The organism is Cupriavidus sp. UME77 (genome assembly GCF_014170355.1).
Lineage (GTDB): Bacteria > Pseudomonadota > Gammaproteobacteria > Burkholderiales > Burkholderiaceae > Cupriavidus > Cupriavidus basilensis.
On the sequence record NZ_LZZU01000086.1, the window covers coordinates 112,479 to 170,149 of the forward strand.

General features: G+C 67.4%; 42 protein-coding genes (1 of these 42 only partly in view). 26 read left to right on the forward strand and 16 right to left on the reverse strand.

Features of this window, described 5'->3' with window-relative positions; translation table 11 throughout:
• Both A9975_RS32245 and A9975_RS32250 read right to left on the reverse strand, forming a co-directional pair.
• A protein-coding gene (locus A9975_RS32245; RefSeq protein ID WP_183036280.1) for a hypothetical protein crosses the window boundary here: on the reverse strand, positions 1 to 8 show its start. It extends 460 nt beyond the left edge of the window; only the first 8 of its 468 coding nucleotides appear in the window; the start codon lies at positions 6 to 8; its stop codon lies beyond the left edge, outside the window.
• A gap of 62 nt (positions 9 to 70) precedes the next feature.
• Complete coding sequence (locus A9975_RS32250) at positions 71 to 403, reverse strand: hypothetical protein (protein WP_183036281.1); 333 nt, start codon at positions 401 to 403, stop codon at positions 71 to 73.
• Positions 404 to 729: 326 nt separating this feature from the next.
• On the opposite strand from A9975_RS32250, the gene A9975_RS32255 reads away from it, so the two are divergent.
• From A9975_RS32255 to A9975_RS32325, 15 genes are all read left to right on the forward strand, one after another.
• Positions 730 to 2,367: a ShlB/FhaC/HecB family hemolysin secretion/activation protein gene (locus A9975_RS32255; protein WP_183036282.1), complete on the forward strand. Its 1,638-nt coding sequence runs from the start codon at positions 730 to 732 to the stop codon at positions 2,365 to 2,367.
• 67 nt (positions 2,368 to 2,434) lie between these two features.
• On the forward strand, positions 2,435 to 4,225 hold the full coding sequence (locus A9975_RS32260) for a DUF2341 domain-containing protein (RefSeq protein WP_183036283.1): 1,791 nt from the start codon (positions 2,435 to 2,437) through the stop codon (positions 4,223 to 4,225).
• 15 nt (positions 4,226 to 4,240) lie between these two features.
• Positions 4,241 to 4,651, forward strand: coding sequence for a biopolymer transporter ExbD (locus tag A9975_RS32265; protein ID WP_006158977.1), 411 nt, complete (start codon positions 4,241 to 4,243; stop codon positions 4,649 to 4,651).
• A gap of 10 nt (positions 4,652 to 4,661) precedes the next feature.
• A complete protein-coding gene (locus tag A9975_RS32270; RefSeq protein WP_370565952.1) occupies positions 4,662 to 5,372 on the forward strand; it encodes a TonB family protein in 711 nt (236 codons plus the stop codon).
• 74 nt (positions 5,373 to 5,446) lie between these two features.
• Entirely contained in the window at positions 5,447 to 7,213 is a 1,767-nt protein-coding gene (locus A9975_RS32275) for a putative porin (protein ID WP_183036284.1), read from the forward strand.
• 10 nt (positions 7,214 to 7,223) lie between these two features.
• Positions 7,224 to 8,000 (forward strand): hypothetical protein, encoded by a 777-nt coding sequence (locus A9975_RS32280; protein ID WP_183036285.1) that lies wholly within the window; start codon positions 7,224 to 7,226, stop codon positions 7,998 to 8,000.
• 191 nt (positions 8,001 to 8,191) lie between these two features.
• The gene (locus A9975_RS32285) at positions 8,192 to 9,133 is read left to right on the forward strand and encodes a peptidylprolyl isomerase (protein WP_183036286.1); all 942 of its coding nucleotides are present in this window, start codon (positions 8,192 to 8,194) and stop codon (positions 9,131 to 9,133) included.
• Positions 9,134 to 9,245: 112 nt separating this feature from the next.
• Entirely contained in the window at positions 9,246 to 9,767 is a 522-nt protein-coding gene (locus A9975_RS32290; protein WP_183036287.1) for a YbjN domain-containing protein, read from the forward strand.
• A 202-nt stretch (positions 9,768 to 9,969) separates the two neighbouring features.
• Positions 9,970 to 10,446 (forward strand): hypothetical protein, encoded by a 477-nt coding sequence (locus A9975_RS32295; RefSeq protein ID WP_183036288.1) that lies wholly within the window; start codon positions 9,970 to 9,972, stop codon positions 10,444 to 10,446.
• Positions 10,427 to 11,848: a trypsin-like peptidase domain-containing protein gene (locus A9975_RS32300; RefSeq protein WP_255504152.1), complete on the forward strand. Its 1,422-nt coding sequence runs from the start codon at positions 10,427 to 10,429 to the stop codon at positions 11,846 to 11,848. Before A9975_RS32295 ends, A9975_RS32300 begins: the two co-directional genes overlap by 20 nt.
• 133 nt (positions 11,849 to 11,981) lie before the next feature.
• Positions 11,982 to 12,698 carry an STN domain-containing protein gene (locus tag A9975_RS32305; protein WP_183036289.1) on the forward strand — a complete coding sequence of 239 codons (717 nt, stop codon included), beginning with the start codon at positions 11,982 to 11,984 and terminating at the stop codon, positions 12,696 to 12,698.
• Complete coding sequence (locus tag A9975_RS32310) at positions 12,699 to 13,214, forward strand: RNA polymerase sigma factor (RefSeq protein WP_150984208.1); 516 nt, start codon at positions 12,699 to 12,701, stop codon at positions 13,212 to 13,214.
• 90 nt (positions 13,215 to 13,304) lie between these two features.
• The gene (locus A9975_RS32315; RefSeq protein WP_183036290.1) at positions 13,305 to 14,297 is read left to right on the forward strand and encodes a FecR domain-containing protein; all 993 of its coding nucleotides are present in this window, start codon (positions 13,305 to 13,307) and stop codon (positions 14,295 to 14,297) included.
• A gap of 1,020 nt (positions 14,298 to 15,317) precedes the next feature.
• A complete protein-coding gene (locus tag A9975_RS32320; protein ID WP_370565959.1) occupies positions 15,318 to 28,916 on the forward strand; it encodes a filamentous haemagglutinin family protein in 13,599 nt (4,532 codons plus the stop codon).
• 91 nt (positions 28,917 to 29,007) lie between these two features.
• A complete protein-coding gene (locus A9975_RS32325) occupies positions 29,008 to 29,424 on the forward strand; it encodes a hypothetical protein (protein WP_183036292.1) in 417 nt (138 codons plus the stop codon).
• 7 nt (positions 29,425 to 29,431) lie between these two features.
• Here A9975_RS32325 and A9975_RS32330 read toward each other — a convergent pair whose 3' ends face one another.
• Positions 29,432 to 29,974, reverse strand: coding sequence for an N-acetyltransferase (locus tag A9975_RS32330; protein WP_150990835.1), 543 nt, complete (start codon positions 29,972 to 29,974; stop codon positions 29,432 to 29,434).
• 107 nt (positions 29,975 to 30,081) lie between these two features.
• Positions 30,082 to 30,876, reverse strand: coding sequence for an IclR family transcriptional regulator C-terminal domain-containing protein (locus A9975_RS32335; RefSeq protein WP_183036293.1), 795 nt, complete (start codon positions 30,874 to 30,876; stop codon positions 30,082 to 30,084).
• 196 nt (positions 30,877 to 31,072) lie between these two features.
• On the opposite strand from A9975_RS32335, the gene A9975_RS32340 reads away from it, so the two are divergent.
• Together A9975_RS32340 and A9975_RS32345 are read left to right on the forward strand one after the other, a co-directional pair.
• Complete coding sequence (locus A9975_RS32340) at positions 31,073 to 32,719, forward strand: acyl CoA:acetate/3-ketoacid CoA transferase (RefSeq protein ID WP_183036294.1); 1,647 nt, start codon at positions 31,073 to 31,075, stop codon at positions 32,717 to 32,719.
• A 183-nt stretch (positions 32,720 to 32,902) separates the two neighbouring features.
• Positions 32,903 to 33,901, forward strand: a complete 999-nt coding sequence (locus tag A9975_RS32345) for a tripartite tricarboxylate transporter substrate binding protein (RefSeq protein ID WP_183036295.1) — start codon at positions 32,903 to 32,905, stop codon at positions 33,899 to 33,901.
• A 111-nt stretch (positions 33,902 to 34,012) separates the two neighbouring features.
• On the opposite strand, the gene A9975_RS32350 is transcribed toward A9975_RS32345, so the two are convergent.
• Positions 34,013 to 34,981, reverse strand: coding sequence for a LysR family transcriptional regulator (locus tag A9975_RS32350; RefSeq protein WP_183036296.1), 969 nt, complete (start codon positions 34,979 to 34,981; stop codon positions 34,013 to 34,015).
• 107 nt (positions 34,982 to 35,088) lie between these two features.
• Between A9975_RS32350 and A9975_RS32355 the strand changes: the two genes are divergently transcribed.
• Together A9975_RS32355 and A9975_RS32360 are read left to right on the forward strand one after the other, a co-directional pair.
• Complete coding sequence (locus A9975_RS32355) at positions 35,089 to 36,066, forward strand: tripartite tricarboxylate transporter substrate binding protein (RefSeq protein ID WP_183036297.1); 978 nt, start codon at positions 35,089 to 35,091, stop codon at positions 36,064 to 36,066.
• Between the two features lie 694 nt (positions 36,067 to 36,760).
• Positions 36,761 to 38,251 (forward strand): DEAD/DEAH box helicase, encoded by a 1,491-nt coding sequence (locus A9975_RS32360; protein ID WP_183036298.1) that lies wholly within the window; start codon positions 36,761 to 36,763, stop codon positions 38,249 to 38,251.
• Between the two features lie 97 nt (positions 38,252 to 38,348).
• Here A9975_RS32360 and gluQRS read toward each other — a convergent pair whose 3' ends face one another.
• A complete protein-coding gene (gene gluQRS, locus A9975_RS32365) occupies positions 38,349 to 39,281 on the reverse strand; it encodes a tRNA glutamyl-Q(34) synthetase GluQRS (protein ID WP_183036299.1) in 933 nt (310 codons plus the stop codon).
• A gap of 49 nt (positions 39,282 to 39,330) precedes the next feature.
• Positions 39,331 to 40,254 carry a LysR family transcriptional regulator gene (locus tag A9975_RS32370; RefSeq protein ID WP_150990821.1) on the reverse strand — a complete coding sequence of 308 codons (924 nt, stop codon included), beginning with the start codon at positions 40,252 to 40,254 and terminating at the stop codon, positions 39,331 to 39,333.
• A gap of 150 nt (positions 40,255 to 40,404) precedes the next feature.
• Here A9975_RS32370 and A9975_RS32375 point away from each other — a divergent pair, with 150 nt between their 5' ends.
• On the forward strand, positions 40,405 to 41,103 hold the full coding sequence (locus A9975_RS32375; RefSeq protein ID WP_150990819.1) for a pirin family protein: 699 nt from the start codon (positions 40,405 to 40,407) through the stop codon (positions 41,101 to 41,103).
• A gap of 164 nt (positions 41,104 to 41,267) precedes the next feature.
• Positions 41,268 to 42,260, forward strand: coding sequence for a CobD/CbiB family protein (locus A9975_RS32380; RefSeq protein ID WP_183036300.1), 993 nt, complete (start codon positions 41,268 to 41,270; stop codon positions 42,258 to 42,260).
• Positions 42,261 to 42,326: 66 nt separating this feature from the next.
• Here A9975_RS32380 and A9975_RS32385 read toward each other — a convergent pair whose 3' ends face one another.
• From A9975_RS32385 to A9975_RS32395, 3 genes are read right to left on the reverse strand one after another with little or no spacing between them, the layout of a single operon-like run.
• Positions 42,327 to 42,635 (reverse strand): putative signal transducing protein, encoded by a 309-nt coding sequence (locus tag A9975_RS32385; RefSeq protein WP_183036301.1) that lies wholly within the window; start codon positions 42,633 to 42,635, stop codon positions 42,327 to 42,329.
• A 54-nt stretch (positions 42,636 to 42,689) separates the two neighbouring features.
• Positions 42,690 to 43,718, reverse strand: a complete 1,029-nt coding sequence (rsgA, locus tag A9975_RS32390; protein WP_183036302.1) for a ribosome small subunit-dependent GTPase A — start codon at positions 43,716 to 43,718, stop codon at positions 42,690 to 42,692.
• Entirely contained in the window at positions 43,715 to 44,962 is a 1,248-nt protein-coding gene (locus A9975_RS32395) for a M48 family metallopeptidase (RefSeq protein WP_183036303.1), read from the reverse strand. The genes rsgA and A9975_RS32395 overlap by 4 nt, the downstream gene beginning before the upstream one ends.
• 195 nt (positions 44,963 to 45,157) lie before the next feature.
• On the opposite strand from A9975_RS32395, the gene orn reads away from it, so the two are divergent.
• Positions 45,158 to 45,808 carry an oligoribonuclease gene (gene orn, locus A9975_RS32400; protein ID WP_043348190.1) on the forward strand — a complete coding sequence of 217 codons (651 nt, stop codon included), beginning with the start codon at positions 45,158 to 45,160 and terminating at the stop codon, positions 45,806 to 45,808.
• 67 nt (positions 45,809 to 45,875) lie between these two features.
• Positions 45,876 to 46,757: an AEC family transporter gene (locus A9975_RS32405; RefSeq protein ID WP_183036304.1), complete on the forward strand. Its 882-nt coding sequence runs from the start codon at positions 45,876 to 45,878 to the stop codon at positions 46,755 to 46,757.
• A gap of 19 nt (positions 46,758 to 46,776) precedes the next feature.
• Here A9975_RS32405 and mog read toward each other — a convergent pair whose 3' ends face one another.
• Positions 46,777 to 47,430 carry a molybdopterin adenylyltransferase gene (gene mog, locus A9975_RS32410; protein ID WP_183036305.1) on the reverse strand — a complete coding sequence of 218 codons (654 nt, stop codon included), beginning with the start codon at positions 47,428 to 47,430 and terminating at the stop codon, positions 46,777 to 46,779.
• A 47-nt stretch (positions 47,431 to 47,477) separates the two neighbouring features.
• Complete coding sequence (yjgA, locus tag A9975_RS32415) at positions 47,478 to 48,095, reverse strand: ribosome biogenesis factor YjgA (protein ID WP_370565953.1); 618 nt, start codon at positions 48,093 to 48,095, stop codon at positions 47,478 to 47,480.
• A 57-nt stretch (positions 48,096 to 48,152) separates the two neighbouring features.
• Here yjgA and pmbA point away from each other — a divergent pair, with 57 nt between their 5' ends.
• Entirely contained in the window at positions 48,153 to 49,523 is a 1,371-nt protein-coding gene (pmbA, locus tag A9975_RS32420; RefSeq protein WP_150990801.1) for a metalloprotease PmbA, read from the forward strand.
• Between the two features lie 90 nt (positions 49,524 to 49,613).
• Here the strand turns inward: pmbA and A9975_RS32425 are convergent, their stop codons facing one another.
• The 3 genes from A9975_RS32425 to A9975_RS32435 all read right to left on the reverse strand — a co-directional run bounded on the left by A9975_RS32425 (position 49,614) and on the right by A9975_RS32435 (position 51,780).
• Positions 49,614 to 50,114: a dihydrofolate reductase gene (locus tag A9975_RS32425; protein WP_183036307.1), complete on the reverse strand. Its 501-nt coding sequence runs from the start codon at positions 50,112 to 50,114 to the stop codon at positions 49,614 to 49,616.
• Entirely contained in the window at positions 50,111 to 50,905 is a 795-nt protein-coding gene (locus tag A9975_RS32430; protein WP_183036308.1) for a thymidylate synthase, read from the reverse strand. Before A9975_RS32430 ends, A9975_RS32425 begins: the two co-directional genes overlap by 4 nt.
• A 176-nt stretch (positions 50,906 to 51,081) precedes the next feature.
• A complete protein-coding gene (locus A9975_RS32435; RefSeq protein ID WP_183036309.1) occupies positions 51,082 to 51,780 on the reverse strand; it encodes a TerC family protein in 699 nt (232 codons plus the stop codon).
• Between the two features lie 564 nt (positions 51,781 to 52,344).
• On the opposite strand from A9975_RS32435, the gene egtD reads away from it, so the two are divergent.
• Together egtD and A9975_RS32445 are read left to right on the forward strand one after the other, a co-directional pair.
• Entirely contained in the window at positions 52,345 to 53,445 is a 1,101-nt protein-coding gene (gene egtD, locus A9975_RS32440) for an L-histidine N(alpha)-methyltransferase (RefSeq protein ID WP_183036310.1), read from the forward strand.
• A gap of 142 nt (positions 53,446 to 53,587) precedes the next feature.
• Positions 53,588 to 54,847, forward strand: a complete 1,260-nt coding sequence (locus tag A9975_RS32445) for an SUMF1/EgtB/PvdO family nonheme iron enzyme (RefSeq protein ID WP_183036311.1) — start codon at positions 53,588 to 53,590, stop codon at positions 54,845 to 54,847.
• Between the two features lie 143 nt (positions 54,848 to 54,990).
• On the opposite strand, the gene A9975_RS32450 is transcribed toward A9975_RS32445, so the two are convergent.
• Positions 54,991 to 56,934: a DEAD/DEAH box helicase gene (locus tag A9975_RS32450; protein WP_183036312.1), complete on the reverse strand. Its 1,944-nt coding sequence runs from the start codon at positions 56,932 to 56,934 to the stop codon at positions 54,991 to 54,993.
• Positions 56,935 to 57,671 lie beyond the last annotated feature (737 nt).

Consider the following 57,671-nt stretch of genomic DNA (forward strand, 5'->3'; position numbering starts at 1 on the left):
AATGGCACGTCTTTTCCTTTAAAGACACTGCGGTGAATGAACTGGCTTGCGGCTAGTGCGGCTAGTGCGGCTATGGCCGCTGCGGCGTGACCGATGTGCCGAAGGTATTGCCCATGCGGTTGCTGGTCGCCGAGTAGTTGAACAGCCCCAGCGCGTTGGAGGGGCGCTCGACGATGGCCTCGGACGCCAGCTTGCGCTCCGAGGGTGGCTGGCCCGGCGCGGGCTTGGGGCTTAGCTTCTGTGTCAGGCAAGGAAACGACGGGGCCCGCATGCCATTGACTTCGACCTCGACACAGCTCGCCGTGCCTTCCCCCGTCGGTGGGGATGCCTCCGCGGCGAGTAGCGGGCAGGCCGCGCCAAGGCTGCCTACGGCAATCATTACAGCGTTCAGCCATCCGCGCATTTCGTGCTCCGTGTTCATTGATTGCCAACCCCGCCATTGGCGATATGCCTGAAGTGTAGCGCTCCATTCCGAGTAGCGCGGCATGCAATTGCTCTGCGATATCGCCGCCGTTGAGGCGCATCGCCATGCCTCGCGCCCGCACATGAAGCTTTCGTGACAAACGACAGTCGGCGCGCGGGCCGTTCGTCTAACCAATCGTACGCGGCGCTGAAATGATGACCGCTCATCATGGCCTCATCGGATGCGATCGCTTACGACTTGCCTCTGGTCGAGGCGCCGGCGCAAGGGAACGACGGCAATTGTTTCGCAAGGGATTGAGCAAACACATGCATGACAAGAACAAGAACGATGCGTCCGCGCGCTGGAGGGCGCTATGTCTGGCGATGCTAGGACTAGGGACGCAGGGAACCGCGATGGCGCAGGCGCCCGCTGCCACCGAGGCGGCAACGCCTGGCGTGCAGGCCGACGCGGAACGGCGCGTCGACATCAACGAGTACATCGTGCGTGGGAACACGGTGCTGGATGCGCGCGCGATCGAGCGCGCGGTCACGCCTTACCTTGGACCGAAGCGCACCATGAAGGATATCGAGGGCGCGCGCGATGCGCTGCTGGCGGCCTACCAGGCAAAGGGGTTCCAGTCGGTGTACGTGGACTTGCCCGAGCAGCAGGCGGTTGGCGGCGTGGTCTTCCTGCAGGTGAGCGAGACCAAGGTGGGCCGTGTGCGTGTGGTGGGAGCGCAGTACAACTCGCCGGTAGAGGTGCGTGAGCAGGTGCCCGCGCTGGCGGAGGGCGCGGTGCCGGACTTCAACCAGGCGCAGACGGAGCTCACTGCCTTGAACCGGACCGCGAACCGGCAGGTGATGCCGCTGGTCAAGCAGGGCGCGCTGCCAGGCACCATGGACGTTGATCTCAAGGTCGAGGACAGCAGCCCATGGCGGGCGAGCGTGGGCCTGAACAACGACTACAGCGCGGATACCAAGCAACTGCGGGCTACGGCTTCGCTGGGCCACGACAACCTCTGGCAGCTGGGGCACAGCGCCTCGGTCAGCTTCTTTGGCGCCCCGCAGGACCTGAACCAGACCCAGGTGTGGTCCGGCTCGTATGTGGCGCCGCTGCGTGGCACCAACTGGGGCCTCGAGGCTTCCGGCTACAAATCGGACAGCAACGTCGCGACGGTAGGCGGCACCAACGTATTGGGCAAGGGCTATTCGGTTGGCGTGAAGGCCAACTACACCGTGCCGAACACCGGGGCGTGGTGGCACGCGTTCAGCGCGGGCGTGGACTTCAAGGACAACGACGAGGTGACGCGCCTTGGCAGCGCCGGCGATACGGTGCCGCTCAAGTACGCGCCGATCACGCTCGGCTACTCGGGCTTTGGCCAGACGGAGCGCGGCACCTATGGCCTGAACCTGTCGCTGGTCGCGGGCACGCGCAGCTTCCTTGGCTACGGCAGCACCGCGCAGCAATTCGACTACAAGCGCTACAAGGCGTCGCCGAGCTTCATGGTGCTCAAGGGCGATACCAATGGCTCCTACACCTTCGCGGGCAACGCGCAGCTGGGCTGGCGCCTGGCTGCCCAGATCACGGATTCCCCGCTGGTCTCGAACGAGCAGATCGCAGCCGGCGGCATGAACTCGGTGCGCGGCTACCTGTCCGCCGAGACCACCGGGGACTATGGCGTGGTCGGGTCCGTGGAAATGCGCACGCCGCCGCTGGCCTTCTTCACTTCCGTGGTTGAAAACTGGCGCGCTTACCTGTTTGCCGATGCCGGCCAGGTCCGCCTGCGCGATCCGTTGCCCGAGCAGAAGAGCAACGTCTCGCTCGCCTCGGTCGGGGTGGGCACTACGTTTCGCCTCGGCCAGAAGGTCACCGGGCGCCTGGACCTGGGCTATCCGCTCAAGGACGGGCCACGCACGCAGCGTGGCGACCCGCGCGTGAACTTCAGCGTCACCGCCAGTTACTGAGCGCGTGCGGCGCACCGCTTCCAACCTGATACATCGACTCCCGACGAGCTAACCGAGAACCACTGTCATGCGACGCATCCTTTTGCTCGTGCTCACGCTGCTGAGCACACTCCTGCCCGACCTGGCCCATGCCTGGTGGCAGCCCGACTGGGCTTATCGCAAGCCGATCACGATCGACGCCGGCCCCAAGGCCGGCGCGATCGGCGGCGATGCCGGGCGTACCCCGGTGCTGCTGCGCCTGCATACCGGCAACTTCAGCTTCGAAGGCGTGAGCGAGACCGGCGCCGACCTGCGCTTTGTTGCCGCCGACGACAAGACCGTGCTTAACCACCAGATCGAACAGTTCGATCCGCTCTTGGGCATCGCGCTGATCTGGATCGACGTTCCGTCGGTCTCGGCCGCCGGCCCGCAGCAGTTGTGGATGTACTACGGCAACGCCAAGGCACCGGCATCGGGCAACGGCCAGCGGACCTTCGACCCTGACTACACGCTGGTCTACCACTTCGCCGAAGGCAGCGTGCCGGCACGCGACACCACGGCCTACGGCAACCACAGCCAGACCGCCGTGGTGAGCGTCGATGGCACGGTCATCGGCAAGGGCGCGCAGCTCGGCGCCGCCCCGCTGGTGCTGCCGTCGTCGCCGTCGCTGGCGCTGGCCGCGGGCGCGCCGTTCGGCTTTTCCGCCTGGGTACGCCCCGAGAAGCTCGGCCCGCAGCAGGTCGTCTATGCGCGCCGCGATGGCGCGGGCGAACTCGTCATCGGCATCGACCAGGGCGTGCCATTCGTGCAGGTCAATGGCCAGCGCAGCAATCCCGGCCAGCCCGTGCAGGCGGGGCAGTGGTCGCACCTGGCAGTCAAGTCCGATGGCAAGAGCGTGTCGCTGTACGTCGGCGGGCGTCCTGCCGCATCGCTGGCAACCGCCTTGCCGGCGCTGAACACGCCGGCCACGCTCGGTGCCGACGCGGCGGCGGCCAACGCGCCGGCCGCTGCCACCGCGCTGAGCCCGTTCACCGGTGCCATCGATGAAGTGCGCTTGTCCAAGGTCGCGCGCCCGGATGCGCTGATCCTTGCCGACGCCGTATCGCAGGGTGCCGAATCGCGCCTGGCCGTGTTCGGCGCGGACGAGCAGCAGGCCGGCAAGAGCCATTTCGGCTTCATCCTCGCCGCCATGCCGCTGGACGCCTGGATCGTGGTGGGCCTGCTCGGCATCATGATGGCGCTGTCGTGGGCCATCATGATCAGCAAGGGCCGCAGCTACGGCGCCACCTCGCGCGCCAACGCTGCTTTCATGGTGCATTTCCGCGAAGCGGCCGGCGCGCCGCTGGACCAGCTGGCCAAGAGCAACCGCGTACCCGAGGCCGTCAAGGCGGATTCGTCGCTGTGGCGCTTGTATGAAATGGCGGTCGAGGAACTGCAGCGCCGCCATCAGATGGGCTACGACATCAACGCGGTCTCCGACGCGACCATCAGCGCGATCCGCGCGGCCATGGATGGCGTGATGGTGCGCGAGAGCGAGCGCATGGCCAAGCGCATGAACTGGCTGTCGACCACCATCGAGGGCGCGCCGTATGTGGGCCTGTTCGGCACCGTGATCGGGATCATGCTGGTGTTCGTCGTGGCGGCCATGGCCGGCGCGGTGGATATCAACTCGGTGGCACCGGGCATGGCCGCGGCCTTGCTGTGTACCGCCGCCGGGCTGGGCGTCGCGATTCCCGCGCTGTTCGGCTACAACTGGCTGGCCTCGCGTTCGGATTCGATCGGCGCCGACATGGCGGTGTTCGTGGACGAGTTCGCCACGCGCCTGGCCGAAGAGCAGGGCGAGGGACGTCGCGTCCCCGCTGCCCTGCACCGGGCTTAAGGGGAGCGCGCGGCCATGGCATACGCAGCCAAGTTCGGCACCAAGAAGCGCACGGGCGGCATCAACATCACGCCCTTCGTCGACGTGCTGCTGGTGGTGCTGGTGATTTTCATCCTGACCAGCAATGCCAGCATCCCGGGCATCAAGGTGGACCTGCCCAAGGCGAGTTCGTCGGTCGCGCTGGAGAAGCCCAAGACCAAGGCCATCACGATCGACAACGCGGGCCAGGTGTTCCTCGACGCCTATCCGGTGACGCTGCCGGAGCTGGAGGAGCGCTTGCGTACGGAGAAGGCGCTTACGCCGGATTTCCCCGTGATCGTGCGGGGCGACGCCGCCGTGCAGTACGCGAAGGTGGTGGAGGTGCTGGACCTGCTCAGGCGCATCGACCTGAACCAGATCGGCCTCGTCACCGGCAAGCCGGCGTGAGGAGAGTCGGGTGAAACATCGCGATCCAACTCCTCCTCCCCGGCAGCGCGCCATCGCCTTGTGGCGCCGCTGGGGCGGGCTGATCATCGGCGCGCTGGTCATCATCGGGCTGGCCGTGCTGGTCTGGCGCCTGCTGTCCGACACCGCCAGCACCAAGCGCGAGGTGGCGGCCACGCCGATGCTGGTGCTGCCACCGCCGCCGCCGCCACCTCCCGAGCCCGAGAAACCGCCCGAGCCGGTGCCGGAGAAGGTCAAGCCGGAAGTGGTCGAACCCGAGCCCAAGCCGGCGGACCCGCAGGAAGCGCCGAAGGACGACGCCCCCCCAAGCCCGTCGAAAGATCTCGGCGACCCGGTCACGATCGACGGCGCGGCGCAAGCCGGCACGGATGCATTTGGCATCCAGGCCGGGCGCGGCGGCGGCATGACCGGCGGTGGCGGCGGGCTGGGCAGCCGGTCCTATTCGAGCTACGTCTCGGGTGCCTTGCAGCAGGCCTTTGCGCGCGACCAGCGCACCCGGCAGCTGGCGTTCGAGGACATCCGCATCGAGCTGTGGCTGGACGCCGACGGCCGCGCCACGCGTGTGCAACTGGTGCGCGGCACCGGCAACGCGCAGACCGATGAAGCCGTGCTGGCCATGGTGCGCGATTTCCGGGCCGACGAACGGCCGCCGGCGTCGCTGCGCTTTCCGATGCGCATGTCGATCAAGGGGCGCCGGCCGTGACACGGCCAGCAGGCCGCCGCCGCATGTCTCACCGCATGCCCCACCTATTCCACCTTATTCTCGTGAACGAACCGATGAACCATCCAGCAAACTCCCGGCGCCATGCGGAGCCGGCCCGCAAGACCCACGCGCTGGCCGCCGCCATGGCGATCGCACTGCTCGGCGCAAGCGGCGCGGGCTACGCGCAAAGCGCAGCGCCCGCCGATAGCACCATGGTCAAGCTGATCCGTGGCCTGATGCAAAGCGGTGCCCTGAAGAAAGATGCCGGCGAAGCCTTGCTCGCCCAGGCCCAGACCGAAGCCATGGCACAGCAGCAGGCGCAGCGCGTGGCGTCGGCAGCCCCGGCCGCAGCAGCCGGCGGCATGCGCGTGGAGCCGGGCGACGTGCGCGTGCCCTATATTTCCGATACCGTGCGCGACCAGATCCGCGACGAGGTCAAGGGTCAGGTCATGGCCCAGGCCCAGGCCGAAGGCTGGGCAGCACCGAACGAAACGCCGGAGTGGACCAAGCGCATCCGCATCGAAGGCGACGTGCGCGTGCGCGACGAATCGCGCTTCTACTCCAGCAACAACAGCGATATCGCCATCGACTGGGCGGCCATCAACCAGGGCAGCGGCTTCGACGTCAACCCGAACACCAATCTCTCGCTGCCGCCGCTGGTCAACACGCGGCAGAATCGCGTGAGCCTGCTGCGTGCCCGCGCCAGGTTCGGCGTGCTGGCCGATATTTCCGACAGCACGCACGCGGGCATCCGCATTGCCACCGGCAACGACGACAGCCCGGTGTCCACCAACCAGACGCTGGGCGGCGGCTTGGCCAAGAAGAACGTGTGGCTCGACCAGGGCTGGCTGTCCTATAAGCCGGCGGAATGGGTCAACCTCACGGCCGGCCGCTTCGGCAACCCGTTCGTGTCGTCCGACCTGCTGTTCTCGAACGACCTGAACTTCGACGGCCTGGCCGCGCAGTTCGACAAGGCGCTGCCCAACCGGGACGTCGCGCTGTTCGGCACGCTGGGCCTCGTGCCGCTCGAGTATTCCTCCGACAGCTTCCCCAGCCGCAGCCAGAACAAGGCAAGCAGCGAGAAGAAATGGCTGCTGGGCGCGCAGATCGGCGCGAGCTGGAAGCTCAACAACGACAATCGCCTGCGCGGCGCGCTGGCGTACTACGACTTCCGCAATGTCAGCGGCCAGGTGTCGCAGCCTTGCGCGTTGTACGCCGGCGCCGACAGCTGCAGCACCGACTGGTCGCGCCCGGCGTTCATGCAGAAGGGCAACACGCTGATGCTGTTGCGCAATATCGCGCTCAATCCGCTGGATCCGGCCGGCACGCCGCAGCCGCAGTACGTGGGCCTGGCGTCCAAGTTCCAGCTGCTGGACCTGAACTTCCGCTGGGAAACCAAGGTGGCGGGCAGCCTCGGCCTGCGCATGGATGCGAACTACATCCGCAACCTGGCCTATGACGAGGGCGGCATGTTCTCGCGCGCAAACGGCGGCATCGTCAATAACTTCGGCGGCAGCGGCGGTACCAGCCGCGCGGACTTCAAGAGCGGCGGCAACGCCTATATGTTCCAGGCCACGCTGGGCAAGCCCGTGACGCTTGCCAAGGGCGACTGGAACATGCTGCTTGGCTACAAGCGCATCGAGCCGGATGCCATGCCGGACGGCTACAACGATTCGACTTTCCACCTGGGCGGCACCAACGCACGCGGCTACTACGTGGGCGGCTCGTACGCGCTCGACAAGAACACGTGGGTGACCGGCCGCTGGACGTCGACCAAGGAGGTCTATGGCCCGCCGCTGGCGATCGATATCTTGCAGGTCGAGATCAACACGCGCTTCTAGGAGGGATACCGTGTCATCCATATCACGCTTGCGCGGCGCCTGGCGTCCGCTGGCGCTCGCCGCCAGCTTCATGATGGCCGGCGCAGCGGCTCACGCCCAGCCGGCCCAGACCATGGAAGAGCGCCTGCGCGCCCAGTTGCGCATCACCACCACGCAGCTGCAACAGGCGCAGAACGAACTGGCCGCGCTCAAGGCCGGCGCGCCACATGCCGGCGCCGCGCCATCCGGCGCGGATGCCGACGCGAAGAAGGAACTGGAACGTGCCCGCGCGCAACTCGCTGCAGAGCGCCAGGAGCGCGAACGGCTGAGCGACAGGAACCAGCAGGCGCAACAGCAGGCACAGGCGGTTGCCGAGAAGGCCGGCACGCAGATTGCGCAATACCGCAACGCTTATGACGAACTGCTCAAGCTCGCGCGCGCGGCCGAGGCAGACCGCCAGAGCTTGGCCCTGGAGGCCAAGACGCTGCACGCCACGGTGGCGCAGTGCGAGGCCAAGAACGCGAAGCTCTACGCAGCGGGCCAGGAAATCCTGCGCGCCTATGAGACGGTGGACCTGGGCACGGTGATGATCGCGCGCCAGCCCTTCGCGGCGCAGAGCCGGGTGAAGTTCGAGCAGATCGCGCAGGAGTACGGCGACAAGCTGTACGAAGGGCGCTTCGTGGCCGGCGCTGCGGCGGCCGCCGACGCACCCGCGCAGGCGGCTGCCGAAGTCAAGGCTGCGCAGAGCACCACGAGCACCACAAACACCACAAGCGCCACGGGCGCGGCAGAGGCGCCACGCCCATGACGCGCAAAGCCAGCAACGGACCGTGCATGGCGGTGGCGCCGAGCCTGCTGTTGCTGGGGCGTGAGTGCTTTGTCATGTTGCTGCGATGTAATGAGGCGCGCAGGCCAGCGCGCGGGCAAGGCGATGCCGCCGGCCCGCGCAGGCGTTTGCCCGCGCTCCCCGAGAAAAAAGGTAAGACACAGATGATTCGAATGAAATCGCACGTCCAGTCCATGCTGCCTCCCGTGCGCACGGCCATCGGCGTCCTGCTGGCCTCGTGGCTGAGCGCAGCGCCGGTGCAGGCGGCGGAGCCTGCCACGGCAAGCGGTCCGGTGGTGGCGCGCGCCGGCTCGGTCACCGTTGGCCAGGATGACGTGGAGCGGCTGCTGCAGGGCCTGCCGGAAGCGGACCGCGCCGCGGCCAGGAGCAACCGCGCGGGCATCGAGAACTGGCTGCGCCAGCGCCTGGCCAGTGAAGCGCTGCTGCGCGAGGCACAGGGCAACGGTTGGGCGGAACGGCCCGAGGTGAAGGCGCGCGTCGATGCCGCCGTGCGCGAGATCTCCGCGCGGATCGTCGCTTCCAGCTACCTGGAGTCGGTCACGCAGGTGCCGGCGGGCTATCCGTCCGAGCTTGAGGTGAAGGCGGCCTATGAAGAAGGCAAGGCGAACTTCCAGGTGCCCGCCACCTACCGCGTCGCGCAGATCTTCCTGGCCGCCCAGGGCAGCGATGCCGCGGCCACGGCCAAGGTGCGCGACGAAGCCCGCAAGCTTGCCACGCAGGCACGCCAGGGCGATTTCGCGGCGCTCGCCAAGAGCCGCTCGCAGGATCCCCGCGGTGCCGAGCGCGGCGGGGAGGTCGGCACGCTGCCGCTGGCGCAGATGCTGCCGGAAGTGCGCGACACCGTTGCCAGGCTCAAGGTGGGCCAGGTAAGCGACCCGGTGCAATCGGCCGCGGGCTTTCATGTGGTGAAGCTGCTGGACACGCAGGCTGGCCGCACCGCAACGCTCGACGAGGTCAAGCCGCAGTTGGTGGCGGCGATGCGCCAGCAACGCCAGCAGCAGCTCGTGCAGGCCTATATGGCGAAGCTGGTTGCGCCTGGCGCGGCCAGCATCGACACCGCCGCGCTGGATGCCGTGCTGCAGAAAGCGAACTAAAGAAAGGATGCGGGCGCGGATCACGGCGCCCGGTCACGCAAGCCTCAATCCCGATCCAAGTTCCAATCCAAATTTCAATCCAAGTTCCAATCATTTAAACACCAGGATACCCATGAACACCACCGCAACCCAGATCGACACCTCGGCAGACAGCCAGCCCGCACTGCTGATGGCAGTCACTTCGGAGCAGGTCTGCGATGCCATCAAGGCCGCCGGCTGCGCTGTGACGGCCATCGAGCAGGACGGCGTTCAGCGCCTGCATAGCGCCAGCCACGGCGTTGGCTTCCAGGTCCTCTGGGGCAACTCGGTTGCGCCGGATGCTTACCTGGATTTCACGCTGAGCTGCCCGCTGCGGGTGCAAGGCGGCGCGTTGCCCGAAGGTGTGCTGGGCGACTGGCATCGCGCCAAGCGCTTCGCGCGCGTCGCGCAGCACGGCGAATTCCTGGTGCTTGAGATGGACGTGGTGATCTCCGGCGGCGTGGGCCCCGACTATCTCACCGTGGCGCTGCAGCTGTGGACGCAGATGATGGGCCAGTTTTTCCTGCATCTGCGCAACTTCCAGCCGGCAGCATCGGATGCAACTGCGGATGCAACCGCGGATGCCCCTGCGCAGGAAGAGGCAACCGCCGCGTAACAACTAACGCACGGCCAACTAGCAGGCATGTTGTAGCAAGGCGGCCACGGCGCGGGGCGCGGACCCGAGGTGGGCCTGATGCGGCGGGGCATATGAATCTTCTGTGACAAACGACATGTCCGGGCGATGTGTTCCGTCTTGCTATGACGAGCTTGCGCCCTGCGTGGTGCGCAACGCGCCATGACGAAAGACAGGAACTTCGATGCATTCCCCGATTGACCCAAGCCGGCAGGCCAGCCCTGCCGCGCGCAAGCTGGCTGTGCCGCAGACGATGTGGCGGCGTTTGCTCCGTACGCTGGGGCTGGTGGGCCTGGGCTTGGGCGCGGCGTCTTCGGCCGCCGCCCCAGCGCAGCCGTTCCCGCAGCACTGGATGCGCTATGCGCAACTGGCCAGCACGGAGTTCCAGGCGCGGCTGGGCGATGCGGCCGACGCGAGCGCCCTGCGTTTGCAGGATTGGATGCAGGCCCGCGCGCAGCCGGCCGCGTCATTGGTGATGCGTGTGTGGCTTGCTCCCAATGGCCGCGTGGAGCGCATGGAGTTCGACTCGCTGGGCAATCCGCAGGCCGACGCGGACCTGCGCGCGGTGCTGATGACGAAGGCGTTGCCCGAGCCGCCGCCGCCGGATATGCGCCAGCCCATGGTGCTGGAGCTGGGGCTGGATGGCGCGCAAGCAAGCTGACGTGGCGATGGCTTCGGACCTGGGGCGCCGCGGCGGTCTTGCGCGGCGCTCGCTGGCCTTCGCCGCGATGGCGCTGCTCTTTGCGCTGGCGGCAGGCACGGCCGGATGCGCGCCGCTGCAGGCGGCGTCGTGGCGAGCCGCGCCCGATTTCTCGCGGCTGGTCCGCGAGAATGGCCCGGCCGTGGTCAACATCGGTGTGGCCCGCGAGGCATCGCCCGATCCGCTGCGCGGGCGTGCGCCGGGCCAGGACAATGTCGACGAGACCAGCCTGGGCTCGGGCTTCATCCTTAGCAGCGACGGCTATATCCTCACCAACGCGCACGTGGTCGCGCGCGGGTCCCTGGTCAGCGTGAAGCTGACCGACCGGCGCGAGTTCAAGGCCAGGCTGATCGGGCTGGATGCCGTTGCCGACGTCGCCCTGCTCAAGATCGACGCCACCGGCTTGCCGACGGTGAAGATCGGCGACGCCGCGAGCGTGGAGGTTGGCAGTTGGGCCCTGGCCATCGGCTCACCCTATGGTTTCAGCAACTCGGTCACGGCCGGCATCGTCAGCGCCAAGGGCAGGGTGCTGCCTGGCGCCGAATACATGCCCTTCCTGCAGACCGACGTGCCGGTCAATCCCGGCAACTCCGGCGGCCCGCTGTTCAACCTCAAGGGTGAGGTGATCGGCATCAATTCCCGCATCTACAGCCGCAGCGGCGGCTATCAGGGCTTGTCGTTCGCCATTCCCATCGATGTGGCCATGCGCATCAAGGACCAGTTGCTGCGCCAGGGCGCGGTGACACGCGGGCGTATCGGCGTGGCGGTGCAGGAGGTCTCGCAGGCACTGGCCGACTCGTTTCGCCTGCCCCGGCCCGCGGGCGCGCTGGTGAGCTATGTGCAGCCCGGCGGGGCCGCCAGCCGGGCCGGCATGAAGCCGGGCGATGTGATCCTGCAGGTGGGCGCGCGCGACGTCGTGCAGTCCGCCGATGCGCTGATCTGCATCGCGGACCTGGCCCCCGGCGTCGCGGTCCCGCTGCGCATCTGGCGGGACCGCGCGGCGCTCGTGCTGGAGGTGCGGCCCGATCGCTTCGACGCGCCACGGGTGGCGCGCACGGCCACGCCCGGGCACGCGCCGCTGGGCATGATGGTCAGGCCGCTGTGGGCGCAAGAGCGGCAGGTGCTGCGTATCGACGGCGGCCTGCTGGTGCAGCGCGTGAACGCGGCCGCGTCGCGCGCCGGCATGCAGGCCGGCGATGTGATCCTCGCGCTCAACGGCCAGCCGGTTGACAGCATCGAGGCGCTGGCCGACGAGGCCAGCGCGGCGGACGGCGCGGTGGCGCTGCTGGTCCAGCGTGGCAACGCGCGGTTGTTTATCGCGATCGAGACGCGGCAGCCGGCGGGTCCCGGCCAGGAGGAGTGAGCCATGTCACGGCAGTGGCTGGCACGCCTTCACGGCGGCGTCACATTGGATCCCTACGATGCGCACGGGTATGCACTTGGGCCACGCGCCCGATGCGGCAAGGACTCCTCAACGCACATGGCATTGGATCGTGATGGCAAGCTTGGTCGCAGCCCCCGGTGCGCGCGCACTGGTCGTCTATATGGCGGTCCTGGCCCTATGCCTCGCCTGCCAGCAGACCCGCGCCCAGCAGCCCGCCAACCGCGGCGCGGTGGAGATGGCGTTCGACCTGCCGGCCCAGCCGCTCAAGCAAGCGTTGGCGCAATACGACGCGCAGACCAGCCTGTCCGTCTTCTTTTCCTCCGAGCTGGCAGCGGGGCGAACCTCGACTGCCGTCCACGGCACCTTCAGTCCGGAAAACGCCTTGCGCAAGATGCTCGAGGGCACGGGGCTGAGCGTGCAGGCAGCCGCGGCCGATGCCTTCGTGCTGGTGCCCGCGCCGCGCTACGCGGACACGGCCGTCGCTCAGCCCCCGGCCAGCGCCGCGCGGCAATATGACGGCGCCGTGCAGTCGCAGGTCTATCAGGCGCTATGCGCGCGGCCCGCACTCGCGCTCGGGGGATATCGCCTCGCGCTTTATGTGCAGATCAACGCGGCCGGCCACGTTGCGCACGTGCGCCTGCTGGACACCACCGGCGACAAGGCACGCGATGCGGCCATCATCGAGACCGTGGAGCACGTCGATGTGGGCCAGCCGCCCGGGGATCCGGCCAAGGCATTCGTGCTGCTGGTCAAGCCGGTGCGCTGTGACGCCGCCGCGGCGCGCGCCGGCTCGTGCCAGCCTCCCTGCGGCCGGCAGGCGAGCAGATAGATGAGCGACTCCAGCCGCTCCAGCTTGCGCGAACTGCTTGCGCAACGCTACGACGACCTCAAGCGCCGCCTGACATGGCGCCTGGGCTCGGCCGAGCTCGCCAGCGATGCGCTGCACGATACCTGGGTGCACCTGGAAGACCGCAAGGAGGAGGGCGAGCCGGTCAAGAGTCCGGCCGCCTACCTGATGCGCATGGCCACCAACCTGGCGCTGGACCGGCTGCAGCGCGACCGCCGCTACATGAGCGCCGAAGAGATGGAGACGCTGATGGCCGAGATCGTCGATCCCGCGCCCGGCCCCGCGCAAACGGTCGCGGCGCGTGACGAGGTCGAGGCCGTTGCACGCCTGATCGAAAGCATGCCGCCACGCCGGCGGGCGATCTTCCTCGCGGTGCGGGTCGATGAACTCTCGAACCAGGAGGCCGCGGTGCGCTTCGGCGTGTCGCCGCGCCTGATCGGCCTGGAGCTCAAGCGGGCCCATGAGTACTGCATGGCCCATAGCCCCAAGCATGGATGAAAAAAAGCATGCCGATCTGTTGCTTCCCAACCGTCTTGTCTATGTCCACGGGCAAACCACGGTGGCGGCTCGCTTGATGCCATGATACGAATGATGATTCCTGCGCGACAACCGGAACGCACGCTCGACGCGATCGAGCGGCAGGCGCTCGCCTGGGTGCGCCGCGTGGCGGCGGGCGAGATGACGCAGGCCGACGGCGCCGCGCTGCGACGCTGGTGCATGGCGGATCCCGCCAACCGGGCTGCTTTGTCCGTGGCACGGCAGCGATGGGCGCAACTGGGCGAGGCCAGCCAGCTGGTGGTGGCCCGCAACCCGGCCAGCCAGCGTTTTGCCGGGACGCCGCGCGCGCCGAACTGGCAGCGGCGTGCATTTCTCGGCGGCGCCATGAGCGCGGCGGCAGCCGCGGCGACAGTGGCCGTCATCCGGCCGCCGCTGGGCCTGTGGCCTTCCGTGGAGGAGATGCGCGCGGATTACCGCACCGCGACCGGCGAGCAACGCCGGCTGGCGCTGGCCGAGGACGTCACCGTCGAGCTGAATACGCGCACCAGTATTGCCGTGCGCTCCGGAGCGGGGCGTGTGCAGGGCATCGACCTGATCGCCGGCGAAGCCGCCGTCGATACCTTGAATGCGCCGCAGCCGTTTGCGGTGGTCGCCGGGCCGGGGCGCGCGTTTGCGCAGAGCGCACGGTTTGAAGTGCGGGTCACGCCCGCCGGTGTATGCGTGACCTGCGTCGAGGGGACCGTGCAGGTGGCGCACGCCGCGGGCATCGCGACGCTGAGCGGCAAACAGCAACTCACCTACGATAGTGCTGCGCTCGGACACATCGTGCGCGTCGATCCGACATGGATGCCGGCATGGCGCGATGGCTACCTGCGGTTCGCCGATGCGCCATTGCATGAGGTGGTTGATGAGATCAATCGCTATCGGCCGGGTAGGGTGGTGCTGCTGGATAAGCGGGTAGCGGGCAGGCATGTGACGGGGCGGTTTCAGATTCGGTCGCTGGATAAGGCGATTGCGCAGATGCAGCGCTCACTTGGGTTGGAGGTGCGGTCGTTGCCGGGGGGGATTGTGTTGCTTAGTTAGGTGTTTCTTAGGGGGGCTTTTGGTTGCCGCTGACGTGGGTGGGCGGTGTTTTAATGCTTCTAGCTGCTGTCGCGGCTGTACGGTATTGGCTGTTTTAGAACGTGTGAGATGTCACTTTTCTTTACTCGTAAAGAAAAGTAACCAAAAGAAAGCGATCCTTGCAGGAGGCTGGCTTTTCGGGGTTGCGCAGCCCGGTGGATTCGTCGTCAGGCCCCGGGTTTTAATGGACTCGTGCCGTTACCGGTTTAAAGGACCACGACCCAGCAAATGACGCTGGTTTCGTGGTGAGGCTGCTTGTTAGAGGCATCCCTGCTCATTCACGCATCTGCCGGTACCGGCTCAAAGCGCCACGATATATCACGCTATGATGGTTTCGTTGTGGGGTGGGCGCGGTGACGAAATTCATCGGCCAATCAAGCCGGTGCCACCGCGCCCACGACGGAAACGGGACGCTTGCAACTTCGTGGCCCGTCACCCCGCGAGCGACAGACGGCTTGAAATTCGTAGTGGCCGCTACCGGGGGCACCACCACGAATCCCTGGGCATTGGCTGGGTCGTGATGATCTAAACTGGTAACGGCACGAGTCCATTAGCACCCAGGGCCGTACGACGAAACCATTGGGATTCCCAATGACGCCACGCCAGCCTCCTGCAAGGATCGCTTTCTTTTGGTTACTTTTCTTTACGAGTAAAGAAAAGTGACATCTCACACGTTCTAAAACAGCCAATACCGTACAGCCGCGACAGCAGCTAGAAGCAATAAAACCCCGCCCACAACGCAACCCCCGCGTCAGCGGCCGCCCAATACCCCCCAATAACCCCCCCTATCCCCCTGTCACGAAATCTTCAAATAAAACCTTGCCGATTCCCCCGCGCCCAACGGTCTAGATCCCAGGAGCATCGACGGCGCTTGCCGTCGATGGACATGATCGCAGTGCCTGTTCGTCAAGTAATGCCAAGCAATGCCGGGCGAGCGGGCCACGCCGAATGAGCTAGACGGGAATGGAAGCCAGAATGAACATGCGCGTTCACTACAAGAAGATGCCCTCGCGACAGACAACGCGATTCAGCAGAACGGTTCTCACGATCCGACCCCTGGCCCACGCCATCGCGTTGCTCGTGGCAGCCGGTGGCAGCATGCACAGCGCGCATGCGCAACAAGCCTTCAGCCGCGCCTGGATGGCGCAAAAGAACATGATGCAGGACACGGCGGCGGCAACCGGCCGCCTGCCCAACGGCCAGCCCGCCGCATCGCTGACCAACCCGCAGGCGCAGCAGCAACGCGCTAACGAACAACTGCAACGCTCCATCGACAACCTCAACGTGGCGGCGCGCGGCATTGCTGCCATGCAGGCCGCGCAGGCCGCCGCGCGGCAGGCCGCGATGAGCGATGCGTCGGTGCCCGATGGCCTGGCCGAAGGCGGCCTGAAGGTGGATACCAACAGCCTCACCGCGGGCTGGATCAATGCGAGGCCGCTGGACAAGGAAACCGGGCAGAAGGTCGTCGACGGCAGGACGCAGGTTACCGTGCGGCAGACCGCGGACAAGGCCATCCTGAACTGGGAGACCTTCAACGTCGGCCGCAACACGACGGTGCAGTTCGACCAGCAGCCGAGCTGGTCGGTGCTCAACCGCGTCAACGATCCGCAGGCGCGGCCCAGCCAGATCCAGGGGCAGATCAAGGCAGACGGCACGGTGATGATCGTCAACCGCAACGGCATCCTGTTCTCGGGCAGCAGCCAGGTCGACACGCGCAATCTGGTGGCGGCAGCAGCGGGCATGACGGATTCGCAATTCCGCAAGGGTCTTTACAGCGATGCGCTGGGCGTTGGCTATGTGCCGACCTTCGCCAACGACCTGGTCAGCACCCCGAGCACGTCATCGAACGGCAATGCCACGGGCGACGTGATCGTCCAGGCCGGCGCGCGCATCGCAACGCGCAAGCCGCAATCGGTGACCGAAGGTGGCGGCTATGTACTCCTGGCCGGGCGCGAAGCGCACAACCAAGGTTCCATTTCCACACCTGGCGGGCAGGTCACGCTGGCCGCCGGCGACAGCTTCATCATCCGCAAGGGCGTTGGCACCGATGCCAACCAGGATTCGAGCACGCGCGGCAACGAGGTCAGTGTGCAGCGCAACCCCGGCAGCCTGGCAGGCCGCGTGAGCAACAGCGGCTTTCTCCAGGCGGCGACCGGCGACATCACGCTGGTTGGCCGCAGCGTGGAGCAGTCCGGCGTGGCGCTTGCCAGCACCTCGGTCAACACGCGCGGCACGCTGCACCTCAAAGCGGTAGGCGACGCCGAGAGCCGGGTGATCCTGGGGCCCGGCAGCGTCAGCGCCATCCTGCTCGACGACAGCAACGCCACGGCCCTGGATGCGCAGCGCGATGCGCTGATCAAGGACTCCGCCCGGCCGAGCGATGGCGCCTACAACCGGCGCGACCAGTCCTTGGTGAAGATCGATTCCAGCGGCGACGTCGACTTCCAGTCCGACTCCATGACGCTCGCCACCGGCGGCCAGGTAATGGTGGGCGCCGTGCGCCGCACGCGCGTGGCGGACCGCGCCGCGATCGACGTGGCCGGCGCCGTGGGCGTCAGCGTGGCGATGGAATCCAACAACGTCATGATCAACGTGCAGGGCAACGAGCAACGCGATGCCCCGCTCAACCGCGACAGCAAGCTGCTCAACAACGCCAATATCTGGATCGACCGCCGCACCCTGGTGCGCGTCGCCGCGGGCACCAACGGCTATGCCACCGAGCGCATGTACACGGGCGGCGGCCTGCTGGAAGTCAGCGGCTACCTGAGCACCGGCGGCCACAGCATTGGCGAATGGGCCGCGCAGGGCGGCACCGTGGCCTTCAGCGGCGGCGAGCTGGTCACGCAGGCCGGGTCCGGCATCAACGTCTCCGGCGGTTCGCTGAACGTGCAGAGCGGCATCATCAAGCAGACCTGGCTCAGGGGAGCCGACGGGCGCTTGTACAACCTGGCTACCGCGCCTGCGGACAACCTCTACACCGGGCTGTATCGCGGCTTCGAGAACGCGCACGCGCGCTGGGGCAAGAACACCACGGAATACTTCCTCAGCCCGCTGATCGCGCCGGGCGAGCGGCTGGAGAACGGCTACACGCTCGGGCGCGATGCCGGGCGCGTGGTTGTTGGCACGCAGTCCGCGGTGCTCGAAGGCCATATCGACACCACGGTATTCCAGGGCGATCGCCAGCGCGACGCGCGGGATGTCGGCCTGGACGGCTACAAGCAATCGCAGATCGCCGCGCCACGCGCCGGCCAACTGGTCGTCGGGCAACTCACGCCGATCTACGACAGCAACACCGGCATGCTGCGCGACAGCCCGCAGGCACTGGTGAAACAGGTGGATATCGGCGTCGTGCAAGGCATCGCGGATGGCCTGGCCATGACGGACGTGCTGCCTGACGAGCGCAAGGGCAAGTTGCGCCTGGATGCCGGGTGGATCAATGGGCTAGGCCTGGGCGCCTTGAAGGTCTACGCCAGGGACGGCATCGACGTTGGCGCCGCCGTGCAATTGGCCGCGGGCGGCGACCTCGCGCTGCACGCCACGCAGGTGGATGTCCGGGCGGACCTCGCGGCGCGCGGCGGGCGCATCGCGCTGGGCAACATGATCAATCAGTACACCAGCAGCGCCGGTGGCGCCTGGCTGGACGTGCCGGTGGCGGCGTTACCGGCCAAGGGCTATACGCCCGGCGTTACGGTGGGGCAAGGTGTCACGCTGGATGGGCGTGGGCTGTGGTCCAACCTCGAACTGGACTTCACCCGGATCGGCGGGCTGCCCTATGTCAACGGTGGCGCGATCACCATCAGCAGCACTGGCGACGTCACCCTTGGCACGGGCAGCGTGCTGGATGTGTCGTCGGGCGCGGCGCTGCTCGCCGGCAACAAGGTGCAAGGCGGGCGGGGCGGCAATATCACGCTGTTGTCCAACCAGAACGACGTCGCTGGCAAAGGTTCCGGCGCGTTGCGAATGAACGGCGAACTACGCGGCTATGGCGTCAAGGGCGGGGGTACGCTCACCATCGATACCGGCGTGGGCATTGCCATCGGCGGCGGCTTGCTGGCCGACAGCGGCCTGTTGCCGGCGGGCCAGTCGGTATCGGTCAACCTGACGCTCGCGCAGTCGGTCACGCTGCCGGCCGGCACGGTGCTGCCCAGTGATTTCACGTACACGGCGGACACCGTGGCGCCGGGCCAGGCGATGCAAGGCAACCCGCTGTTCAGCGCGACGCGCAAGGTCACGCTGCAAGCGCCGTGGCTGGTGCCGCGCGGCACGACCTGGAACTTCGCGGTCATCGACGACAAGGGCCGCTTTTATTCCAACGGCAACATCGCCCCCGCCGGTACCGTGCTGGTAGGCTCATCGGGCGACCTGGCACCGGGCTACGTGGTGCCGGCGGACGTCTTTCCCAACGGCATCCCCGTGCCCGAGTTCAATAGCACCCTGCAGGCCGGCACGCCGTTGCCCAAGGACGTGGTGCTCGCCGAGGGCGCCAGGCTGCTGGCCGGCACGAAGCTGCCGGGCGCGGTGGCGGTCAAGCCGCTGCTGGTGATCGGCAACGAGGTGTTCCAGAGCGGCTTCTCGCGCTACGCCGTGGCCGCCCAGCAAGGCGTGCAGGTCGCCCGGGATGCCAACACGGCGGTAGCGATGCCGGTGCTGCGCTTTGATGCCTCCGCGGGCCACGCGGTGGCAAGCGGCGCCGATCCGGCGCAAGTCCTGGAGCGCTGGCTGCCGCCCCTGTGGCAGGAAGACCCGCTCAAGGCCACGCTGACCCAGCGCGGCGGCGCCGACCTGGCATTGTCGGCCGGTTCGGTCTACACCCAGGCGCCGCTGGTCATCGGGCAGGGCGCCACCGTGACCGTCGATCCGGGCCGTGCGCTGACCCTGCAGGGCAATGGCCAGATCACCGTCGAGGGCACGCTGAACGCCTGGGGCGGCAATATCGCATTGCTGCCGGGCAAGCTTGGCACCGGCAACCAGGCGGACCGGCCCAACGGCATCGCCGATGCCATGTCGATCTGGATCGGCAACGGCGCCGTGCTCGATGCCGCCGGGCGCGCGGTCACCGCTGTCGACGCGCGCGGGAACGTATATGGCAAGGTGGGCCAGGGTGGCACGATCGAGATCGGTGCGCGCCATAACCTGGACGCTACCCAGATCGACGCGGCGGACGCCTTCGTCGTGGTTCGGCCGGGCGCGCGCATCGATGCCTCTGGCTCTTCCGCGCGGCTGGACCTGCCCGGGCTGGGCGCCACGCAGGTGGCGAGCGACGGTGGCGTCATCGCGCTAAGTTCCTTCCGCGGCCTGTTCCTGGACGGCAGCCTGCGCGCGGCCGCCGGCGGCCCGGGCGCCGCCGGCGGCACGTTGGCGCTGAACCTGGAGACACCGGCCTACGGCCCGGTGGACAACTATACCCAGAAGAGCCCCAGCGTCGAGGACGCGGTGCGGGCCGCGCGCGAGCTGGTGGTGGCGCAAACGCAGGGCGCCACCGCGCTGGCGGCCGGGCTGCGGCCCGGCGAGCGCGATGCCGCCCTGGCCTACGGCGCCGGGCGCATTGGCGTGGACCGCATCGGGGCGGGTGGGTTCGACAACGTTGCACTATTGGCCAACGGCTTGATCAGCTTCGATGGCAACGTCAATCTGGCCGTAGGGCAGAGCTTGCGCCTGACGACCAGCGCGATCGCGCTGGCGGAGCATGCCGCTGCCGGCACCCAGGTCAGCCTGGCCGCGCCCTATGTTCGCCTGGCCGGCACGACCCGCGTTCCGCCCGATTTCTACTACATGCCCAACCCCGCTGTGAACACCGCGGGCGTGCCGCTGGTGTCGCAAGGCACCCGGCTGCAAGTCGAGGCGGATCTGCTGGACCTGGTGGCAGCCACGCAGCTCGGCGTGCGCGGCGTCATCAAACGCAACGCCGACACATCGCTGACGGTGGAGCGAGGCGCCTTCGACGAAACGACCCTGCGTAGCCGCGGCGACATGCGCATGTACCGCGCCGCCTCGCTGAGCGTACCCGGCAACCTCACGCTGGCGGCCGCGCAGATCTACCCGGGCATGGGCGACAGTGGTTCGGTGATGGTCGGACAGCGCAGTTTTCTCGACAAATACGGCAACGTCCAGCGCGAATTCGACCCGGCGCGCCACCTCAACATCGAGCGCGTGGGCGATGAACTGCCCGCCATGCCCTATTCCGTCTTCGGCCGCCTGACCTTCGCCGCCCCGACCATCAACCAGGGTGGCGTGGTGCGGGCGCCGCTGGGCAACCTCGAGCTGGGATCGGTGGGCTATGGCGCAGTGACGGAGCACCTGAACCTGCTGCCGGGCAGCGTGAGCTCGATCAGCGCCAACGGCCTGGTCATGCCCTATGGCGGCTCGCTCGACGGGCTCAGCTACCTGCACGACGGCAAGGACGTGGTGTTCAACGGCGTGGGTAATGGCCCGGCCATCACCCTGGCCGGCAAGACGATCGACGTGCGGCAGGACGCGGTGCTGGACCTCAGCGGTGGCGGCACGCTCACCGGCGCGGCCTTCCTCGCCGGGCGGGGTGGCTCGGTGGACGCGCGCATGAATCCGCTGGTGCAGGTCGGCGCCCGCGGCGGCTTCACCTTGCCGGGCCTGTCGACCAACCCGGTCTATGCGATCGTGCCGGGCGTGCAGCCCGGCTATGCGCCGGTGGTGGCCGAGAAGGGGGCCAGCGATCCTGCCATCGGCCGCCAGATTACTATCGGTGCCGGCGTGCCGGGCCTGCCCGCCGGCACCTACACGCTGTTGCCTTCCACCTTCGCCTTGTTGCCCGGCGCGTTCCGCGTCGAGCTCAACGGGCTTGGCCATGGCACGTTGGCGGCCGGCGGCGCCATGGCCATGCGCAATGGCTCGTACGCGGCCTCGGCGCAGCTGGGCGTGGCCAACACAGGCATCCGCAGTGCCGTGCCTACCCAGGTCTTCCTGACGCCTGCCGACGTATTGCGCAGCTATTCGCAATACAACGAGATGAGCTACGCGGATTTCGCGCTGGCCCAGGCCGCACGCGAGGGCGTGCCACGCGTCCAGCTGGAGCGGGACGCCAAGACACTGCGCTTGTCCTTCGCGCCGAGTGCGCCGCGCGCCCCTGGCGATGAACCTGTCCTGCACTTTGCGGGGCGCACCTTGTATGCGCCCGCCGCAGGCGGCTTTGGCGGCAGTGCGCTGATGATGGGCGAAACCAGCTACGAAATCCTGGCCGCCGGCGCGGCGCCGACGCCGGGCTTTGTCGGCACCTCGCTGTACGCGGCGGATATCAATGCCATCGGCGCCTCGCGCATCGGCATCGGCGGGCTGCCGTCAGTGCGCTATGTCGACTACACCGGCAGCAGGCAACGCGCCAACATCGCCACGTTCGATAGCGGGGCGTGGAACATCTTCCTGCGCGAAGGCGCGGTGCTGAAGGCCGCCGAGGTGTACCTGGTGACCAGTACCAAATCCGGTGGCATCTTCGTGGAGCAGGGCGGCGGCATCAATACGCTGGGGCAGGGCAAGGCGGCCTGGGATTCCACCAACGGCTATGTCTACGACCCGGGCTCCAGCAGCGTGCTGGCGGTTTCCAACGGCTGGCTGGACATGCTGGCTCCCGGCTATAGCGCGGATCCCGTCCGGGGCGCGGGCCGCATCGACATCGGGGCCTGCAGCCCGGGTGCTGTCTGCCACGGCACCACGCCGCTGTATTCCGAAGGCACCATCGCTGCCTCGACCGACCAGAGCTTCAACCTGCGCGACGCGGCACGCTATGGCACCCGCAACCTGGTGTTGTCGGTCGGCGCAATCAACGCGGGCAACCAGGCGACGCTGGCGGACCTGGCCGCGCGCAATGCGCTGCCGCCAGGCCTGACGCTGAACCAGGAGGTGCTGGACCGGCTCCTGAAGGGCGACACCAGCACCGGCGCGCCGGCGCTGGAGAACCTGGCGCTGACCGCGCGCGACGCGCTGCGTTTCTATGATTCGGTGGAGCTGTCCACCATCGACCCGGCCACCGGCAAGTCCTCGCTCGCGCGCCTGGTGCTGGGCACGCCGGCCATCCAGGGCTATGGCAGTGCCGATGCGCTGGCCCGCATCCACACCGACATCCTGGTGTGGAACGGCGCGACCAATGCGCCGGGGCTGGTGGCAACCGGCGGCGCCGGCACGGGCAGCGGCCGCCTGCAGGTCGACGCGAAGCAGATCGAGTTCGGCTATGGCCCCAACAGCCGCCCTGACACCATCCACGCCATGGACCGCATGGTGCTGGGCTTCGCTCAGGTCGACCTCAACGCCAGCGAGCGCATCACCGCCAATCAGAAGGGGTCGCTCGCGGTCTACCAGTCGCAAGGCGCCTGGGACGACGCCACCAAGGGCTATGCCTACAGCGGCGGCAACCTGAATCTCAACACGCCGCTGCTGACCGGCCAGGCGGGCTCGGTCAACAAGATCACCGCCGGCGGCGACATCCGCTTGACCGCGCCTGCCGGCGCCGCCGCGCCGGCCTTGTCCGGCAAGGCCCTGGCCGAGGCCCTGGGCGCGGAGATTTCGCTCAACGGCAACAGTGTGGCGCTGGATAGCACGGTAGTGCTGCCCAGCGGCAAGCTCACCGTGTCCGCCGAGCGCGACGTGATGTTGCGCGACGGCGCGCGGCTCGACCTGGCCGGGCGCAAGCTCGATTTCTATGACGTCAGCAAGTACAGCTGGGGCGGCGACGTGGTGCTGGAAAGCCGCGCCGGCGATGTGCGCCAGGCGGCGGGCGCGCTGATCGACATCTCCGCCAAGGAGAACCGCGCGGGCAAGCTCACCGTGCTCGCGCTGGGCGCGGACGCGGGCACCATCGACCTGCGCGGCAGCGTGCTGGGCGGCAGCAGCGGCCATTACGATGCCGGCGGCACCCTGGTGCCGTTTGCTGCCGGCGGGGCGGACATCCGCGCGCAGCATATCGCCGATTTCACGGGACTGAACCAGCGCCTCAACGACGGCAAGCTCTCCGGCATCCGCAGCTTCCAGCTCAAGCAGGGCGACCTGGCCATCGGCGACGAGCTCAAGGCGCGCGAGGTCAGCGTGTCGGTGGACGGTGGCAAGCTGACCGTGACCGGTACCATCGACGCCAGCGGCGAGCAGGTGGGCAGCATCCGCCTGGCCGCGCGCAACGGGGTCACCATTGGCGGCGGCGCGCTGCTCGACGCGCACGGCACGGTGCTGCGCGTGGACAGCTACGGCCAGGTCATCGAAGCGCCCAACCGCGCCACCATCGAGATCAATGCCGGCACGGGCCGGCTTACGCTGCAGGGCGGCGCGCGCATGGACCTGCGCGCCGGCACCGGCGCTGCCGCGCAGTCGCTTGGCACGGTCGAGCTCAACGCCCCGCGCCTGGGCGGCGCCACCGGCAACGATATCGATATCGACGCCAGCGGCGCGCTGCGCATCGACGGTGCGCGCTCCATCGCGGTCAACGGCTTCTGGTCTTACAAGGACGCGGCCTGGGGTACCGACCCGATGGCCGACGGCCGTCCCTACCAGGTCATCAACCAGGCCTACCTGGACGCCAAGCACGCGGACAGCCTGGTGTTCATGGGCAATGCGCTGGCCAACGGCGACCTGATGAACCGCAAGCTTGCCGGCCTGCGCGGCTATGCGGATGCTTTCCACCTGCGCCCGGGCGTGGAGATCGTCAGCGCCACGCCGGATGGCGACCTGCACATCGACGGCGACATCGACCTGTCGCGCTACCGCTATGCCAGCGTCAACCCGCGCACGCAGCAGACCGGCGTCTATGGCTCCGGCGAAGCCGGCGCGCTGGTGCTGCGCGCGGGCGGCAACCTGAATGTCTACGGCAGCCTGACCGATGGCTTCGACGCCTCGGCGCTGCCGGTCACCCCGGACGATCAAGGCTGGGTGCTGGTCAAGGGCAGGGTGCCCTGGGGCGGCGATGTCGTCATCCCGCAGGGCCAGCTGGTCACGCTGGCGGAAGACACCTTCTTCCTGTCCGGCCGCACGCTCAACTACGACCTGCCGATCAAGGCGGTGAGCCTGCGTCCCGGCACGGTGCTGCCCGCGCGCGCCACGCTGGCGGCGGACCTGGTGCTGCCAGCCGGTACGATACTGGGCGGCGCGGTGCGCGATGCGCAAGGCAATGTCGTGCAAGCGGCGGGTACGGTGCTGTCGCAGCCGCTGACGCTGGCCAGTGGCATGCAGCTCGATGCCGGCAACCGGCTTGCCGGCGGGGCCAGCGTAGCGGCCATGACCTGGCCTGCCGGCGTGCCGCTGCCGCAGACCGGCACGAGCGTGGAGACCGCGCCAGGGGTCTACCTGGCGAACGCGCTAGCTTTGCGCAAGGGCGCGGTGATCCCGAGCGAAACAGTGGTCAAGCTGCCGGACGACGCGGTCATGGTGTCGCTGCGCCCAGGAGACGCCAGCGGCAACCAGGGCCGCAACTGGGCGCTGGCGCCGATGCTGCCGGAGGGCTCGCAATCGTGGTCGGTGCGGCTGGTGAGCGGCGCGGACACGCAGGCCGCGGACACGCGCGCCTTGCAGGCGCGCAGCAAGCAGGGATCCATGCTGCTTGCCGACACCCACTACGGCCTGGTCTCGGTGAACGTCGTGTTGCCGGGCACCGGCTTGCCGGGCGAATACGTGTGGGGGGGGGATTCGCTGGAATTCTCGGGCTACGAGCCCGGCACGCCGATCAACCTGGACGAGTGGGGCGGCGAGGAAGAGGTCAAGAAGTTCAACGACCAAGGGTATGGCCTGGTGGTCGTCAAGGTCAAGGACGGCACGCCCCCGGTGTATCGGGCGGAGATGCAACCGGCCCGGCAGCAGCTCTTCAGCGTGCTGCGCACCGGCACCGGCGACCTGGACCTGATCTCGGGCGGTGACTTCACCATGACCTCGCCGTTCGGCGTCTACACCGCCGGTACGCAGTCCGCCGGCGTGGGCGCGGCGTACAACCTGCCACGCGCCACTGCCTTCGACGGCACGCTGCTGGGCCCGGATGGCACGGCGTTTACACCGTATATCGATGGCGGCACCCAGAGCCTGTACCACGCCTGGTACCCGGAGCACGGCGGCAACGTGCTGGTACGTGCCCAGGGCGACGTGAAGGGTGACCTGATCGGCGTCAGAGGCAACCAGTCCCGGACCGACGCGATCGGCGCCCTACGCGCCCACGTCGGCTCCACCGCCGTTGGCAACTGGCTGTGGCGCCAGGGCACCGGCAGCGCCGTGACAGGCAGCGAAGGCGTGCCCACCGCCTGGTGGGTCAACTTCGGCAGCTATGTGGCGGGCCCGACGGGAGGCTACGACTTGTTCGCGAGCGCGCCGTTCCTGGTCGGGTTCACCGGTATCGGCACGCTGGGCGGTGGCAACCTGGTGCTGGAGGCCGGCGGCGACGCCGGCATGCTGTCGTCGCGCATGACCGCATCCGGCAGCTTTGTGTCCCGCAGCCAGGGCTTGAACCTGGCGGTGGCCAGCACGGGCCGCGTTTCGGCCGATGGCAAGCAGCTCACCCTGACCGGCGGTGGCGACCTCGACATCCGCATCGGCGGAGGGCTCAACCCGGTGGCGGAAGTGCGCGCCTTCTCCTCGCAGACAGGTGACGTCACGCCGGCCACCCGCTACTCGGGGGTATATAGCGATATCAACAGCACCTTCGTCAACCTGCGCGGGGCGTTGCGCATGGAGGCCGGATCGGTGGGCGGCATCGAGCTGCGTTTCGACCGCGCGGATCCCGCCGAATCGCGCGCCTACGACGTGTACAAGGCCACTTCCTCCATCGCTGGCGGCGGGCCGGTGCTGGTACCCGGCGATGCCGGCGTGCGCATCGACGCGCGCGGCGACCTGGTGCTCGGCGGCGTGGGCGACCCGGGGCGTGTGGCGCTGGTCAACAACGGCACGCCGTTCCGGGCCAACGGCGCCAGCTACACCGGCGACGGCTGGACCTGGTTCTCGCTGTGGACGCCGGGCACCGCCATCGACCTGTTCAGCGCGGGCGGTAATCTGACGCCATCCACCGCGGCGGCGGACAATGGCAATTCCGGCAACCATACGGCGACCGACGGGCGTTTCATGATGCCGTCGGTGCTGCGCGCGGTGGCGGCCAGCGGCAGTTTCTACTACGGCAATTCCAGCACCGGCGCCATCGATGGAACGAACCGGCCGGTCCAGTCCAGCACCACGCTGATGCTGGCCCCGTCGCCGGTGGGGCCGCAATACGCCCGCACGGGTGCGGGCCAGCTGGAGTTGCTGGCCGCCGACTCGATCTACGCCGGCGGCTATGGGATCACGCAGTCTGGCGCCGATCCCACGGCCCTGCCAAATCCGTTCAACGCAGCCTTCAGTGGCAGCACGGTGAAGATCAACTACGGCACGCTGAAGCTGAGCAATATCAGCCCGGACGGGCTGGCTGCCAGCGTGTTCCTGGCGAACAACGGCGGCGCAGATACATACCAGGCCTACCCGTTGTTCAGTTTCACGCCACCCACGGCCTCGGGCCACGCGGTCCCCGGAGGCCAGCCGGCGCGCTTCTATGCGGTCGATGGCGATATCGTCGGCCTGCGCACGGGGTCGATCATTTCCCGTGCCAATGGCGTCGGTTCGGCCCTCACGTTCGGTAACTGGTATGAAGGCAGCGGACCGGTGGCGATCCGCGCGGGGCGCGACCTTGTCAACGCGGGCACAGCGCTGGGCGAGGCCGAAGACGTGCCCGCCGATGGCCACGGCTGGCTCATTCCTCCTCGCCGTGGCGACGGCACCTTTGCCGAGAAGCCCGTCCCGGTCCTGAATGCCAGCGCGCGTGGCAACCTGATCGTGCACAACAACGCGGACGATGTGTCCGTGGTCTCCGCGGGCCGCGATATCCGCATGAGCAACTTCTACGTGGCCGGTCCCGGCCTGCTGGAAGTCACCGCCGGGCGCGACCTGTACATGGCCGACCGGGCCGAGCTCAAGAGCATCGGGCCGGTGGCCAACGTGACCCCGGGCGACCGCGGCAGCGGCGCCAGCATTGCGGTGGCGGCGGGCGTGGGCCGCAACGGGCTGGACTTCAACGCCTTCGCCAGGCGCTACCTGGATCCGGCCAACCAGGCCGATGCGGGCCGCGCGCTTGCCGACCAGCCGGGCAAGGTGGTGGCCATCTACAGCGGCGAGCTGAAGCTGGCCGACTGGCTGCGCGCCCAGTTCGGCTACGCGGGCGACGAGGCCGGCGCGCCGGCCTACCTGCAAAGCAAGCAGGCGGAGCTTGACAGCGCGCGCCAGCAAGCCTTGGCGGCTGGCGCGGCCGCCCCCAACCGCGACCTGCGGCGCGAGTACGGGCTGGCCGGCCAGCTGCACCTGGTCAACTGGCTGAGTGGCCGCTTTGGCGGGCATAACGGCCTGGGCCTGCACTTCGACGCGGCCAGCATGGACGCACGGCAGTTCTTCGCCGCGTTGCCGGCCGAGCAGCAGCGGGCCTACCTGCGCAACGTGTACTACGCCGAGCTCAAGGCCGCCGGGCGCGAGTACAACCAGGTGGGTGGCCCGCGCGAAGGCAGCTACCTGCGCGGCCGCGAGGCCATCGCCACGCTGTTCCCCACGCATGACGCGCAGGGCAATGCGCTTGCCTACGAGGGCGACCTGACCATGTTCAGCAGCGCCAACTACTACGCCCCGGTCTCAGGGGCGCTCGCCACCAAGCGGCCGCTCAAGGGCGTCACCTACCTGCGGCGCGACGAGTACAAGGCGGCCGGCAACCCATACACCATGGGTGTGTACGACCTGCTGGACGCCGGCATCCATACGGACTTCGGCGGCGACATCGACATCATGACGCCGGGCGGGCGCACGCTGGTCGGCGTGGATGGCGGCTTCATCCCGGGCGAAGGCTCGGGCGTGCTGACGCAGGGCGCCGGCGAGGTCCAGATCTACGCCAGGGACAGCATCCTGCTGGGGCAGAGCCGTATTTTCACCACCTTCGGCGGCAACATCCTGGCGTGGTCGGCGCAGGGCGACATCAACGCCGGGCGCGGCTCCAAGTCCACCGTGGTCTACACGCCGCAGCGGCGCGTGTACGACGGTATCGGCCTGGTCACGCTGTCGCCCACCACGCCGAACACCGGCGCGGGCATCGCCACGCTTAACCCGGTCCCAGAGGTGCCGCCGGGCGACATCGACCTGATCGCGCCGCTGGGCACCATCGACGCGGGCGAAGCCGGCATCCGCGTGTCTGGCAACGTCAACCTGGCCGCGCTGCGGGTGGTCAACGCCGAGAACATCCAGGTGCAGGGCAAGGCCACCGGCATCCCCGTGCTGGCCGCGGTGAACGTTGGCGCGCTGACCAACGCCAGCGCGGTGGCTTCGCAGGCGGTGAGCGCGGCGCAGGACGCGCTGCAGCGCGAGCGCACGGCGGCGCGCCAGGGCTTGCCGTCGATCTTCACGGTGCGGGTGCTCGGCTTTGGCACGGATGCGGATGAGGCAGCGCCCAAGGCGAGGGAAGGCGCCAAGCTGGCGCCGGCCAGCTACGACCCCAACGGGGTGGTGCAGGTGCTGGGCCAGATGGAGTTGAGTGAGTCGCAGCTCAGCCAGCTGAGCGCCACGGAGCGCCGCAATCTCCAGCGCTGAGCGCGTGGCGGGGGCGTTCCCGCGCGCGCGCCGGCTGCAATGGCGCCACCCGTGGTGGGCGTGGCAAGTGTTGTCATGGAGCGTGGCGACATTGGCTGCGCCCACCTTCCTCACCATCGGCGTGCTGCTGATGCAGGACGCGCGCAGCGATCATCCGTTCTTCTGGCCGTCGCTAATGGGGATCGTGGCGGCAGCCAACGCCGTGGCGATCCTGCGCATCAACCACCTGCACCGGCATGCCGCCTTCACCGGACGCGTGGCACTGGCGCTGCGGTATTCGTGCGCCGGCATGTCGGCGGGCTGCGCCATGTTCCTGGTCCTGGGCTGGGCCACGGGCGTGCTGCCGGAGATGGTGGCGCCGATGGCGGGCACGGTCGATGCGCCCGCGGTGGCGACGGCGCCGTGGAGTGCGGCGATTGCCGTGCTGTTCGGCGTTGGCTCCTTCGCGCATGCCGGCGTGCTGCATGCGTGGATCGGCTTTTGCCATGCGCAGGAGGGGGCTGGCTAGCGGAGGGCTAGCCAGACTTGCGCACCACCGGCCGCGTGAAGATCAGCGCGGTCTCGGTGCCGGCGGTGTCGGGGTCGTAGAGGTCCCAGTCCAGCCCGCACAGCGAGAATCCCAGCGCGCGGTAAAAGCCGATGGCCGGGTAGTTGGTGTTTTGCGTTTCGGCCCGCAGGCAGCGGGCCGGCGTTGCTAGCAGCAGGCGGTTGATTTCCCCCAGCAGCACGCGGCCGATGCCGGTGCCGCGGAACGCGGGCGCGACGAAGATGGCGCTCAGCAGCGCGGACCGGTTCCAGGCTTCGAGCCTGACGGCGGCAAAGCCGCCGATGTCGCCGCTTGCGCTCTCGAACACCAGCGCGTGGTCGGCCTTGGCGCAATCCTGCTCGAAGCCGGACGGGTCGTAGTGGTTGAGCACGGGCTGGCCCAGCACCTGCTCCACGAGCCAGATGCCCAGCGGGCCGCTTTTGACCGCGTAGATGCGATCGGTCTCGTAGGTGGTGTCGAGCTTGAGGATGCCGGCGCCGTCACGCGCCCAGTCGAGCGGTCTGATAGTCATGCGGTGATGCTTTCAAGTGCGGTGCGTGCCGGCCTTGACCCGTTTCCCATTCTAGGCGCCGCGCCCTGGTTGTGCATTGCTGATGCGCCGCCTGGGCGCCGATGCGCTCAACGCCGGCGCAGCAGTGCCTCAAGCTCACCCGCGGCATGCTTGAGCGCCGGCAGGAAATGCTGCTCCAGGTGCGCAGCATCACGGCTGCCCAGCACCATGCTCAGGCCCAGTCCCGCCACCACCTTGCCGGACTCGGCGCGCACCGGCACCGAGATGCCGGCGAAGCCGTCCACCAGTTCGCTGATCAGCGTGCAGTAGCCGTCGCCGCGCACTTGCTTGAGCGTGCGCGCCAGCGCCGTGCGCGAGCTGACCGTGAACGGGGTGAGCTTGCGTAGCGGCGCGGTGGCAAGGTAAGCCTCGAGCGCCTTGTCGTCCAGCCCGGCCAGCAGCACGCGGCCGAGCGAGTGGGCGTAGGCCGGCATGCGCCGCCCCACGCCCATGTCGACGCGCAGGATCTGCGGCGGCTCTTCGCGCGCCACCAGCGCCACCGATTCACCGTCCAGCACGCCCAGCGAGCAGGTTTCCCCCGTCTGCTCGGAGAGCGCCTTGAGGTAGGGCGCGGCCAGTTGCGGCAGGTTCATCGACGCAAAGTACGCGTAGCCCAGGTCCATCACGCGCGGGGTAATGGAAAAGTCCCGGCCGTCCTGCGCGACATAGCCGTTGTGCTGCAGGGTCAGCAGCAGCCGCCGCGCCGCGGCGCGGGTCACATCGAGCTGTTCCGCCACGTCCTGCATGGTGAGGCTCCCCGCGCCGGAGGCGAACAGGCGCAGCAGCGCCAGGCCATTGGTCAGCGAATCGAGCAGCTCTTCCTTTTTCTGCGGGTCGGCCAGGGGCGTTTCGGGGCTGTTCATAGCGTGAGGAGACGGAAATAGGATGATTTTAGTGCGCTGAGCGCACTTGCGCGATGCCGGCATGACTACGTATGATAGGTGTTTTGCGAACAAATGTTCGCGGAATGCGTGGTGTGTAGTGCGGAGTGCGGTCCGGCGCAATGCGTGCAGGCAGCACGCCGCACGCCGCGCCGAGAAGAACACGATGGAGACAGCCATGAAGGTCATCAGCGCGCAGCAGGCGGCTGCGCTCGTGCAATCCCGGTGGACCGTGGCCAGTGCCGGTTTCGTGGGCGCCGGCCATGCCGAGGCGGTAACGGACGCACTCGAGCGCCGTTTCCTGGACGCCGGCATGCCGCGCGACCTGACGCTGGTGTATTCGGCGGGGCAGGGCGACCGCGGCGCGCGCGGGGTGAACCACTTCGGCAATGCGGGCATGACCGGGCGCATCGTGGGCGGGCACTGGCGCTCCGCCACGCGCCTGGCCTCGCTTGCCATGGCCGAGGCTTGCGAGGGCTACAACCTGCCGCAGGGCGTGCTGACCCACCTGTACCGTGCCATCGCCGGCGGCAAGCCCGGCGTGCTGACCAAGATCGGCCTGCACACGTTCGTGGATCCGCGCACCGCGCAGGACAGCCGCTACCACGGTGGTGCCATCAACCGCAGCGCGCAGGCGGCGATTGCCGAGGGCCGCGCGAACTGGGTCGAGGCGGTCGATTTCCGCGGCGACGAATACCTGTTTTATCCGAGCTTCCCGATCCACTGCGCGCTGATCCGCTGCACCGCCGCCGATACGCGCGGCAACCTGAGCACGCACCGCGAGGCCTTTCACCACGAACTGCTGGCGATGGCGCAGGCGGCGCACAACTCCGGCGGCATCGTGATCGCGCAGGTGGAGTCGCTGGTGGATCACCACGACAACCTGCAGGCCATCCACGTGCCCGGCATCCTGGTCGACTACGTGGTGGTGAGCGAGAACCCGGCGCATCACCAGATGACGTTCGCGGAGCAGTTCAATCCGGCCTACGTGACGCCGTGGCAAGGAGAAGCTGCCAGCACTGTCAACCTCACCAGCGCACCGGCGCCAGCGGTGCCGGCAGTGCCCCCGGTGCTTGATGCCCGCACCATCGTGCAGCGGCGCGCGGTGCTGGAGCTGGCGCGCAGGCAGCCGCGCGTGGTCAACCTCGGGGTTGGCATGCCCGCCGCCGTCGGCATGCTGGCGGTGGAAGCCGGCGTGGAAGGCTTCACGCTCACGGTGGAAGCCGGCCCGATCGGCGGCACGCCCGCGGATGGCCTCAGCTTTGGCGCCTCTGCCTATCCGGAAGCGATCGTTGACCAGCCGGCGCAGTTCGATTTCTATGAGGGCGGCGGCATCGATCTCGCCATCCTCGGGCTGGCCGAGCTGGACGGGCACGGCAACGTCAACGTCAGCAAGTTTGGCGAAGGCGCCGAAGCGCTGATCGCCGGCGTCGGCGGCTTTATCAACATCACGCAGAGCGCCAAGGCCGTGGTCTTCGTCGGCACGCTCACTGCCGGTGGCCTGGAGGTGCGCGCCGAGAACGGCGCCCTGCGCATCGCGTGCGAAGGCCGCGTGAAAAAGATCGTGCCGCAGGTCTCGCACCTGAGTTTCAACGGCCCTTATGTGGCCTCGCTCGGCATCCCCGTGCTCTACATCACCGAGCGTGCGGTCTTTGAGATGCGCCCCGACGCCATCGGCGCGGAGCACCTGACCCTGATCGAGATCGCGCCGGGCATCGACCTGCAGCGCGATGTGCTGGACCAGTGCGCCACCGCGGTCACCGTGGCGCCCGACCTGCGCACCATGGATGCGCGATTGTTCCGCTCAGGTCCGCTGAAGCTCTGACGCTCTGAAGCGCTGAGGCGCTGCTGCTCAGCAGCCCGATAACAAACGACCGGCCATGACCGGTCATGGAGGAGGCCATCGAAGCATTGTCCTGTCTTTCCCGTTAGTTTTGCTGGATCGCCGACGCGCGCGCGGGTTGTCAAGCCGGCACGCGTCATTGCTGGATTACGTTTCATACTCATCATGCAGAAGACAAGCCGTCGTATTTTCTCGCGCCGCCTGGGTGCGGCCATCCTGGGCGTTTCGCTGCCGCTGTGCGCGCCGCAGGCCTTCGCGCAAGCCTATCCGTCCAAGCCGATCCGCCTGGTGGTGCCGTTCCCGCCGGGCGGCCCGACCGATACCGCCGCGCGCATCATCGGCCAGAAAATGGGCGAATCGCTCAAGCAGACGGTGGTGGTGGACAACCGCCCGGGCGCCTCCGGCACGATCGGCGCGGAAGCCGTCGCCAAGAGCGCTCCGGATGGCTACACGCTGATGGTGCTGGCCACGCCCACGCTGCTGGCGCCGCACCTGATCAGCCGCAAGGGCTACGACATCTTCAAGGATTTCACGCCGATCGGTTCCGCCTACGACCTGCCCATCGTCATGGTGGTCAACCAGCAGGCCATGCCGGACGTGACCGACCTGCAGCAATACATCGCCCGCGCCAAGGCCAAGCCCGGCGCGCTCAACTACACCAGCGCCGGCAATGGCAGCTTTGGCCATCTGTCCACCGAACTACTCAAGAGCACCGGGCATTTCGACGTGCAGCACGTGCCCTACAAAGGCAGCGCGCCGGCGATCTCCGATCTGCTGGCCGGCCAGGTGCCGATGATGTTCTCCGACATGATCGCGGCGCTGCCGCACATCAAGGCCGGCAAGCTGCGTCCCATCGCCGTGGGCTCGGCCAAGCGCGTGAGCTTCACGCCCGATGTGAAGACGGTGGCGGAGCAGGGCTTCCCCGGTTTCGAGGCCACCGCCTGGGGCGGCCTGCTGGCCCCCGCCGGCACGCCCAAGGATGTGATCGCCAGGTTGTCGGCCGAACTGAAGGCGGCGCTGGCCGATCCCGTGGTGCAGGAAAAGATGCTCGGCGCGGGCACGGTCGCTGCCTACCAGCCGCCTGAACAACTGGCATCGCGCATGCGCAACGACTACAAGAAGTGGGGCAAGGTGATCCAGGACAACGGCATCAAGAGCGACTGAGCCTGGCCGGTGCCATTGAACATTGCCGGCCAGGATTGAATCGGTAGTGGAGAAGGGCCGGACACGCGGGGTTGTCCGGCCGTTTTCTTTCTTGCGCCGCTCCAGGTGGCTCTAAGCGGCGCTAAGCGGCTCCGGGTGGCTACGAGACAGAGGCAGCTTGTCGTGCATCGCGGGCGGCCCCGGCAGGATCTGGTGAACCAGGCCGACCAGCGCCTGCGCCGCCGGCGACAGCGAGCGTCCGGCGAGCGACACCAGCCCATACGCGGCCTTGAGATCGATCGGCGGCGTGACCTGCAGGGCCACGAGCGCACCGCTGGCCTGCTCCTCGGTCATCATGGCCCTGGGCACCAGGCCGATGGCGTCGGTGTTGAGGATCAGGGTGCGCAGCGTGTGCATGTCGTCGCAGGTCACCGTGAGCAGCTCGCGCGCGCCCTCGCCAGCCTCGGCGCGGATGCGCTCGCGAAAGAAGTCCGCCACCCGCGCCGGGATGCGCGGGCCGGCCACGGGATACGCCAGCAGGCCGGTCAGCGCGGGCGCCCCGCGCGCGGCCAGCGCATGGCCGCTGCGCACGAAGAAGCTGGTCTCCAGCGAGCGCAAGCGGTCGATCCGCAGCTGCGCTTCGTCCTTCAGGCTCTGGCTCTCGCCCACAAAAAAGTCCAGCTGCTCGGCCTTGAGCTTTTGCACCATCGAAGGCGTGTCCGCGATCTCGATATCGATTCGCAGCTTGGGATAGCGCGCGAGTAGCGCCGTCAGCACGGGCTCCATCAGGATGGCCGCGGCAAACGGGCCAAAGCCTACGCTCACTTCGCCCATCTCCACGTCGCGCAGCAGTTCCAGGTCGCGCCGCAGCTCGCGGCCTTCGCGCAACATGCGGCGCGCCCGTTCCAGCACGATGCTGCCGGAGGCGGTGGGGCGCGCCTTGCCGTAGCTGCGGTCAAGCAGCTGGCTGCCGAATTCGTCTTCCAGGCCCTGGATGCTGCGCGAGAGCGCCGGTTGCGACAGGTGCAGCGCCGTGGCGGCGCGGGCAAAGCTGCCTTGCTCGATCAGGGTGACGAAATGATGCAGGCGGCGCAGGCCCATGATTTTGCGTTCTGTGCATGGAAAACTGAAAAATATTGCATTGGACGTATTTTCTCAAGTCGGTAAGCATGTCCCGACCAATAAAAGAAGATTTCTGGAGACTAGGCATGGTTCGACGCGCTTTGCTTGCGCTTGCCCTTGGCGGCACTTCCCTGATGACCTCCCACGCCATGGCCGATGCTTACCCGGCCAAGCCGGTGCGCGTGGTGGTCCCCTACGCGGCCGGCGGCGGCAGCGACATCGTGGCACGCGCGCTGGGCGAGAAGCTGAGCAAGAAGCTCGGCCAGCCCATCATCGTGGACAACAAGGCCGGCGCCTCCGGCATCATCGGCACGGACGCGGTGGCCAAGGCGGCGCCGGACGGCTACACGCTGCTGGTCACGATCACGCAGTCCGTGCTGACCAACCAGTTCCTCTACAACCGGCTGCCCTACGATCCGCGCAAGGACCTGACGCTGGTCAACGTGATCGCCGATGCGCCGCTGGTGCTGGTCACTACGCCGTCGCTGCCGGTCAAGTCAGTCAAGGAGCTGGCCGACTACGGCCGCGCTCACAAGGGAAAGGTCAGCTATGCCTCCTGGGGTGTCGGCTCTTATCCGCACCTCGCCGGCGCGTATTTCAGCAAGGTCACGCACGGCGATATGGTGCATGTGCCATACAAGGGCGAGGCCCCCATGCTGCAGGACCTGCTTGGCGGCCAGGTGCAGTGGGCCGTGGCCAGCGTGCTGTCGGCCAAGCCTTACATCCAGAGCGGCAAGCTCAAGGCCATCGCGGTGACGGGCACGCAGCGCAGCCTGGTGCTGCCGGACCTGCCGACCTTTGCCGAGGCGGGCATGGACGACAACGCGTTCAAGGTGTTGGGCTGGATTGGGTTGCTGGCGCCGGTCGGCACGCCCGCGCCGGTGGTGGCGAAGCTGGATGAAGAGGTGCGCGCGCTGATCCAGGCGCCGGACATGCAGGCGCGTTTCGCCGCGCTGGGCCTGCGCCCGGTGGGCAGCACGCCTGCCCAGTCGCAAGCCATCTTTGCGCGGGAATGGCCGGTGTGGAAGACGCTGGTGGCCGAGTCGGGCGCGAAACTGGACTAAGCCGCAATGGAAAAAGGGGCCGCATGCAGTGAATGCATGCGGCCCTCCCCCCGCTTAGCCGGTAAGCCGGTAATCCGGTAAGTCTGTTACCCGGTCAGCCAGGTGGCGGTCAGTTGCTGGCGTTGTTTCCCGGCTCTATCTCCGGCGCGCTGGCGGCATGGCTGGCGTTCCCACCAGGCGCGCTTGCGCCGCTCAGCAGTCGTTTCACACGGTTACCCAGGTCTTCTGTCGTAGGCCGGCCGCGCGTTGGATGACCCTGGGCGCAGCAGGCCCGGCGGCATGCGCCTGGCACGTGCGGTGAGGCGCGCCTCCCGCTTGCGCTTGCGCAGCATCGAGCAGGGCTCGCCTGCCGGGTAAGGGCGGCCAGGAGCGGCGACTTGACCGCAACACGGCGACCACGCGCCCGGTGACATAAAGTTGAAATCCGCGACGCCGAAACTGGCGTAGCCGCCACACCCGGACTACCCTTAAATGGGCCGCTAATGCTACAATCTAAGTCTTTGATTTACATGAGCTATTGATCGCGCGGCGGAATTGCCCGCAGAGGCACGGACAGACGACGGCTTGCAGTGGCGTGCAGCAGCACAACGCGCCCCGCGCGGCCGGCCCTTAAATCCATGCGCAGATCTCCCCCGCTCGGTTCAAGACGCGTGTCCGTTGGCGCCGGGTTCGCCTCCTGCAAGACACGGAAACCATGACGACTACGACCACTGACCAGACCACCCCCGAGATCACCTTCGACAGCTTCGGGCTGGATGCGCGCATCCAGCGCGCGCTGTCCGAGCAGGGCTACACCAAGCCCACTCCCATCCAGGAGCAGGCGATTCCCGTGGTGCTGCTGGGCAAGGACGTGATGGGCGCGGCCCAGACCGGCACCGGCAAGACCGCCGGCTTTGCGCTGCCGATCATCCAGCGCCTCCTGCCGCTGGCCAGCGCCAGCGCCTCGCCGGCCCGCCATCCGGTGCGCGCCCTGATGCTCACCCCCACCCGCGAACTGGCCGACCAGGTCTACGACAACGTGGCCCGCTACGCGCGCTTCACGGACCTGCGCAGCACGGTGGTGTTCGGCGGCGTGGACATGAACCCGCAGACCGAGGCGCTGCGCCGCGGCGTGGAAATCCTGGTGGCAACGCCGGGCCGGCTGCTCGACCACGTGCAGCAAAAGTCGGTGAACCTGTCGCAAGTGCAGATGCTGGTGCTGGACGAGGCCGACCGCATGCTCGACATGGGTTTCCTGCCCGACCTGCAGCGCATCATCAACCTGCTGCCGGCACAGCGCCAGACGCTGCTGTTCTCGGCGACCTTCTCGAACGAAATCAAGCGGCTGGCCGCCAGCTACCTGCGCCAGCCGGTCACCATCGAAGTGGCGCGCAGCAACTCGGCTAACGAGAACGTGCGCCAGACCGTGTTCCAGGTCGAAGACGGCCACAAGCAGGCCGCCGTGGTGCACCTGCTGAAGAAGCGCGCCGCCGAAGGCCTGTCGCGCCAGTGCATCGTCTTCGTCAACAGCAAGATCGGCTGCTCGCGCCTGGCGCGCCACCTGGAGCGCGAGGGCATCAACGCCGCCGCCATCCACGGCGACAAGACCCAGACCGAGCGCATGCAGACGCTGGATGGCTTCAAGCAAGGCAATATCGATGCGCTGGTCGCCACCGACGTGGCAGCACGCGGCCTCGACATTCCCGACATGCCCTGCGTGATCAACTTCGACCTGCCGTTCAGCGCCGAAGACTACATCCACCGCATCGGCCGTACCGGCCGTGCCGGCGCCAGCGGCGATGCCCTGTCGATCTACGTGCCGGCCGATGAGCGCCTGCTGGTCGATATCGAGAAGCTGCTCAAGCGCAGCCTGCCGCGTACCGCGCTGGTGGGGTTCGACCCCACCGGTGCCGGCGCCCGCGCTGACGAGAACGACCGCCGCCGTGCCCGCACCGAAGTGCGCCGCCCGCGCGTCAATGGCGACGGTGAGGAGCCGCGTGCGCGCCGCAACGATCCGGCCAGCTCGCGCAACGCGTTCCGCCCGTCCGACGATTCCTTCTTCTCGCGTCCTTACGAGCCGAGCGCCGCGGCGATCGCCGCGCAGCCCGAGGTGACGGACAACAATGCCGCCGCCTTTGGCCGCGGCCGCCCGGCGCCCAAGCGGCAGCTGGCGGCGCTGCTGGGCGGCGTGCCGCGCAAGTCCTGAGCGCCACGGCGCGGCACCGCGCGTAGCGGATCGCTGCCGCCGCAGCCAGCAAGAGAGGCGCCTTCGGGCGCCTCTCTTGTTTTGGGCCTCATGCCATTCAGGGATGCGTCGCCGCTTCGCCGTGCGCGTGGGCGGGCAGGCTTTCCAGCAAGGCCGCCCAGCCGGCAATGGCATCGCTCAGCCAGCTCTGCACCGATTGCGCCGCGCTCGCCAGTCCCAGGTGCGCGCCGGCCGTGCGCAGCGCCGCCAGCGGATCGAGGTCGTCGATGGCCTGCGCGCCGCTTTGCTTGCTGAGCTTCTCGCCCAGCGCATTGGTCACCACCGGCACATGCAGGTACGACGGCGTGGGCAGCCCCAGCAGATGCTGCAGATGGATCTGCCGCGGCGTGGAGTCGAGCAGGTCGGCGCCACGCACGATATGCGTGATGCCCTGGTGCCCATCGTCGACCACTACCGCCAGCTGGTAGGCCCACAAGCCATCGGCACGCCGCAGCACGAAGTCGCCGAGTTCGGTCGCGAGGTCCTGGCATTGCCGGCCTTGCCAGCGGTCGTCGAAGCAGATCAGCGCGGCGTCGCCGTCTGGCACCCGCACCCGCCAGGCGCGGGGCAGCTTGCCATGCAGGCCGTCGCGGCAGGTGCCGGGATACCCGAGCGTCTGGTGGCGCTCGCGCGCATGCAGCAGCGAGTCGGCGATTTCCTTGCGCGAGCATCCGCAGGGATAAGTCCGGTGGTCGGCATCGAGCTGGCGCAGCGCCTCGGCGTACAGCGCTTCGCGCCGGCTCTGCCATTGCGGCGGCTCGTCCGGATGCAGGCCGAGCCGCGCCAGGGCGCGCAGGATCTGCTGGTCCGCGCCGCGCACGCAGCGCGGATAGTCGATGTCCTCGATGCGCACCAGCCAGCTGCCAAGATGGGCGCGTGCGTCGAGCCAGCTGGCCAGCGCGGTGACCAGCGAGCCCATGTGCAACGGGCCGGTGGGGGAGGGCGCAAAGCGGCCCCGGTAGCTGGGCGCCAGGCTCGGGTGGGTAGACATGGCGAAAGCAGGTGTTAGACGGTGATGGATCCGGTGCTTAGTCTGGTGCTTAGTCAGGCTGGCCCGGCTGCTGCTGGAGCAGGGCTTGCGCCAGGCGCGGGTCGTCCAGCTTGTTGGCCCACCATTGCAGCGCCTTGCCGCGCGTGCTGGTGCGCCAGGCTACCTTGAAATTGCCGGGGGCGCGCACCTCCAGGGTCTCGCGTGCCTGCAGCACGCCGCTTTCGATAAAGGGCTGCGCCATGGGCGCCGGCAGCCAGCCGCAGCCCAGGCCGCGGATCTGGGCTTCGAGCTTGTCGCGCATGGTGGGCACCACCAGCACGTCCTGCCCGGCGAGCACGCCATGGGTGCGCGCGGGCAGGTTGCGCGAGGTATCGCCCACGGCCACGATGCGGTGCTTGGCGATCTGCAGGGTGGTCAGCGGGCCGGGCTCCGTCGCCAGCGGATGATGCGCGGCCACCGCGAAGACAAAGGGCATGGAGCCCAGCGCGCGCACCTGGAAGCCCTGGGTGCTCGGCGCATCGTAGGCGCCGCCGATCACCAGGTCGGCGCGGCTGCTGACCAGCGCATCCCACGCGCCGCCCAGCACCTCCTTGGCAAAGCGCAGCCGGGTGGCATCGTTCTCGGCATAGAAGTCCTGGATGACCGGCAGCAGGGCGCGGAAATTGATCAGGTCGTCGACCACGATGGTCAGGGTGGCTTCCCAGCCGGTGGCCAGCCGCTTGACGCGGCGGGCCAGGTCGTCGGCGGCGTGCAGCAGGTGGCGGCCTTCGTCCAGCAAGGCGCGCCCGGCGGGCGTGAGCTCGGCGCGGTGGCGGCGTCGGTCGAACAGCAGCACGTCCAGGTCTTCCTCCAGCTTGCGCACCACATAGGTGAGCGCGGAGGGCACTTTGCCCATCTCGTGCGCGGCGGCTGCGAAGCTGCCCTTGCGCTCGATGGCGTCAAGAACTTCCAGGGATTCGAGAGAGAGTGCCATGTTCAGAATTTCTGAATGAATGCTTCTAAGATCGGTCCGCCAAATATACGCCTGCCACCCTAAACTGCCTAGCATCGAAACGTAGCGCAAGGCCAGGACTAGGATTAACCCAGCTCCTGCGCCGATGTGGCCTGAAGGAGGGCCGTCAAAATGATTGAAATCAGAAAGGCGGGTGAACGTGGCTATGCCGATCATGGCTGGCTCAAGTCGTACCATACGTTTTCCTTCGCGGACTACTACGATCCCAAGCACGTGCAGTTCGGGCCGCTGCGCGTCATCAATGAAGACCGTGTAGCGCCGGGCATGGGTTTTGGCACCCATGGCCACCGCGACATGGAAATCATCAGCTATGTGCTCGAAGGCGAGCTGGCCCACAAGGACAGCATGGGCAACGGCAGCGTGATCCGCCCCGGCGACGTGCAGCGCATGAGCGCGGGCACCGGTGTGCGGCACTCGGAGTACAACCACGCCGCACACGACACCACGCACTTCCTGCAGATCTGGATCCTGCCGGAGAAGTCCGACCTTGAGCCCGGCTACGAGGAAAAGCACTTTCCGGCGGCCGACAAGCGTGGCCGGCTGCGCCTGGTGGGCAGCCGCGACGGTGCGGAGGGCTCGGTGGTGATCCATCAGGACATGCGCCTGTATGCCGGCTTGTTTGATGCGGACGAGTCCGCCACGCTGGCGCTGGCACCCGGGCGCAAGGCCTATGTGCATGTGGCGCGTGGCCGCGTCACCGTCAATGGCAAGGCGCTGGAAGCGGGCGATGCCGCACAGCTGGAAGGCGCCGAGGCCGTGACCCTGGCGCACGGCGATGGTGCCGAAGTGCTGGTGTTTGACCTGCCCTGAGGCGTTGCCTCGGCAGCCCGCAGCCCGCCCGCTTTGCCGGCGGGCCGCGGTGCTTTGTCTGGGCGGGTTTGCCGTATGCTATCGTCTCGCTATAGATAAGATAAGCGATCAGCCCGGCACACGCGCCGCCTGATGCGCCCTGGCCATCGACACCCAGACCAGAGATGACATTTGTATCCGTTCTCCTCGCGCTGATCGCCGAGCAGTTCCGCGCCCTGGGCCGCAACAATCCGATCTACGACATCGTGCGCGTTCTTGCCGAGCGCGCCGAGCATGCCTTTGACACCGGGCGTCCGCGCGATACCGCGCTGGCCTGGTTCACAGTGGTGCTGCCGCTCACGCTGACCGCCATGGTGGTGCACTACCTGCTGGCTTCCATCAGCGTGGCGCTCACGCTGGCGTGGAATGTCCTGCTGCTCTACCTCACCCTGGGTTTCCGGCAGTTCAGCCACTTCTTCACCGATATCCACGAGGCGCTCAACCGCGATGACCTGCCGCGCGCCCGCGCGCTGCTGCACCAGTGGACCGGTCTCGAAACCATCGAAATGCCGGTCACGGAAATCGTCCGGCACACCCTGGAAGCCGCCATCGTGGCAGTGCACCGGCATGTGTTCGGGGTGTTTTTCTGGTTCCTGGTGCCGATCGGCCCGGGTGGCGTGGTCTTGTACCGCATCGCCGAGTACCTCGCGCGCCACTGGAATATCCCCTCCACGGAGCGCAGCCCCGCGCTGGGCCACTTTGCCGCGCGTGCCTTCTACCTGCTGGACTGGATTCCTTCGCGGCTGACCTCGGTCGGCTTTGCCATCGTTGGCAATTTCGAGGACGCGGTCTATGCGTGGCGCAACCATGCGCGCAAGTGGAACGATGCCGTCAACGGCATCCTGCTTGCCAGCGGCGGCGGCGCGCTTGGCGTGCGCCTGGGGGTGCCTCTGGCGGAAGAGAGTACTGCCGTGGTGCTGCGCACCAGCCTGGCCGGGCCGGCGGTGGACTACGCACCGGGCATGGAAGACGATAGCGAGCCCGAGGCGGTCGCGCCGGAATTCGGGGTGGAACCCAACGTGCGTACGCTGCAATCGGCCATCGGCCTGGTGTGGCGTGCCGTCGTGCTGTGGATGCTGCTGCTGGCGATGTTGTCGCTGGCGCTCTGGGTGGGCTGAGCCAACCCCGCCGTATCCGTTGGCCGTTGACCATCGACGCCCGCGCTTGCCGCGGGCGCTTTGCTTTCAGGGTTGCCGCGGCGCGCCGCATTGCCAGCACGAGCCGAACTGCGCATCGTGCCATTCCCCGCAGGACATGCAGGCCCATCGCGGCCCCGGCGCCGGATTGGCGGCGGCGTGCAACACCTCCCAGGCCTCGGCCTCCCGTTCATCGTCGATCAGCCAGACCTGGGGCGCGCTTTCGCGAAACGGGATGTCGCCCATGGCGCCAGCCAGCCATGTATTGCGCAGGTCGGCGCGGATGCCGGCGGCTTCCAGCACGTTCTGGCAGTGCGCGGCATGGACGAGGGAAGGGGTCGATAGCAGTAGTTTCATCGGGATCGGGTGCGCCGCATGCCCGTTTGCCCTCATGCGGCGCGCCCGATTACCTTACCACGGCTTTTGCTGGCGGGATTCGTGCAGCAGCTGCGTGTAGAGCTGGTGGCGCCGGCCGGAGATCTCGCCGGCCTTCATCGACGCCAGCACGCCGCAGCCGGGCTCGTTGATGTGGTGGCAATTGTAGAAGCGGCACTCGGTCAGGCGTGGGCGGAATTCGGGGAACGCGCGCTCCAGCATGCCTTCGCTCAGGTGGTGCAGGCCGAACTCCTGGAAACCCGGCGAATCGATCAGGCAGCCACGCTGGCGCGCTTGAGGATCCGCGCCATCCGCGCTATCCACGCCATCGGCCTCGCCATCCACACTGGCGGGCAGGTGGTAGAGGCGGGTGAAGGTGGTGGTGTGCTTGCCCGAATCCAGCTTGGCGGAGATTTCCCGCGTTTGCGCTTCCACGCCCGGGATCAGCAGGTTCAGCAGCGAGGACTTGCCCATGCCCGACTGGCCGATCAGGATGCTGGCGCGGTGCGCCAGCTGCGGGCGCAACTGCGCCAGCGTATCGTCCGGCGAGCCGTGCACCGACAGGAACAGCGTCTCGTAGCCAAGCCCGCGGTACAGCTCCAGGCGGCCGCGCGCTTCTTCCAGCCGCTCGGTCAGGTCGATCTTGTTGAGGATGATCAGCGGACGGATGCCCAGTGCTTCGGCGGACACCAGCGCGCGGCCCAGCAGGTCTTCCGAGAAGCCCGGCTCGGTCGCCAGCACGATCACTACCTGGTCAATGTTGGCGGCCAGCAGCTTGGACTTGAACTGGTCCGAGCGATGCAGCAGGTTCTTGCGCGGCTTGAAGCCGGTGATCACGCACTGGTCGGACGCGGCGCGCTCGATGGTGACGCGGTCGCCGACCGCGCATTCGCTGCGCTTGCCGCGCGGGAAACCGTGCAGGCGGCTGCCGTCGTCCAGTTCGATCACATAGTGGCGGCCGTGCGCGGCGACGATCAGCGCCTCCTCGGCGGCGGCGCCATTGGCATTGGCTTTGGCAGGGCTTGGGGCGCGCTGCGGGCCTCCCCGGCTGGCGGCGCGGCTCATGCGTGCGCCAGCAGGCGGTCGATCCGCTGTGCTGCCGGTGGGTGCGAGTAGTAGAAGGCGCTGTAGATCGGGTCGGGGGTCAAGGTAGAGGCATTGTCCTTGTAGAGCTTGACGAGGGCAGAGACCAGGTGGCCGGCATCGGTCTGCCCGGCCGCAAACGCATCCGCCTCGAACTCATGGCGGCGCGAGGTCAGGCTGGCCAGGGGGCCAAGCAGGAAGGTGAAAACCGGCAAGGTCAGGAAGAACAGCACGAGGGCCAGGGCGTGATTGGTGGTGCCCAGGTTGGGCAGCACGCCCAGCCCGGTGTAGAACCACGTGCGGCTGGAAAGCCAGCCCAGCGCGGCGAGAAACACCAGGCTCAGCGCGAAGCTGACCAGCATGCCCTTCAGGATGTGGCGCCGCTTGAAGTGGCCAAGCTCATGCGCCAGCACCGCTTCGATCTCGTCATCGGCAAGGCGCTCCATCAGCGTGTCGAAGAAAACGATGCGCTTGGCCGCGCCGAACCCGGTGAAGTAGGCATTGCCGTGCGCGCTGCGCTTGCTGCCGTCCATGACGAACAGGCCGCGGCTGCGAAAGCCGCATTTCTGCAGCAGGCGGGTGATGCGGGCTTCCAGCGAGGCATTGGCCAGCGGCTCGAAGCGGTTGAACAGCGGCATGATCACCGACGGGGCAATCATCTGCACAAAGATCGTGAAGGCGATCCACGTCAGCCAGGTCCACGCCCACCAGTACTCGCCCATATGTGCCATCAGCCATAGCACGGCGAGCAGCAAGGGCAGGCCGAGCGCGCAGCCAACGGCGGTCATCTTGAGCAGATCGGCCAGGTAGAGCTTCCAGCCCATGCGGTTGAAGCCAAAGCGCTGCTCGATGCCGAACTGCCCGTAGAGCGAGAAGGGCAGGTCAACCAGGCCCCCGATTACGGCCACGCTGGCGATCAGCGCCACGCTGTAGGCATAGCCCGGGCCGAAGGTGCCGATCCAGAACTGGTTGATCCACTGCAGCCCGCCCAGCATGGTCAGCACGATCAGCAGCGCGGCGCCAGCCAGCACCTCCAGCATCGACAGCCGGGTGCGGGCGATGGTGTAGTCGGCCGCCTTCTGGTGGGAGGACAGCGTAATGGTGTCGGCAAATCGGGCCGGCACCGCATGACGGTGTTGCGCCACATGGCGCACCTGGCGGGCGGCCAGCCAGAGCTTGGTCAGCACCATCAGCATCAGGGCGGCTAGGAACAGAAACGTGAACATCGGGCAGAGCCTTGTCGTGTGAAGCCTTGGCGTACGCGGTGGCGGCCGGACCGCCGAAGCGGGTTTCCGAGCGCGTTGGAACCGGCTGCGGCGGCGGATATGCGAGAATTATAAGTTGTTCGTGCCTGCTGCCCCGTGTTCCTGATCCGGAGCGCGGGCGCGCCCCCTTTTGCTTCCCTTTCGATTGCAGTCCAGATGACCAGCCAAAATACCCACGTCCCCAGCGGCGTCAAATCCGTCAAGAGCGAAAACAACCTGATCTGGCTGGACATGGAGATGACCGGCCTGATGCCCGACACGGACCGCATCATCGAGATCGCCATCGTCGTGACGGACTCCGAACTCAACATCCTGGCCGAGGGCCCGGTGCTGGTGATCCACCAGGAAGACGCCGTGCTCGATGGCATGGACAACTGGAACAAGGGCACCCACGGCCGCTCGGGCCTGATCGACAAGGTCAAGGCCTCGACCCTGACCGAAGCCCAGGCCGAGGTCGAGCTGCTGGCCTTCCTCAAGCGCTGGGTGCCGGCCGGCAAGTCGCCCATGTGCGGCAACTCGATCTGCCAGGACCGCCGCTTCATGGCGCGCTACATGCCCAAGCTGGAGGCGTTCTTCCACTATCGCAACCTCGACGTCTCCACGCTCAAGGAACTGTGCAAGCGCTGGGAGCCGGCCATCCACAAGGGCTTTATCAAGCGCCAGCTGCACACCGCGCTGGCCGATATCCTGGAGTCCGTGGAAGAGCTGCGCTACTACCGCACGCACTTCATCCGCCAGTCGGCGCCGGCGGCCGCACCTGCAGCCGCGGCCGAGGCGAGCGCAACGCCGGATACCCCGGCCGCCTGATTCTTTCTCCTCCCATGTCACTGCCAAGGCGCCCTGCGGGGCGCTTTGGCTTAACGGCAACCCGCCCATGCTTGCGCGCATCGTCTCGATCATCACGCCGGTCATCCTGATCATCCTGGTCGGCTGGCTCTACGGGCGCCGCGCGCACCCCGACATGTCCGGGATCAACCGCGCCACGCTCGATGTGATCGCGCCGCTGCTGGTGGTGTCTGCCTTTGTCAGCAAGGAATTCGTGCTGGCCGACCAGCTTGTGCTGCTGGGTTGCGCGATTGCCGTGGTGCTGGGCTCGGGCTTGCTGGCGTGGCTTGGCGCGCGGCTGCTGGGGGCGGATCCGCGCACCTTCGTGCCGCCGATGATGTTCAACAATTGCGGCAACATGGGCTTGCCGCTATCGGTGTTCGCGTTCGGGCCGGTCGGGCTGGCGCCCGCCGTGGCGCTGTTCGCCGCGTCCAACCTGATGCACTTCACCATCGGCATGAAGATCGTCAACCGGCACGCGTCGATCACGCAGATCGCGCGCAATCCGATGGTGCTGGCAACGGTGGCGGGGGTGGGATTGTCGCTGGCGCGGCCGTGGTTCTCGCTGCCGGAGCCGGTGTTCCAGTCGATCAAGCTGCTGGGCGATGCCACCGTGCCCTTGATGTTGTTCGCGCTCGGCGTGCGCATGAAGGACGTGAGCCTGCGCAACTGGGGCATGGGCGCAATCGGCGCCGCGGTCTGTCCGCTGACTGGCATCGCCTGCGCCTTGCTGCTGGCGCAGGTGGTGCCGCTGACCCAGCTCCAGCGCGGGCTGCTGTTCGTGTTCGCGTCGCTGCCGCCGGCCGTGCTCAACTTCCTGGTGGCCGATCATTTCCGGCAGGAGCCGGACCAGGTGGCGTCGATCGTGCTGCTGGGCAATGTGGCTGCCGTGCTGTTCGTGCCGGTAGGGCTGTATCTGGGGCTGCGCTAGCGTGGCTGCCCCCTGAGGTTCACGCGGCGGGCTTGGCGCGGATCGCGTGCTTGGGGCGCCACACCTTGGCCACGGCTTCGTCAGTCTCGATGTAAGGCCCGCCGATCAGGTCGACGCAGTAGGGCACGGCGGCAAAGATGCCTTGCACGATGGAGTTGCCGTCCTCGCCGCGCAGGCCTTCCAAGGTTTCACGGATGGCGCGCGGCTGGCCCGGCAGATTGATGATGAGGGCGGCGCGGCTGGCGGTTTCGCGAATCACCGCCACCTGCCGCGACAGGATGGCCGTGGGCACGAAGTGCAGGCTGACCTGGCGCATCTGCTCGCCAAAGCCAGGCATTTCCTTGGTGCCTACCGCCAGCGTGGCCTCGGGGGTGACGTCGCGGCGGGCCGGGCCGGTGCCGCCGGTGGTCAGCACCAGATCGCAGCCGGCCACGTCGACCAGCTCGATCAGCGTGCGCGAGATCAACGCCTGCTCGTCAGGGATGAGACGCTCCACGGCCTGCCAGGGCGAGGTCAGGGCGCGCCCGAACCAGTCGCGCAGCGCCGGGATGCCCTCGTCCTGGTAGGTGCCGGTCGACGCACGGTCTGAGATCGAGACAAAGCCAACCAGCAGTTCGTCCGGGTGCCTGCGGGCAACGGGATGGACCAGCGCGGGCGTTGTGGTTTGCATCATCTTGTCCCCATTTCCTTGATTGCTGCGTTTGGGATGCCGTTTATCGGTTATTCGCCGGCTTCCGGCTCGGGTTCCTGCTCGCCGGTGGCCGCGGCCTGCTTGCCTTCCAGCGCGGTCTTGATGGCCTGGAACAGCTCGCGGAAGTAGCGCGGCGGCTTGCTCATCTCGTGCTCTTTGCGCGCGTTGCGGATGATGTTGCGCAGCGCCTGGACGTCGCTGGCCGGATGCTCGGCAAGGAATTTCGTCAGCGCGGCGTCGTCCGCCAGCAGCAGCTCGCGCCAGCGCTCGACCAGGTGCAGCTTAGCCGTCTCGGCCTTGCTGGTGCCCTTGAAGCCTTCCAGCACGCGCTGGATGGCGGCCACTTCGTCATCGTCCAGCCTGCGCATGACCTTGCCGACATACTGCATCTGGCGGCGCTTGCCTTCGTGGTTGGTGATGCGCCGCGCGTCGCGGATGGCGTCGGCCAGCGCTTCAGGCATGGGCACGCGCGCCAGGCGGTCCTTGGGCAGGGCTTCGAGTTCAACGCCCAGGTCCTGCAGGGCGAGCATATCGCGCTTTTTCTGCGACTTGCTCTTGAGCATGTCGTCGTCGTCGGCCGGCTCAGGGGTGAACGGGTCGGGGAAGCCGGAGGCGTTCCGGGGGGAGGGGCGGGTGTTTCGCGTCATGGTTGGCATTTTATCTTGCTATGATTCTTGTTTGGACTTTTGATGACCGCGCCCACAATGGATCAATCCGCAGACCAGACCACCCACTTCACTTATACCCAGGCCCAGCTCAGCGAGATGGCCGCCGATGTGCTGCGGGTGGCACGCGAGCTGGGCGCCACCGATGCGGCTACCGAGATCTCCGAGGGCAGCGGCCTGTCGGTGTCGGTGCGCAAGGGCCAGGTGGAAACCATCGAGCAAAACCGCGACAAGGTAGTGGGCGTCACGGTCATGATCGGCCAGCGGCGCGGCAACGCCAGCACCTCGGATTTCTCGCCGGCGGCCCTGCGCGCCACGGCCGAGGCGGCTTACAACATCGCTCGCTTCACCGCGGAAGACGATTGCGCCGGCCTGGCCGAAGAAGCGCTGCTCGAGCGCAACCCGCAGGATCTCGACCTGTTCCACCCCTGGAATATCGACGCTGAGCAAGCCATCGAGCTAGCGCGGCGCGCCGAGGCGGCCGCCTTCGCGGTCTCGCCGCGCATTCGCAATAGCGACGGCGCTAGTGTCTCGGCCCAGCATTCGCAGTTCGTGCTGGCCACTTCGCGCGGCTTCACGGGCGGCTACCCGTATTCCCGCCACTTTATTTCCTGCGCGCCGATCGCCGGCACCGGCAGTGGCATGCAGCGCGACGACTGGTACTCGTCAAAGCGCGCGCCCGGCGCGCTGGCTGCGCCCGAGGACATCGGCCGCTATGCCGCCGAGCGCTCGCTGGCCCGCCTGAATGCGCGCCAGTTGTCGACGCGCCGCTGCCCGGTGCTGTTCGAGGCACCTCTGGCGGCCGGTCTGCTCGGCGCCTTCGTGCAGGCCGTGTCAGGCGGCGCGCTGTACCGCAAGTCGACCTTCCTCTACGACACATTGGGCAAGGCGGTGTTTGCGCCGCATATCCATATCCACGAGCAGCCCCACCTGCCGGGCGCCATGGGCAGCGCACCCTTTGACGAAGAAGGCGTGAAGACCCACGCGCGCGATGTGGTGCGCGGCGGCGTGGTGGAAGGCTATTTCCTCTCCACGTACTCGGCGCGCAAGCTGGGCATGACGACCACCGGCAACGCCGGCGGCTCGCACAACCTGACGCTTTCCAGCAAGCTGACCACGCCGGCAGACGACTTCGCCGGCATGCTGCGCAAGCTGGGCACCGGCCTGCTGGTGACCGAGCTGATGGGGCAGGGCGTGAACTACGTGACGGGCGATTACTCGCGCGGCGCGTCGGGCTATTGGGTCGAGAACGGGGTGATCCAGTACCCGGTGGAAGAGATCACCATCGCCGGCAACATGAAGGAGATGTTCCAGCAGATCGTGGCCATTGGCGCCGATTCGCTGGTGCGCGGCACCAAGGAAACCGGCTCGGTCCTGATCGAGCAGATGACCATCGCCGGCGGCAACTAAAACGACAGCGGCGGCCTGAAGACAGGCCGCCGCGCGCGTAAAACGTGAGCGACGTCAGCGTCGCTTGAAACTTGCCGTTTGAGGCGACCGTTATTCCTCGCCCGAGGGCGGGCGCTCGTACGTCACGAACGCGTAGTCGAAACCGTTCGCCTCCGAATGATGCCGTTCGCGCTGCGTCGCGATCCACCGCTGCGGGTCGATGGCCGGAAACACCGCGTCGCCTTGCACATCCGCATCGATTTCCGTCACCACCAGCCGGTCTGCGCTGGGCAGGGCCTCGGCATACAGCTGCGCGCCGCCGATCAGGAAGATCTGCGGGGCGCCCACGCATAGCCGCTGCGCTTCTTCCAGCGAGTTCGCCACGTCGCAGCCCTCGATGCGCAGGTCGCGGTTGCGGCTCACCACGATATTGCGCCGGCCCGGCAGCGGCCGGCCGATGGACTCCCACGTCTTGCGGCCCATCACGATGGGCGCGCCCATGGTGGTGCGCTTGAAGTGCGCCAGGTCCTCGGGCAGGCGCCAGGGCAGGGTGTTGTCGCGGCCGATCACGCCGTTGCGGGCTTTCGCCACGATCAGGGTCAGCAACGTCATACGGCCACCGGTGCCTTGATGGCCGGATGCGATTCGTAGCCCACCAGTTCGAAGTCCTCGTATTTGTAGTCGAAGATGCTGTCCGGCTTGCGCAGGATCTTCAGTTGCGGCAACGCCATCGGCGCGCGCGCGAGCTGGGTTGCCACCTGCTCGGCATGGTTGCTGTAGATGTGGCAGTCGCCGCCGGTCCAGATGAAGTCCCCCACCTCCAGCCCGGTCTGCTGCGCGATCATGTGCGTCAGCAGCGCATAGCTGGCGATATTGAACGGCACGCCAAGGAAGATATCGGCGCTGCGCTGGTACAGCTGGCAGGACAGGCGGCCGTCGGCCACGTAGAACTGGAAGAATGCATGGCAGGGCGGCAGCTTCATCTGCGCGATCTCGCCCACGTTCCAGGCCGATACGATCAGCCGGCGCGAATCGGGATTGCTGTGGATCTGCGCCATCAGGTCGGCGATCTGGTCGATGTGGCGGCCGTCCGGCGTGGGCCACGCGCGCCACTGCGAGCCATAGACCGGCCCGAGCTCGCCGTTTGCGTCGGCCCATTCGTCCCAGATGCTGACGCCGTTGTCCTTCAGGTACTGGATGTTGGTCGAGCCCTTCAGGAACCACAGCAGTTCGTGAATGATCGACTTCATGTGCAGCTTCTTGGTGGTCACCACCGGGAAGCCTTCGCGCAGGTCGAAGCGCATCTGGTAGCCAAACACCGAGCGCGTGCCGGTGCCGGTGCGGTCGGCCTTTTCGGTGCCATGCTCTTGCACATGGCGCATGAAGTCGAGGTACTGTTTCATCGGCGCGGGTGTAGGGGGAAAGTGACGCGACAGCAGTGTGCGCGTATGGCGGCAATCTGCTAACCGAATAGCAAATTGCTAAAGGGTTAGCATTTTATCGCAAAGCAAAACGGGCCGCCTTGCGGCGACCCGTTTTCAGGTTCCAGCTAGCTCGGCGGCGCTGGCGCCGTCGCGCATTACTGCGCGGCCGTAGCCGGAGCCCGGCGCTTTTGCACCAGGTAGCCACCGCCCAGCACACCGCCGACGACCACCACGAACAAGCCGTAGTAGGCCAGTGCGTTGCTGTTGAAGAACTCCTTCACCAGCGGTTCGCTGACAATCATCTTGACTGCCGTGAAGGCCAGCACGCCGGCACCCACGAAGATGATCGAGGGGAAGCGCGACATCAGCTTGAGCACCAGGCTCGAGCCCCACACCACGATGGGGATGCTGATGAGCAGGCCCAGCACCACCAGCAGGAAGCTGCCGTGCGCCGCGCCAGCCACAGCCAGCACGTTGTCCACGCCCATCACCGCATCGGCGATGATGATCGTCTTCATCGCGCCCACCAGGGTGGTTGCGCCCGCGCCATGCTCGTCGCCATTGCCGTCATCGGACAGCAGCTTGTAGGCAATCCACACCAGGGCCGCGCCGCCGATCAGCAGCAGGCCAGGGATCTTGAGCAGCCACACCACGCCGACCGTCATGGCCGAACGGACCACGACCGCGCCGACAGTCCCCCAGATGATGGCCTTCTTCTGCAGGTGGGGCGGCAGGTTGCGCGCCGCCAGGGCGATCACGATCGCATTGTCACCAGCCAGCACAAGGTCAATGACGACGATGGATAGCAGTGCCGTCAGGAACTGCATCGTGAACAAATCGGTAAACCATTCCATGAAATCTCCTCGAACAACGAATAGCTAAGAGCCGTGCGTACGCACCGGTTTGGCCTGGAGACATGATGTGTGGGAGCTTGGGGGCGCCTTTGCAAACCATGAAACCAGGTTGCAAAGGTCTTGCTCGACCGCTGATGATACTTGGCGCGGTCAGCACAACCGGAGACTGTCACAGTCCCGGAATGACGATTGTGCTAAGGGCATGGCCCCGGAGCTACTCCCCTTTGAGGGGCGATCCAATCCGGGCGAGCCCGAAGCAGATACGCCGAGGCGGATTATAAACGATGCTGCGTATTTTTTGTGGTGCGCCGTGGCGGCGTTGTGGCGGCATTGCCGCAGCAAACTGTTGTTGAGCAAAGTGCACTTTCTGGTTTTCACTGCACTGAGGTTTTTGTGCAATGCGGTAAGCACACTCCGCGCTCGCCAGCTATCCTGAGAAGAATTGCATCGGCTGATGCGCCCCAGACGTCACCGGAGGCGGATCCCTTGCAACTCCCGCGCATGCCGTGACGTGCGGGCCCCTGGGGGTTTTATGCAGTGCCCATCGACCATCAAGGAAACGTCATGCCGGCAGTCCCGACCCCGCTGAATCCACTGAACGCACGCCTCAATCACACCCAAGCCAATCACAACGGCACCTCGGCCCTGAAACCCAATGGCCCCCCCGCCGGCAGCGTCGTAGTCGGCAACGGCCATGCACAGCCGAACCCGGTGCCCCGGCTGGATTTCATCCAGCAGTACCACGAGGACAGCGGCGCGCTGCGCGGCGAGATCACGCGGGGCCTGCTGGCCAGCGCCGCCAGCATCAGCCCCAAGTTCTTCTACGACGTGCTCGGCTCGCGCCTGTTCGAGGCCATCACCGACCTGCCCGAGTACTACCCCACGCGCACCGAGGCCTCGGTCTTTTCGGCATTTGCTCCCGCCATGGCCGCGCGCGCCGGCAGTGGCTGCGTGCTGATCGACCTTGGCGCGGGTAACTGCCAGAAGGCGGCCCGGCTCTTCGGCAGCCTGCAGCCGGCGCAATACGTGGCGCTCGACATCTCGGTGGAGTTCCTGCGCGGCACGCTGTTCTGCCTGCAGCAGCAGCATCCGCAGATTCCCATGCTTGGCCTGGGCGCCGACCTGTGCGTGCCGCTCGATCTGCCGCCCGAGGTCAGGAGCGGGCGCCGCCTGTTCTTTTATCCAGGATCCAGCATCGGCAATTTCGCACCAGCCCAGGCGCAGGCCTTGCTGCAGCGGCTGCGGGCCGCGGCGGGCAGGGGGGATGGCGTGCTGATTGGCGTGGACCTGCTCAAGGACGAGCAGGCGCTGGTGGCCGCCTATGATGACCAGCTGGGTGTGACCGCCGCCTTCAATCGCAATGTGCTGCGCAACCTGAATCGCATCGTGGGCAGCGACTTCCAGCTTGAGGACTGGCGCCATGTGGCCAGCTTCGACCGCGAGGGCTCGCGCATCCAGATGCACCTGCAAGCTGAGCGCGAGGTTACCGTGCGCTGGGCGGAGGGTAGCCGCGGCTTTCGCGCGGGCGAGCAGATTCATACGGAGGATTCGTATAAATACCGGCCGGACGACTTCGCCGCCTTGCTCGAGGCTGCGGGCTTCGACGATCCGGTCTGGTGGAGCGATCCGCGCGGATGGTTCGCGGTGTTCCACGCCCGGGCCTGAAGCCACCGGGCACACCGCGAGGGGCAGGTGGGGCTGGTGTCATAATGCCCGCATCTCTTCGGCGAAAGGTGCGGCGCATGGCGCACGCGGCTCGCCGGATCACGCAACCGGGTGCCAATCCCATTCTCCGGCAGGGTGTTCGATGAGCGGCTTTTCCATGCTTCCCGACCTTCATTTCAACGGCGGCAAGGCCGTCTGGGCCGATGCCCGGCGGCTACCGCGCGAAGGCCTGGCGCAGGCGCTGGTGGAAGCGCGCAACCGCACTCTGGCCTGGCTGGCAGCTTTCGGCCAGACCCGGCGTGGCTGGGAGGTGCCTCGCCAGGATTTTGCCGACCCGCCGCTGTGGACCCTCGGGCATGTGGCCTGGCACGCCGAATGGTGGTGCCTGCGCGACGTGCGCACGCTCGAGCGCGATGGCGCCTGGCTGCAGGTGGCCAGCGTGCCGTCGCTGCTGACTGGCGCGGACGAGTGGTTCGATCCCGATCGCATCGATCCCGATGCCCGCTGGGAGGTCACGCTGCCCGACGTGGCCGTGGTCAAGCGCTACGCCGCCGACGTGCTCGATGCCGTCCTGCGCCGGTTGGCGGCGCAACCCGATGATGGCGATGCCACGCTCTACGCCTGGCGCCGCGCGCTGTTTCACGAGGACCGCCAGGGCGAGGCCATCGCCGCGCTGCTGCAGGCGCTGGGCGTTGCCCCCGTGGAGCCTGCGGCCGTCCTGCCGTCGGTATCGGTGCCGCACGGCGGCACCTTGCAGTTTCCAGGCGGGCGTTTCATCCAGGGCTGGAGCGCGCCGGATGGCTTCGCGCTACCCGACGAGTTGCCGTCGCAGGCTACCTATGTGCCGGCTTTCGAGATGGATGCCGCGCCGGTCAGCAATGCGCAGTTCCTCGATTTCGTAGAGGACGGCGGCTACGAGCGCGCCTCGTGGTGGTCGGCGGCGGGTCGCCAGTGGCTGATGATGCAGGATCGCTCGGCGCCGCGCTACTGGGCCCGCCATTCCGAGTCGCGGGCCTGGATGGCCTTGCGCTTCGGCAGTCTGCGCACGTTGAATCCTGACGAGGCGGTACGTCACGTCAGCCTGTTCGAGGCGCAAGCCTGGTGCGCCTGGGCGGGCCGGCGCCTGCCGACGGAAACGGAATGGGAGCTGGCGGCGGTCCAGGATCGGGGCGGCCTGCGCTGGGGCATGGTGCGCGAGTGGACGGCGACGCCGTACGAGCCCTACGCGGGATTCGAGGCGGACCCTGCCGATATGGAATACGTGTACTGCTTTGCCAGCCACCAGGCGGTGCGGAGCACGTCTTTCGCCAGCCCGGCGCGCCAGCGTCATGCACGTGCGCGCATGGCGCTGCTGCCCGAGGACGATTTCGCGTTCGTCGGCTTTCGCAGTTGCTCGATGTAGCGGGGCGCTGGTTGCCCGCGGCGAGCGCCGCTGGTTGAGGCGGCCGAATAAGGCGGCCAAAGAAAAAGGCACCCGAAGGTGCCTTTTTCTTTGGCTTTGCGAGAGATCACCGCCTGAGCGGTGATCCTGTTCAGCCTGGCGAATTAACGCTCGAAACGCGAGCGGCCGCCGGTGTTGCCGTTGCCGTTGCGCTGACCGCCGCCGAAGCTGCGGGGGGCGCCATCACGGTTGCCATCGCGGTTGCCGAAGCTGCGGCCTTCGCCGCCACGGTAGCCACCGTTGCCGCCATTGCCGGCTGCACCGCCGCCAAAGCCGCTACGATTGCCGTCGCCGAAGCTGCGGGGAGCCGCGCCGTCACGATTGCCGAAGCCACGATTGTCGCCGCCACGGTAGCCGCCGCCTTCGTTGTTGAAGCTGCGCTGGCCGCCGGCTGCGCCCTGACCACGATAGCCGGTGCTGTTGCCATTGGGGTTGCCCAGGCTGCTGCGGTCGCCGAAGCCACGGTTGCCGTCACGGTCGCCGAACGGGCGATCGCCTGCGGGACGCGGGGCGCCATCACGGCTGCCGAAGCCGCGGCTTTCGCCGCCGCCGAACTTGCGGTCGCCAAAGCTGCGGTTTTCACCGCCGCGATAGCCGCCGCCATTGCTGTTGCCACGGTAGCCACCGCGGTCGCCACCCGGCTTGCCGGCGAAGCCCGAACGCGGCTTCGGCGAGCGACGCGGCTCCAGGCCTTCGATCACCGATGCGTCGACACGGTTGTTGGTGAAGCGCTCGATGCGCTTCCACTGGAACATGTCGCCGTGGTTCACCAGGTTGATGGCGACGCCCGAGCGGCCAGCACGGCCGGTACGGCCGATACGGTGGACGTAGTCTTCCGCTTGCTTGGGCAGGTCGAAGTTGACCACGTGGGTGATATCGGGCACGTCGATGCCGCGTGCGGCCACGTCGGTTGCCACCAGGATGCGCAGGTTGCCGCGGCGCAGCGAGGTCAGGGTGCGGTTACGCGCGCCCTGGGTCATGTCGCCGTGCAGCGCGCCGGCTGCGAAGCCGGTGTCCGACAGGCGCTCGGCCAGCGAATCGGCATCGCGCTTGGTCGCGGTGAAGACGATGGCTTGCTTGAGCGTGGTGTCGCGCAGCAGGTGGTCCAGCAGCTTTTCCTTGTGCGACATGTCGTCGGTGAAGTGCAGGCGCTGTTCGATATTGCTTTGGTCGGCGCGGGTCGCGGCGATTTCGATGCGTTGCGGATCGCGCAGCTGACGCGAAGCCAGCTGGGCGATGCGGCCGTCCAGCGTGGCCGAGAACATCAGCGTCTGGCGGGTGGCCGGGGTAGCGGCAACGATGGCGTCGATGTCGTCGGCGAAGCCCATGTCGAGCATACGGTCGGCTTCGTCGAACACCAGCATGTCCAGTTGGGACAGGTCGATACGGCCGGCTTCAACGTGGTCCAGCAGGCGGCCCGGGGTAGCGACCAGGATGTCAGGCATCTTGGACAGCGCGGCGAGCTGCTTCGGGTAAGGCATGCCGCCCAGGATGCTGGCGCAGACGATGCGGCGCAGGTGGCGGCCGTACTTGGCGGTGGCTTCGGTAACTTGCAGGGCCAGTTCGCGGGTCGGGGTCAGCACCAGCAGCGCGGGTTGCGCCGGCGACGGACGGGGGCGCTTGCCCTTCATGCGCTTGACCGGATCGTCCGAACGCGGGCGATTCGGCGAAGCCTTCTCGCTGATGCGCTGGATCGCCGGCAGGATGAAGGCGCCGGTCTTGCCCGAGCCGGTCTGGCTCGACACCAGCAGGTCGCGGCCAGCCAGGAAGGCGGGGATCGCTTGTGCCTGCACCGGGGTGGGCGTGGTGTAGTTCAGTTCAACCAGGGCGCGAAGAATGGCTTCTTCGAGGCCAAGCTTGGCGAAGCCGTTTTCGGCATTGATGGCAACAGCGGCAGGCGCCACGGCGGCTTCCGGGCTGAGGATGGCGTCGAGCTTGTCGAGCGGGCTCTGTTCCTGGATGGCGGGGGTGGCGATGGCTGCGGCTTCGATCGATGCGTCGGCGGCGGAGGCAAAATCTTGCTCCGCACGAATGTCGTGCTGGGTCATGTCGTAATTTTCTTTAAATGCATGGCACCCCATGCCGAACTAGCGAACAGGGGCGGGCGCAGTGCAAAGTCTTAAAAAGGCTTCGGCGCCAATCGGTGAGGCCGTTACGACAGACACAGCTGGCAGTACGGCGGCAGGCAGGGTGGCACCGGGCACAAGGCCGGGCGACAGTCCCTGGCAGGCAAACAGCTCTATAGAGCCATTCAACAGGATCGGAGACGAGGCGACGTCGGTGAGAAATGCGTTCTGTCGGGTATCACCACTTGGCCTTGATGCAGCAAACAGCACGGCAACATAAAGCAGGCCAGTCGGCGGGACCGGGGAGCAGAGCTTGAGAGCGGGGGCGGTATCGCCTGCCGGAAGAACCCGGCTGGCGTGTTGCACAACTCACAGTGCGAACTCACGGCGCGAATTATAGCAGAAACAAAAGTAAGTTTGTTGCACTGCGATAGGAATTCCTTTTTGAGTCCGAAAGAGTCCGAAACACGAGATTTTGAGCGTCATCGCGCACTTTTTCTGGAATTTCCCCTGCCGCATTCAGAGTTGCATCCGCGGGCTGCCTGCCTATACTGAAGCCGTCGGGCACACGGTTGCCCGGCAAGGTGGCGGACCTGGAATACCCGCTGACCTTCCTCGGCGCTTTGCTTTAAGTGCTGCTAGCCGCTGATATCGCGACAGTCGGCGTCACTGCCAGCTTTCCTTCGACTCTCCGGGTGGTCCGGAGGGACGTCCGCGTC

Coding starts and splice junctions, on each gene's coding strand:
- A9975_RS32250 (WP_183036281.1), bottom strand. CDS start 403: ATGCGCGGATGGCTGAACGCTGTAATGATTGCCGTAGGCAGCCTTGGC.
- A9975_RS32255 (WP_183036282.1), top strand. CDS start 730: ATGCATGACAAGAACAAGAACGATGCGTCCGCGCGCTGGAGGGCGCTA.
- A9975_RS32260 (WP_183036283.1), top strand. CDS start 2,435: ATGCGACGCATCCTTTTGCTCGTGCTCACGCTGCTGAGCACACTCCTG.
- A9975_RS32265 (WP_006158977.1), top strand. CDS start 4,241: ATGGCATACGCAGCCAAGTTCGGCACCAAGAAGCGCACGGGCGGCATC.
- A9975_RS32275 (WP_183036284.1), top strand. CDS start 5,447: ATGAACCATCCAGCAAACTCCCGGCGCCATGCGGAGCCGGCCCGCAAG.
- A9975_RS32285 (WP_183036286.1), top strand. CDS start 8,192: ATGAAATCGCACGTCCAGTCCATGCTGCCTCCCGTGCGCACGGCCATC.
- A9975_RS32290 (WP_183036287.1), top strand. CDS start 9,246: ATGAACACCACCGCAACCCAGATCGACACCTCGGCAGACAGCCAGCCC.
- A9975_RS32295 (WP_183036288.1), top strand. CDS start 9,970: ATGCATTCCCCGATTGACCCAAGCCGGCAGGCCAGCCCTGCCGCGCGC.
- A9975_RS32300 (WP_255504152.1), top strand. CDS start 10,427: ATGGCGCGCAAGCAAGCTGACGTGGCGATGGCTTCGGACCTGGGGCGC.
- A9975_RS32305 (WP_183036289.1), top strand. CDS start 11,982: ATGGCAAGCTTGGTCGCAGCCCCCGGTGCGCGCGCACTGGTCGTCTAT.
- A9975_RS32310 (WP_150984208.1), top strand. CDS start 12,699: ATGAGCGACTCCAGCCGCTCCAGCTTGCGCGAACTGCTTGCGCAACGC.
- A9975_RS32315 (WP_183036290.1), top strand. CDS start 13,305: ATGATGATTCCTGCGCGACAACCGGAACGCACGCTCGACGCGATCGAG.
- A9975_RS32320 (WP_370565959.1), top strand. CDS start 15,318: ATGCGCGTTCACTACAAGAAGATGCCCTCGCGACAGACAACGCGATTC.
- A9975_RS32330 (WP_150990835.1), bottom strand. CDS start 29,974: ATGACTATCAGACCGCTCGACTGGGCGCGTGACGGCGCCGGCATCCTC.
- A9975_RS32335 (WP_183036293.1), bottom strand. CDS start 30,876: ATGAACAGCCCCGAAACGCCCCTGGCCGACCCGCAGAAAAAGGAAGAG.
- A9975_RS32340 (WP_183036294.1), top strand. CDS start 31,073: ATGAAGGTCATCAGCGCGCAGCAGGCGGCTGCGCTCGTGCAATCCCGG.
- A9975_RS32345 (WP_183036295.1), top strand. CDS start 32,903: ATGCAGAAGACAAGCCGTCGTATTTTCTCGCGCCGCCTGGGTGCGGCC.
- A9975_RS32350 (WP_183036296.1), bottom strand. CDS start 34,981: ATGGGCCTGCGCCGCCTGCATCATTTCGTCACCCTGATCGAGCAAGGC.
- A9975_RS32355 (WP_183036297.1), top strand. CDS start 35,089: ATGGTTCGACGCGCTTTGCTTGCGCTTGCCCTTGGCGGCACTTCCCTG.
- A9975_RS32360 (WP_183036298.1), top strand. CDS start 36,761: ATGACGACTACGACCACTGACCAGACCACCCCCGAGATCACCTTCGAC.
- gluQRS (WP_183036299.1), bottom strand. CDS start 39,281: ATGTCTACCCACCCGAGCCTGGCGCCCAGCTACCGGGGCCGCTTTGCG.
- A9975_RS32370 (WP_150990821.1), bottom strand. CDS start 40,254: ATGGCACTCTCTCTCGAATCCCTGGAAGTTCTTGACGCCATCGAGCGC.
- A9975_RS32375 (WP_150990819.1), top strand. CDS start 40,405: ATGATTGAAATCAGAAAGGCGGGTGAACGTGGCTATGCCGATCATGGC.
- A9975_RS32380 (WP_183036300.1), top strand. CDS start 41,268: ATGACATTTGTATCCGTTCTCCTCGCGCTGATCGCCGAGCAGTTCCGC.
- A9975_RS32385 (WP_183036301.1), bottom strand. CDS start 42,635: ATGAAACTACTGCTATCGACCCCTTCCCTCGTCCATGCCGCGCACTGC.
- rsgA (WP_183036302.1), bottom strand. CDS start 43,718: ATGAGCCGCGCCGCCAGCCGGGGAGGCCCGCAGCGCGCCCCAAGCCCT.
- A9975_RS32395 (WP_183036303.1), bottom strand. CDS start 44,962: ATGTTCACGTTTCTGTTCCTAGCCGCCCTGATGCTGATGGTGCTGACC.
- orn (WP_043348190.1), top strand. CDS start 45,158: ATGACCAGCCAAAATACCCACGTCCCCAGCGGCGTCAAATCCGTCAAG.
- A9975_RS32405 (WP_183036304.1), top strand. CDS start 45,876: ATGCTTGCGCGCATCGTCTCGATCATCACGCCGGTCATCCTGATCATC.
- mog (WP_183036305.1), bottom strand. CDS start 47,430: ATGATGCAAACCACAACGCCCGCGCTGGTCCATCCCGTTGCCCGCAGG.
- yjgA (WP_370565953.1), bottom strand. CDS start 48,095: ATGACGCGAAACACCCGCCCCTCCCCCCGGAACGCCTCCGGCTTCCCC.
- pmbA (WP_150990801.1), top strand. CDS start 48,153: ATGGATCAATCCGCAGACCAGACCACCCACTTCACTTATACCCAGGCC.
- A9975_RS32425 (WP_183036307.1), bottom strand. CDS start 50,114: ATGACGTTGCTGACCCTGATCGTGGCGAAAGCCCGCAACGGCGTGATC.
- A9975_RS32430 (WP_183036308.1), bottom strand. CDS start 50,905: ATGAAACAGTACCTCGACTTCATGCGCCATGTGCAAGAGCATGGCACC.
- A9975_RS32435 (WP_183036309.1), bottom strand. CDS start 51,780: ATGGAATGGTTTACCGATTTGTTCACGATGCAGTTCCTGACGGCACTG.
- egtD (WP_183036310.1), top strand. CDS start 52,345: ATGCCGGCAGTCCCGACCCCGCTGAATCCACTGAACGCACGCCTCAAT.
- A9975_RS32445 (WP_183036311.1), top strand. CDS start 53,588: ATGAGCGGCTTTTCCATGCTTCCCGACCTTCATTTCAACGGCGGCAAG.
- A9975_RS32450 (WP_183036312.1), bottom strand. CDS start 56,934: ATGACCCAGCACGACATTCGTGCGGAGCAAGATTTTGCCTCCGCCGCC.